General features: G+C 70.3%; 55 protein-coding genes, 1 tRNA gene and 1 riboswitch (2 of these 57 running past the window's edge). Of the genes, 22 read left to right on the top strand and 34 right to left on the bottom strand.

The window, feature by feature from the left end; translation table 11 throughout:
- Positions 1-593, top strand: partial view of an ElyC/SanA/YdcF family protein gene (locus tag ABZ794_RS09740; RefSeq protein WP_357515046.1) — the 3' portion only. The gene continues 40 nt to the left of window position 1, outside the view; only the last 593 of its 633 coding nucleotides appear in the window; the start codon falls outside the window, past its left edge; its stop codon occupies positions 591-593.
- 54 nt (positions 594-647) lie between these two features.
- Here ABZ794_RS09740 and ABZ794_RS09735 read toward each other — a convergent pair whose 3' ends face one another.
- The 4 genes from ABZ794_RS09735 to ABZ794_RS09720 are packed head-to-tail and all read right to left on the bottom strand — an operon-like array spanning position 648 to position 4099.
- Positions 648-1298: an aminodeoxychorismate/anthranilate synthase component II gene (locus ABZ794_RS09735; RefSeq protein WP_238660647.1), complete on the bottom strand. Its 651-nt coding sequence runs from the start codon at positions 1296-1298 to the stop codon at positions 648-650.
- A 2-nt stretch (positions 1299-1300) separates the two neighbouring features.
- Complete coding sequence (locus ABZ794_RS09730) at positions 1301-1579, bottom strand: hypothetical protein (RefSeq protein ID WP_210783073.1); 279 nt, start codon at positions 1577-1579, stop codon at positions 1301-1303.
- Between the two features lie 4 nt (positions 1580-1583).
- Positions 1584-3302 carry a class E sortase gene (locus ABZ794_RS09725; protein ID WP_357515044.1) on the bottom strand — a complete coding sequence of 573 codons (1719 nt, stop codon included), beginning with the start codon at positions 3300-3302 and terminating at the stop codon, positions 1584-1586.
- A complete protein-coding gene (locus ABZ794_RS09720; RefSeq protein ID WP_210783069.1) occupies positions 3299-4099 on the bottom strand; it encodes a DUF881 domain-containing protein in 801 nt (266 codons plus the stop codon). The genes ABZ794_RS09725 and ABZ794_RS09720 overlap by 4 nt, the downstream gene beginning before the upstream one ends.
- Positions 4100-4320: 221 nt before the next feature.
- On the opposite strand from ABZ794_RS09720, the gene ABZ794_RS09715 reads away from it, so the two are divergent.
- The 5 genes from ABZ794_RS09715 to ABZ794_RS09695 all read left to right on the top strand — a co-directional run bounded on the left by ABZ794_RS09715 (position 4321) and on the right by ABZ794_RS09695 (position 10596).
- Complete coding sequence (locus tag ABZ794_RS09715) at positions 4321-4587, top strand: cell division protein CrgA (protein ID WP_238687884.1); 267 nt, start codon at positions 4321-4323, stop codon at positions 4585-4587.
- 206 nt (positions 4588-4793) lie between these two features.
- Positions 4794-6992 (top strand): (Fe-S)-binding protein, encoded by a 2199-nt coding sequence (locus ABZ794_RS09710; RefSeq protein ID WP_210783111.1) that lies wholly within the window; start codon positions 4794-4796, stop codon positions 6990-6992.
- A 103-nt stretch (positions 6993-7095) separates the two neighbouring features.
- On the top strand, positions 7096-8421 hold the full coding sequence (locus tag ABZ794_RS09705; protein ID WP_247669227.1) for a hemolysin family protein: 1326 nt from the start codon (positions 7096-7098) through the stop codon (positions 8419-8421).
- Positions 8414-9415 (top strand): hemolysin family protein, encoded by a 1002-nt coding sequence (locus tag ABZ794_RS09700; RefSeq protein ID WP_210783065.1) that lies wholly within the window; start codon positions 8414-8416, stop codon positions 9413-9415. The genes ABZ794_RS09705 and ABZ794_RS09700 overlap by 8 nt, the downstream gene beginning before the upstream one ends.
- A gap of 167 nt (positions 9416-9582) precedes the next feature.
- A complete protein-coding gene (locus ABZ794_RS09695) occupies positions 9583-10596 on the top strand; it encodes a C40 family peptidase (protein WP_238690288.1) in 1014 nt (337 codons plus the stop codon).
- Positions 10597-10651: 55 nt separating this feature from the next.
- On the opposite strand, the gene ABZ794_RS09690 is transcribed toward ABZ794_RS09695, so the two are convergent.
- On the bottom strand, positions 10652-12634 hold the full coding sequence (locus ABZ794_RS09690) for a peptidoglycan recognition family protein (RefSeq protein WP_357515040.1): 1983 nt from the start codon (positions 12632-12634) through the stop codon (positions 10652-10654).
- Between the two features lie 235 nt (positions 12635-12869).
- Positions 12870-13005, top strand: a riboswitch (cyclic di-AMP (ydaO/yuaA leader).
- 12 nt (positions 13006-13017) lie between these two features.
- Here ABZ794_RS09690 and ABZ794_RS09685 point away from each other — a divergent pair.
- Positions 13018-14058 carry an NlpC/P60 family protein gene (locus ABZ794_RS09685; RefSeq protein ID WP_210783059.1) on the top strand — a complete coding sequence of 347 codons (1041 nt, stop codon included), beginning with the start codon at positions 13018-13020 and terminating at the stop codon, positions 14056-14058.
- A gap of 73 nt (positions 14059-14131) precedes the next feature.
- Here ABZ794_RS09685 and dcd read toward each other — a convergent pair whose 3' ends face one another.
- Positions 14132-14710: a dCTP deaminase gene (gene dcd / locus ABZ794_RS09680; protein WP_030332009.1), complete on the bottom strand. Its 579-nt coding sequence runs from the start codon at positions 14708-14710 to the stop codon at positions 14132-14134.
- A 99-nt stretch (positions 14711-14809) separates the two neighbouring features.
- Between dcd and ABZ794_RS09675 the strand changes: the two genes are divergently transcribed.
- Both ABZ794_RS09675 and ABZ794_RS09670 read left to right on the top strand, forming a co-directional pair.
- Positions 14810-15367, top strand: a complete 558-nt coding sequence (locus ABZ794_RS09675) for a pyridoxamine 5'-phosphate oxidase family protein (protein WP_210783057.1) — start codon at positions 14810-14812, stop codon at positions 15365-15367.
- A gap of 183 nt (positions 15368-15550) precedes the next feature.
- Positions 15551-15624: transfer RNA gene (locus tag ABZ794_RS09670), tRNA-Gly, on the top strand.
- Between the two features lie 90 nt (positions 15625-15714).
- On the opposite strand, the gene ABZ794_RS09665 is transcribed toward ABZ794_RS09670, so the two are convergent.
- The 11 genes from ABZ794_RS09665 to ABZ794_RS09615 all read right to left on the bottom strand — a co-directional run bounded on the left by ABZ794_RS09665 (position 15715) and on the right by ABZ794_RS09615 (position 24485).
- Positions 15715-16902: a tyrosine-type recombinase/integrase gene (locus tag ABZ794_RS09665; RefSeq protein ID WP_124857469.1), complete on the bottom strand. Its 1188-nt coding sequence runs from the start codon at positions 16900-16902 to the stop codon at positions 15715-15717.
- A gap of 2 nt (positions 16903-16904) precedes the next feature.
- Positions 16905-17162 (bottom strand): excisionase family DNA-binding protein, encoded by a 258-nt coding sequence (locus ABZ794_RS09660; RefSeq protein ID WP_124857467.1) that lies wholly within the window; start codon positions 17160-17162, stop codon positions 16905-16907.
- 243 nt (positions 17163-17405) lie between these two features.
- On the bottom strand, positions 17406-18506 hold the full coding sequence (locus ABZ794_RS09655) for an AAA family ATPase (RefSeq protein WP_124857465.1): 1101 nt from the start codon (positions 18504-18506) through the stop codon (positions 17406-17408).
- Complete coding sequence (locus ABZ794_RS09650; RefSeq protein ID WP_357515295.1) at positions 18503-19678, bottom strand: bifunctional DNA primase/polymerase; 1176 nt, start codon at positions 19676-19678, stop codon at positions 18503-18505. The genes ABZ794_RS09655 and ABZ794_RS09650 overlap by 4 nt, the downstream gene beginning before the upstream one ends.
- The gene (locus ABZ794_RS09645) at positions 19675-20046 is read right to left on the bottom strand and encodes an RRQRL motif-containing zinc-binding protein (protein WP_124857463.1); all 372 of its coding nucleotides are present in this window, start codon (positions 20044-20046) and stop codon (positions 19675-19677) included. Before ABZ794_RS09645 ends, ABZ794_RS09650 begins: the two co-directional genes overlap by 4 nt.
- Positions 20046-20390, bottom strand: coding sequence for a hypothetical protein (locus tag ABZ794_RS09640; RefSeq protein WP_357515037.1), 345 nt, complete (start codon positions 20388-20390; stop codon positions 20046-20048). Before ABZ794_RS09640 ends, ABZ794_RS09645 begins: the two co-directional genes overlap by 1 nt.
- Positions 20390-20662: a hypothetical protein gene (locus tag ABZ794_RS09635; RefSeq protein ID WP_357515035.1), complete on the bottom strand. Its 273-nt coding sequence runs from the start codon at positions 20660-20662 to the stop codon at positions 20390-20392. Before ABZ794_RS09635 ends, ABZ794_RS09640 begins: the two co-directional genes overlap by 1 nt.
- A 135-nt stretch (positions 20663-20797) precedes the next feature.
- The gene (locus tag ABZ794_RS09630; RefSeq protein WP_124857457.1) at positions 20798-22933 is read right to left on the bottom strand and encodes a cell division protein FtsK; all 2136 of its coding nucleotides are present in this window, start codon (positions 22931-22933) and stop codon (positions 20798-20800) included.
- A gap of 17 nt (positions 22934-22950) precedes the next feature.
- Entirely contained in the window at positions 22951-23394 is a 444-nt protein-coding gene (locus tag ABZ794_RS09625) for a DUF3307 domain-containing protein (protein ID WP_124857455.1), read from the bottom strand.
- Positions 23395-23484: 90 nt separating this feature from the next.
- Positions 23485-24249: a DUF2637 domain-containing protein gene (locus ABZ794_RS09620; RefSeq protein ID WP_357515032.1), complete on the bottom strand. Its 765-nt coding sequence runs from the start codon at positions 24247-24249 to the stop codon at positions 23485-23487.
- The gene (locus tag ABZ794_RS09615) at positions 24249-24485 is read right to left on the bottom strand and encodes a DUF6284 family protein (protein WP_124857453.1); all 237 of its coding nucleotides are present in this window, start codon (positions 24483-24485) and stop codon (positions 24249-24251) included. The genes ABZ794_RS09620 and ABZ794_RS09615 overlap by 1 nt, the downstream gene beginning before the upstream one ends.
- A 176-nt stretch (positions 24486-24661) precedes the next feature.
- On the opposite strand from ABZ794_RS09615, the gene ABZ794_RS09610 reads away from it, so the two are divergent.
- Positions 24662-24982, top strand: a complete 321-nt coding sequence (locus ABZ794_RS09610) for an antibiotic biosynthesis monooxygenase (RefSeq protein ID WP_244218973.1) — start codon at positions 24662-24664, stop codon at positions 24980-24982.
- Entirely contained in the window at positions 24979-26217 is a 1239-nt protein-coding gene (locus ABZ794_RS09605; protein WP_357515030.1) for a helix-turn-helix transcriptional regulator, read from the top strand. The genes ABZ794_RS09610 and ABZ794_RS09605 overlap by 4 nt, the downstream gene beginning before the upstream one ends.
- A gap of 369 nt (positions 26218-26586) precedes the next feature.
- On the opposite strand, the gene ABZ794_RS09600 is transcribed toward ABZ794_RS09605, so the two are convergent.
- From ABZ794_RS09600 to ABZ794_RS09590, 3 genes are all read right to left on the bottom strand, one after another.
- Positions 26587-28161, bottom strand: coding sequence for a DUF262 domain-containing protein (locus ABZ794_RS09600; RefSeq protein WP_357515028.1), 1575 nt, complete (start codon positions 28159-28161; stop codon positions 26587-26589).
- 391 nt (positions 28162-28552) lie between these two features.
- A complete protein-coding gene (locus tag ABZ794_RS09595; protein WP_210783055.1) occupies positions 28553-28978 on the bottom strand; it encodes a hypothetical protein in 426 nt (141 codons plus the stop codon).
- 27 nt (positions 28979-29005) lie between these two features.
- Positions 29006-29944 (bottom strand): LD-carboxypeptidase, encoded by a 939-nt coding sequence (locus tag ABZ794_RS09590; protein ID WP_247669245.1) that lies wholly within the window; start codon positions 29942-29944, stop codon positions 29006-29008.
- Positions 29945-30229: 285 nt separating this feature from the next.
- Between ABZ794_RS09590 and ABZ794_RS09585 the strand changes: the two genes are divergently transcribed.
- Positions 30230-33367 (top strand): BTAD domain-containing putative transcriptional regulator, encoded by a 3138-nt coding sequence (locus ABZ794_RS09585; RefSeq protein WP_210783051.1) that lies wholly within the window; start codon positions 30230-30232, stop codon positions 33365-33367.
- On the opposite strand, the gene ABZ794_RS09580 is transcribed toward ABZ794_RS09585, so the two are convergent.
- Both ABZ794_RS09580 and ABZ794_RS09575 read right to left on the bottom strand, forming a co-directional pair.
- Positions 33351-34100, bottom strand: a complete 750-nt coding sequence (locus tag ABZ794_RS09580) for an ABC transporter permease (RefSeq protein WP_210783049.1) — start codon at positions 34098-34100, stop codon at positions 33351-33353. The two genes, ABZ794_RS09585 and ABZ794_RS09580, sit on opposite strands and share 17 nt — an antisense overlap.
- The gene (locus ABZ794_RS09575) at positions 34097-35041 is read right to left on the bottom strand and encodes an ATP-binding cassette domain-containing protein (protein WP_210783107.1); all 945 of its coding nucleotides are present in this window, start codon (positions 35039-35041) and stop codon (positions 34097-34099) included. Before ABZ794_RS09575 ends, ABZ794_RS09580 begins: the two co-directional genes overlap by 4 nt.
- A gap of 174 nt (positions 35042-35215) precedes the next feature.
- Here ABZ794_RS09575 and ABZ794_RS09570 point away from each other — a divergent pair, with 174 nt between their 5' ends.
- The gene (locus ABZ794_RS09570) at positions 35216-35557 is read left to right on the top strand and encodes a VOC family protein (protein ID WP_238690284.1); all 342 of its coding nucleotides are present in this window, start codon (positions 35216-35218) and stop codon (positions 35555-35557) included.
- A gap of 25 nt (positions 35558-35582) precedes the next feature.
- On the opposite strand, the gene ABZ794_RS09565 is transcribed toward ABZ794_RS09570, so the two are convergent.
- Together ABZ794_RS09565 and ABZ794_RS09560 are read right to left on the bottom strand one after the other, a co-directional pair.
- Positions 35583-36227: a dihydrofolate reductase family protein gene (locus ABZ794_RS09565; RefSeq protein WP_210783045.1), complete on the bottom strand. Its 645-nt coding sequence runs from the start codon at positions 36225-36227 to the stop codon at positions 35583-35585.
- Positions 36228-36319: 92 nt separating this feature from the next.
- Positions 36320-36745 carry a hypothetical protein gene (locus ABZ794_RS09560; protein ID WP_210783043.1) on the bottom strand — a complete coding sequence of 142 codons (426 nt, stop codon included), beginning with the start codon at positions 36743-36745 and terminating at the stop codon, positions 36320-36322.
- A 133-nt stretch (positions 36746-36878) separates the two neighbouring features.
- On the opposite strand from ABZ794_RS09560, the gene ABZ794_RS09555 reads away from it, so the two are divergent.
- A complete protein-coding gene (locus tag ABZ794_RS09555) occupies positions 36879-37760 on the top strand; it encodes an LLM class flavin-dependent oxidoreductase (protein WP_357515024.1) in 882 nt (293 codons plus the stop codon).
- A gap of 34 nt (positions 37761-37794) precedes the next feature.
- Here the strand turns inward: ABZ794_RS09555 and ABZ794_RS09550 are convergent, their stop codons facing one another.
- The 3 genes from ABZ794_RS09550 to ABZ794_RS09540 are packed head-to-tail and all read right to left on the bottom strand — an operon-like array spanning position 37795 to position 39915.
- Positions 37795-38226, bottom strand: a complete 432-nt coding sequence (locus ABZ794_RS09550) for an ASCH domain-containing protein (protein WP_112700111.1) — start codon at positions 38224-38226, stop codon at positions 37795-37797.
- Between the two features lie 57 nt (positions 38227-38283).
- Positions 38284-39330 (bottom strand): questin oxidase family protein, encoded by a 1047-nt coding sequence (locus tag ABZ794_RS09545; protein ID WP_210783037.1) that lies wholly within the window; start codon positions 39328-39330, stop codon positions 38284-38286.
- A gap of 33 nt (positions 39331-39363) precedes the next feature.
- Positions 39364-39915 carry a phosphoribosyltransferase family protein gene (locus ABZ794_RS09540; RefSeq protein WP_210783035.1) on the bottom strand — a complete coding sequence of 184 codons (552 nt, stop codon included), beginning with the start codon at positions 39913-39915 and terminating at the stop codon, positions 39364-39366.
- Between the two features lie 187 nt (positions 39916-40102).
- Between ABZ794_RS09540 and ABZ794_RS09535 the strand changes: the two genes are divergently transcribed.
- The 4 genes from ABZ794_RS09535 (at position 40103) to ABZ794_RS09520 (ending at position 44414) form a co-directional block, all read left to right on the top strand.
- On the top strand, positions 40103-40735 hold the full coding sequence (locus ABZ794_RS09535) for a septal ring lytic transglycosylase RlpA family protein (RefSeq protein WP_210783033.1): 633 nt from the start codon (positions 40103-40105) through the stop codon (positions 40733-40735).
- A gap of 104 nt (positions 40736-40839) precedes the next feature.
- Positions 40840-41964 (top strand): PP2C family protein-serine/threonine phosphatase, encoded by a 1125-nt coding sequence (locus ABZ794_RS09530; protein WP_210783105.1) that lies wholly within the window; start codon positions 40840-40842, stop codon positions 41962-41964.
- A gap of 128 nt (positions 41965-42092) precedes the next feature.
- The gene (locus tag ABZ794_RS09525; protein WP_210783031.1) at positions 42093-43949 is read left to right on the top strand and encodes an acyl-CoA dehydrogenase; all 1857 of its coding nucleotides are present in this window, start codon (positions 42093-42095) and stop codon (positions 43947-43949) included.
- 195 nt (positions 43950-44144) lie between these two features.
- Positions 44145-44414, top strand: a complete 270-nt coding sequence (locus tag ABZ794_RS09520) for a DUF6458 family protein (RefSeq protein ID WP_030487564.1) — start codon at positions 44145-44147, stop codon at positions 44412-44414.
- A gap of 49 nt (positions 44415-44463) precedes the next feature.
- Here the strand turns inward: ABZ794_RS09520 and ABZ794_RS09515 are convergent, their stop codons facing one another.
- Positions 44464-45003, bottom strand: a complete 540-nt coding sequence (locus tag ABZ794_RS09515; protein ID WP_238690277.1) for a histidine phosphatase family protein — start codon at positions 45001-45003, stop codon at positions 44464-44466.
- 112 nt (positions 45004-45115) lie between these two features.
- Between ABZ794_RS09515 and ABZ794_RS09510 the strand changes: the two genes are divergently transcribed.
- Positions 45116-45403, top strand: coding sequence for a DUF6458 family protein (locus ABZ794_RS09510; RefSeq protein WP_210783027.1), 288 nt, complete (start codon positions 45116-45118; stop codon positions 45401-45403).
- 116 nt (positions 45404-45519) lie between these two features.
- Here ABZ794_RS09510 and ABZ794_RS09505 read toward each other — a convergent pair whose 3' ends face one another.
- Positions 45520-46197, bottom strand: coding sequence for a hemolysin III family protein (locus tag ABZ794_RS09505; protein ID WP_210783025.1), 678 nt, complete (start codon positions 46195-46197; stop codon positions 45520-45522).
- Between the two features lie 107 nt (positions 46198-46304).
- Here ABZ794_RS09505 and ABZ794_RS09500 point away from each other — a divergent pair, with 107 nt between their 5' ends.
- From ABZ794_RS09500 to ABZ794_RS09490, 3 genes are read left to right on the top strand one after another with little or no spacing between them, the layout of a single operon-like run.
- Positions 46305-47036 (top strand): allophanate hydrolase subunit 1, encoded by a 732-nt coding sequence (locus ABZ794_RS09500; RefSeq protein ID WP_357515020.1) that lies wholly within the window; start codon positions 46305-46307, stop codon positions 47034-47036.
- The gene (locus tag ABZ794_RS09495) at positions 47033-47896 is read left to right on the top strand and encodes a biotin-dependent carboxyltransferase family protein (RefSeq protein WP_357515018.1); all 864 of its coding nucleotides are present in this window, start codon (positions 47033-47035) and stop codon (positions 47894-47896) included. Before ABZ794_RS09500 ends, ABZ794_RS09495 begins: the two co-directional genes overlap by 4 nt.
- Positions 47880-48629: a 5-oxoprolinase subunit PxpA gene (locus ABZ794_RS09490; RefSeq protein ID WP_091396260.1), complete on the top strand. Its 750-nt coding sequence runs from the start codon at positions 47880-47882 to the stop codon at positions 48627-48629. Before ABZ794_RS09495 ends, ABZ794_RS09490 begins: the two co-directional genes overlap by 17 nt.
- Positions 48630-48660: 31 nt before the next feature.
- On the opposite strand, the gene ABZ794_RS09485 is transcribed toward ABZ794_RS09490, so the two are convergent.
- The 5 genes from ABZ794_RS09485 to ABZ794_RS09465 all read right to left on the bottom strand — a co-directional run.
- Positions 48661-50499 (bottom strand): NHL domain-containing thioredoxin family protein, encoded by a 1839-nt coding sequence (locus ABZ794_RS09485; protein WP_357515016.1) that lies wholly within the window; start codon positions 50497-50499, stop codon positions 48661-48663.
- A gap of 201 nt (positions 50500-50700) precedes the next feature.
- Positions 50701-51087 (bottom strand): hypothetical protein, encoded by a 387-nt coding sequence (locus ABZ794_RS09480; protein WP_357515014.1) that lies wholly within the window; start codon positions 51085-51087, stop codon positions 50701-50703.
- A gap of 82 nt (positions 51088-51169) precedes the next feature.
- Positions 51170-53926: a hypothetical protein gene (locus ABZ794_RS09475; protein WP_357515012.1), complete on the bottom strand. Its 2757-nt coding sequence runs from the start codon at positions 53924-53926 to the stop codon at positions 51170-51172.
- 342 nt (positions 53927-54268) lie between these two features.
- Positions 54269-54406: a hypothetical protein gene (locus ABZ794_RS09470; RefSeq protein ID WP_165435866.1), complete on the bottom strand. Its 138-nt coding sequence runs from the start codon at positions 54404-54406 to the stop codon at positions 54269-54271.
- Between the two features lie 218 nt (positions 54407-54624).
- On the bottom strand, positions 54625-56022 hold the 3' portion of the coding sequence (locus ABZ794_RS09465) for a dihydrolipoamide acetyltransferase family protein (RefSeq protein WP_238689467.1). 57 nt of this gene lie beyond the right edge of the window; only the last 1398 of its 1455 coding nucleotides appear in the window; its start codon lies beyond the right edge, outside the window; it ends in the stop codon at positions 54625-54627.

Genomic DNA, 56022 nt, shown 5'->3' with positions numbered 1-56022 from the left:
CCCCGTGGCTGTGGACGACGCTCGCCGCACACGGCCACCTGTACACCGCTGCCGACGCGCCGGCCGCCGACGTGGTGATCGTGCTCGGCACCGAGGTGGCGGCCGATCGGCAGCGGCCGGGTGACCGTCTCGCCGGCCGCCTGGACACCGCCGCCGAGCTGGTGAACAGCGGGCGGGCCAAGGTAGTCCTGGTGTCGGGCGACGGCGGTGGCGCGTCCGGCGACGAGCCGGCGGTGATGACGACGTACCTCGCCGAGCGCGGCGTTGAGAGGCGTCGGGTGGTGGCCGACCCGTTCGGCCTGGACACCTACGACAGCTGCGCGAGAGCGCGCGAGGTGTACGGCGTCGAGCGGGCCCTGATCGTCACCCAGTCGTACCACCTGTCCCGGGCGGTGACGCTGTGCCGGCAGCTCGGCGTCGATGTCGACGGGGTGACCGCCCGCTGCGACGGCTGCGGCGCCGCCCTGCTCGCCGAGAAGTCGGTTCGGGACTACTTCGCCAGTGGCAAGGCGGCCTGGGACGCGGTACGCGACCGACCGCCAGCGGTGCGTTCGCCCGTGAGTCCCGCGGTCGAGGACGCGCTGCGGGGCTGACCCGGCCGGTGCGGGGTCCCGATGATCCGGTGACCGTGCTCTGACGTCCGGCCCTCAGGCGGTGGCGAAGGCCGCCCGACGGCGGGCGTCCACCTCGGCGGCCAGCGCGGGCGCGCGCTCCAGCGCCTCGGGGTGACCGCAACTGGCCAGCCAGTTGGCCAGCATCAGGTGACCGCCCTCGGTGAGCACCGACTCCGGGTGGAACTGGACACCCTCGATGGGCAGCGTCCGGTGCCGCATCGCCATCACCACGCCGGATCCGGTCCAGCCGGTGACCTCCAGCTCGTCCGGGAGTGTCTCGGGCAGCACGGCGAGCGAGTGGTACCGGGTGGCGGTGAACGGGTCGGGCAGACCGGCGAGTACGCCGACCGAGTGGTGTCGTACCTCGGAGGTCTTGCCGTGCAGCAGCTCGGGGGCGCGTGTCACTGTCGCCCCGAAGGCTTCGCCGATCGCCTGATGGCCGAGGCAGACACCGAAGATCGGTAGTTGGCCCGCGTACTCCCGGATGACGTCGAGGCAGATGCCGGCCCGGTCCGGGCTGCCCGGCCCTGGTGACAGCAGGATGCCGTCGGCGCCAACAGTGCCCACCTCGGCGACGTCGATTTCGTCGTTGCGGCGGACCTCGCAGTCCACGCCGAGCTGGCCCAGGTACTGCACCAGGTTGAAGACGAACGAGTCGTAGTTGTCGATCACCAGGACGCGCATGGTCACCTGCTCGGGGAGGGGGGCGCGGGGTTGTTCTGATCGGTGTCGTACGGCAGCTCGTGCTCGTCGCCGGCCGGCGTCTCCCCGGTCACCGGGTCGCCGCCGCCCGTCTCGGCGGGTACGCCGGACTCGACCTGCACGTCGTCGAAGGGCAGCAGGGGTTCGGCCCACGGGAAGGCGACGTACCACAACAGGGCCACAGTGGCAGCCACCAGGAGCACCGAGCCGGTCAACTTTCCGACCACGCCGAACGGCAGCTTGCGCCAGATGAACGCGTACATCGGGTCAGCCTCCCAGCTCCGCCGGGCGGCCCGCTGACTTGGGTTGGGTGCGGTCCAGCTCGGCGTGGATGATCAGGCGCTGGTAGTTGTCGAACTTCGGGTTGCAGGTGGTGAGGGTGAGCATCCGCTTGGTCGCCTTCTTGTCCGGTTCACCGGGCACCGGCGCCACCACCTCGACCTGGGTCGGCCGGACGATCCGGGACTGCGACACCCGGTAGACGTACCAGTCGGTCTTGCTCTCGACCACTATCGGGTCGCCCTCATTCAGCTCGTCCAGCCGCCAGAAGGTGGCCCGGTTGCGGTGGCCGGCGACGGAGAAGTTGCCCACCTGGCCGGGGAGCGCACTGGTCGGGTAGTGGCCGGGGGCGAAGCGGATGTCCTGCTGAGTGACGCCCTCGACGACGACCCAGTTCTTGTCGAGCTTGGGGATGTAGAGGCCCGCGAGCGGCTTTCCGCGTACCGGCGGGGACGGCTTGACGCTCGGGCCGACCGACGGGGCCACCGTCGGGTCGTCGGTCGGGCCCCACTCCTGGGCCAACTGGTTGTTGAGGTCGTTCTGGTGGGCGTCGACGATGGCCGACTTGCCCCAGACCTCGTAGCCGGCGAATAGCAGGACCACCAGACCGAAGGTGATCAGGATTTCGCCGGAGACGCGGACGCCGGTGCGCAGTCGCGAGCCGAACGACGGGCGGGTCAGCTCGGAGTAGACGCTCTTGTAGCCGTCGCCGGTCTGGTGCGGCCGGAGTTGCACCACCCGCTCGCCGCGTCGGGGTTGGGGAGGGTCGGCGGGGTTGGCGCCGGTCGGCTCGTCCGGGACGGCGGTGCGAGGGACGGCACCCATCAACGCGGTCGAGTCCATTGTCGGCGGCCTGGTGGCAGGAGTGGTGGGCACTGCCGGAATCAACGCGGTGGCGGCCGGGTCGGCGCCGCGATCCCCGCCAGCGCTCGGCGGGACCCGGCCCGGCCCGGTCGGCGGGAAGCCTTCCGGCCCGGCCGCTGCGACGCGCTCGGGGGCGGCCGGGGAGACCGGGGTGGCCGGAGAGCCGGTGGGTCGGCCGGGACGGGCGGTGACCTGCGGAATGTACGCGGTCGGCGAGTCGGCCAGCGGCGGCGTCGAGGGCCCGGAGGAGACAGGCCGGCTCGGCGTGCCGGAGGCCGCCGGTCGGGTCGGCATCGGCATCCCGCCGGGCGTGGCCGGGCGCGTCGGTGCGACACCTGGTGGGTTGCCGGTGGACGGCGGGCGGGTCGGTCCGGCGCCGGGCGCTGTCGGTCGGGTGGACGCGGCGCTGGGGGCGGGGGGCCGGGTCGGGGCGTTGCCGGGGGCAGCGGGCCGAACCGGGCCCTGGTTGCTGGCGGTCGGTCGGCCGGCGGTGCTCGCGGGGGGAACTCCGGCGCCGCCGTGCGAGCTCGGCCCGGCAGCCGCGCTGCCTGGCCAGGGCGGCGGCGCTTCGGCACCCGGGCGGCCCGGGGTCCCGGTCGGCTCGGGTCGAGTGGCGCTCGGCGGCGGCTGCTCGGCGCTCGGCGGCTGCTGGGTTCGTGGCGGCTGCCCGGCTCGTGGCGGCTGCCCGGCTCGTGGCGGCTGCAGCACCGGCTCGGGCCAGTTGATGGCCGGGGTCGGTCGGTCCGGTGCCGACTCGGGCCGGTCGAACTTGGGCAGGAAGGCGGTCGGCTCGTCGGTCTGGTCCCGGTGTCGCCCGTCGCGTCGCTCGTCCGGCCCGCTCACTTGGGCACCGTAGCCGAGCGTAGGGCGGTGGAATCCTCGAATGCGGGAACTCGCACCGTGGAGACCGTCTCGTTGTAGCCAAGCTGGTAGTCGTCGACCGCGTCCTTGAACAACCGGACTCCCTGAGAGCTGGCGAGGGCCTGCTGGAGGGCAGCGGGATCGCCGATCGCTACGATCTTGAACGGTGGGGAGTACACCCGGCCGTGCAGTAGCAGGGTGTTACCGACGCAGCGTACCGCGCTGGTGGTGAGCACGCGGACATTCATGATTGACATGGCCTCGGCTCCGCCGGCCCAGAGCGCGTTGACCACCGCCTGTACGTCTCCCTGATGCACCACCAGGTCGTCGTTGCTGGCGTCCGACTGCGTCTGGTCGAGCTGGGGCGCATCGTTCAGCTCGACTGTGACCCCGGGCCCGCTGAGGGCGGTGAACCCGGCGTCCTGGACGCTGCCCTGGGCGCGATTCTGCTGAGCCTTGATCGGGGCGTCCGACCCGGCGAGTGTGTTGGTCCGTTGCTCGACCTCGCCGCGCAGCGTGGCGGCGCGGCGCTCGCTGGCGGCGACCTGTTCGCGGCGGTCCTCGATGAGCTGGTTGAGCTGGGGGCGCCGGTCCTCCCGGAGAGCGGTGCCGCCCGCGGTGGTCGCGGTGGTGGTGAAGAGCAACCCGGCCGCCGCGGCGATCAGGGGCACCCCGATCGACCAGCCCGGACGGCGTTGGCGCGGTCGCCGGGGCAGCAGCCCGGCGGCAGCCCGTCGGAGGACCTTCTGCCAGGAGGTTGCGCCGGATGTGTACTCCACCGAGCGTTCCTTCCGCGTGTCGGGGATCGGTCCGTGCCGGCTGGGCCGGTGATGCGAACAGTCCCGCCTCTTTCGGTCACTCCGTGCACCGGCCTGACCCCATTCGTGGTCCAGGCGGCCAATCGGGACTACGCTAGCTCTCGAACATTATTGGCCATGGACCGTCGCCCCCGCGCCCGGTTGTCAGGCCGGACGAGGTCGTCACCCCTCTGGAGAGCGCCGTGCCCAAGTCTCAGGTCCGTAAGAAGAAGGTGTACACCCCGCCGACGGACGTCCGTCCGACGACGGCGTCGTCGTCGTCGCGCAAGCCTAGCCCGGTGTGGTTGCCGATCACCGCGGTCGCCTTGATCGTCGTCGGGATCGGCTGGCTGGTGCTCTACTACCTGTCCGAGCAGGAGTACCCGGTCATGGCGTGGGGTTACTGGAACCTCGCCGTCGGCTTCGGTGCGATGGTCGCCTCGCTGGCGTTGCTCTCTCGCTGGCGCTGATCCGAGCAGACCGTCGCGTCGGCGGTCCCACGTCACCCCGTCGAGCCCCTGCCCAGCAGGATCGGGTGGGGCCCCCTATGGTGTGCGCAGGCAGCGCGGCCTACTGCGAGATGACTCACGTTACCGCTGGGTAACCTTCGCGTAGGCTGCACTGCATGACCGAGCAGAGCGAGGTCATCAGGCAGCAGACCGGGGAGGCCAACTCGATGGGCAGCGTCCAGATCGTCACCACGATCCTCGCGGTCGCCATCACCGCCGTGGCGGTGTGGCTTGCGGTGCGTGCGGTCCTGAAGATGGTGGCAGTCATCCGGCTCGGGCAACCCGCGCCGGAGCGGTTCTCCGACAAGGTCGCCCGCGCCAGGACGATGCTGGTGGAGACGGCCGGCCACACCCGGATGCTCAAGTGGGGCGTGGTGGGCGCCGCGCACTGGTTCGTGATGGTCGGCTTCGTCGTGCTGTCGCTGCTGGTGCTCGAGGCGTACTTCGAGGTGGGCACCACCGACGGCGGTCTGCCGATCATCGGGCACTGGACGATCTTCGGTCTGGTCACCGAGATCATCGGGGTGCTGAGTCTGGTCGGCATCCTGGTGCTGATGGCGATCCGGCTGCGCAACCGGCCGACCCGCCCGGGCGGGCGGTCCCGGTTCACCGGCTCGACCATGTGGCAGGGCTACTTCGTCGAGTGGATCGTGCTGCTGGTCCTGATCTTCGGCTTCGTGATCCGGGGCTTCAAGGTCGCCACCGACCACTTCGAGTTCCCGTTCTGGGCCACCCCGGTCAGCCACGCGGTCGGTGCGGTGCTGCCCGACTGGGCGGACGGCGTCAGCGTCGCCGCGGCCATCAAGATCATTATTTCGATGACGTGGCTGATCGTGATCTCCCTGAACGTCACGATGGGCGTCGCCTGGCACCGTTTCCTGGCGTTCCCCAACATCTTCTTCAAGCGGGAGCCGGCCAAGCCGGCCGGCTCCGGTCTCGGCGCGCTGCGCCCGATGACGAGCCAGGGCAAGCCGCTCGACTTCGAGGAGGCGGACCCGGAGAAGGACCAGTTCGGCGTCGCCCACGTCGAGCAGTTCAGCTGGAAGGGCCTCCTCGACTTCAGCACCTGCACCGAGTGCGGTCGCTGCCAGTCGCAGTGCCCTGCCTGGAACACCGGCAAGCCCCTGTCGCCCAAGCTGCTCATCCTGAGCCTGCGCGACCACGCGTACGCGAAGGCGCCCTACCTGCTGGCCGGCGGCGGCAAGGACCTGACCGGCGAGGAGAAGGCCACCCAGGCGCAGCTGGCCCACCTGGACGTGCTGGCCCTCGCCGAGGCCGACAAGCCGTTGATCGGCACCGCCGAGGAGGGCGGTGTCATCGACCCGGACGTGCTCTGGTCCTGCACCACCTGCGGCGCCTGCGTCGAGCAGTGCCCGGTGGACATCGAACACGTCGACCACATCGTCGACATGCGCCGCTACCAGGTGCTGATCGAGTCGAGCTTCCCCTCCGAGGCCGGCGTGATGCTGCGCAACCTGGAGAACAAGGGCAACCCGTGGGGTGCCCCGCAGAACACCCGCGAGGACTGGACCAAGGGCCTGGACTTCGAGGTGCCCCGGGTCGGCGAGGTGGACGACTTCGAGTACCTGTTCTGGGTCGGCTGCGCCGGCGCGTTCGAGGACCGGGCCAAGAAGACCACCCGCGCGGTGGCCACGCTGCTCAACGAGGCGGGCGTGAAGTTCGCGATCCTGGGCGAGGGCGAGACCTGCTCCGGCGACCCGGCACGACGGATCGGCAACGAGTTCGTCTTCCAGATGCTCGCCCAGCAGAACGTGGAGACGCTGAACGAGGCGTTCGAGGGCCGGGACAAGGCCAAGCGCAAGATCGTCGCGACCTGCCCGCACTGCTTCAACACGCTGGGCAACGAGTACGGGCAGCTCGGCGGCGAGTTCGAGGTGGTCCACCACACCCAACTGCTCGCGCACCTGGTCGCCACCGGCAAGCTCACGCCGGTGCAGCCGGTCGACGGCGGCGTCACCTACCACGACCCCTGCTACCTGGGTCGGCACAACCGCGTCTTCGCGGCCCCCCGGGAGGTCCTCGGCGACGCCATCGCGGGCGACCTGACCGAGATGCCGCGGAACAGCGAACGCTCCTTCTGCTGCGGTGCTGGCGGCGCCCGGATGTGGATGGAGGAGAAGATCGGCAAGCGGATCAACGTGGACCGCGTCGAGGAGGCCATGGCCACCGGGGCGAAGACGGTAGCGGTCGGCTGCCCGTTCTGCTCGACCATGCTCAGCGACGGGGTCAACGGCAAGGGCGCCGGCGAACAGGTCGAGGTGATCGACGTGGCCAGCGTGCTGCTCCGCTCGGTCAAGCCCGAGCAGCCGCAGGGCGGCAAGGAGACCGCGCCGATCGGCGGCTGAGACGCGTACCCCTGGGATTTGTTCATCGACGGCGGCGGCCCCTGAGGGCCGCCGCCGTCGTGCAAGAATCTCGCCGAGGTGAGGCGACATCGACGGCCTACTCTTGACGACGCTGTTGCCCCTGGTCGGCTTCGTAGCCCTGACCGCGGGCAACGCGTTCTTCGTCGCGGCCGAGTTCGCCCTGGTCACTGTCGATCGGGCGGAGATCGACCGGCGGGCCGCCGCGGGCGACCAGGCCGCCCTGACGGTACGCACAGCGTTGCGCGAACTTTCCTTCCAGCTCTCCGGGGCGCAGCTCGGCATCACCATCACCGCGCTGCTCACCGGCTACCTGGCCGAGCCGGCCCTGGCCCGGCTCTTCACCCCGCTGCTGCGCCCGCTGGCCGGAGACAGCACCGAGCGGCTCACCCCGTTCATCGCGTTGGCCCTGGCCACGCTGATCTCCATGCTCTTCGGCGAGTTGGTGCCGAAGAACGCGGCGCTGGCCCGGCCCATGCCGGCGGCGCTGGCCACGGCCGGCCCGATGCACACCTTCTCCCGGACGTTCGGTTGGGTGATCCGGGGGTTGAACGGCTCGGCGAACCGACTGGTCCGGGCGCTCGGCGTGGAGCCGCAGGAGGAGTTGGCAAGTGCCCGCTCGCCGGAGGAGTTGGGCCTGCTGGCGGGTATCTCGGCGCGGGCCGGCGCACTGCCCACCGACACCGCGATGCTGTTGCGTCGCACCATCCGCTTCGGTGACAAGCGGGCCGCGGAGGCGATGACCCCCAGGGTGGACGTGGTCGCGCTGCGCGCCACCGCCACCGTGGCGCAGCTGCTGGAGCAGTCGCGGCGGACCGGGCGGACCCGGTTCCCCGTGTACGAGGAGACCCTGGACCTGGTGACCGGTGTGGCCGGCGTGCCCGACGCGCTGGGCGTGCCGCTGGCCGACCGCGCGTCGACCCGGGTCGGGTCGGTGGCCCGCGAGCCGGTGTACGTGCCGGAGAGCCTGAACCTGGACGGTGTGCTGGCCGCGCTGAAGGCGGCCGGGGCCGACCTGGCCATCGTGGTCGACGAGTACGGCGGCACGGACGGCGTGGTGACCGTCGAGGACCTCGTCGAGGAGTTGGTCGGAGAGATCGCCGACGAGTTCGACCCGGCGAGCGTGGACGACGACGGGTCGGCCGAGCTGACAGTTCCGGGCGGTGAGCGCACAGTGCTGGTCGACGGTGTGCTCCGCTCCGACGAGTTGGCCGAGCAGACCGGTTTCCGGCTGCCTGAGGGGCCGTACGAGACGTTGGCCGGGTTCCTGATGGCCCAGCTCGGGCACATCCCGCTCGCCGGCGAGACGGTCGAGACGGACGGCTGGGAGTTCACAGTGGTCGAGGTGGAGCGGCACCGGATCGAGCAGGTCCGGGTGTTGCGTCCGGCGGATCCGGACGACGATGACTGAACTGCTGGTGACAGTGCTGTTGCTGCTCGGCAACGGGTTCTTCGTGGGCAGCGAGTTCGCGCTCATCGCGTCCCGTCGGACGGTGATCGAGCCGCTGGCGGCCGGGTCGAAACGCGCCCGCTGGGCGTTGTCGGCGATGAACCAGATCCCCCTGATGATCGCCGGCGCGCAGCTCGGCATCACGGTCTGCTCGTTGGGTCTCGGCGCGATCGCCGAACCGGCGCTGGCTCACCTGCTGGAGCCGCCGTTCCACGCGGCCGGCCTGCCGGAGCGCGTGGTGCATCCGGTGGCGTTCGTGCTGGCACTGGGCATGGTGGTCTTTCTGCACACGGTCGTCGGTGAAATGGTGCCGAAGAACATCACGCTGGCCGGTCCGGAGGTCTCCGCGCTCTGGCTCGGCCCGGCGATGCTGGCATTCTGTGTGGCCACCAAGCCGTTGTTGCTCGCGATGAAATGGGCGGCCCGGCGGGTGCTCGCGTTCTGGCGGATCGAGGCGTCCGAGGCGGTGAAGACGGTGTTCACCGCCGAGGAGTTGGCCGGGTTGGTCTCCCAGGCGCGGACCGAGGGGCTGCTCGACGCGGAGCAGCACGCGCGGATCACCGGCGCGCTGGCCCTGCACGCCCGGACGGCGGCGGACGCGCTGCAACCGTGGTCGACGGTGGTGACGGTGGCCGAGGACGTGTCGCCGGCGTCGCTGGAGGTGCTGGCGACCCGGACCGGCCGGTCCCGGTTCCCGGTGGTGCAGCGGTCGACCCGTCGGGTGTTGGGCTTTGTGCACGTCAAGGACGTGCTCGGGTACGCCGGGCAGGGCCGCCGGTCCCCGGTGCCGGCCGACGTCTACCGGCCGCTGGCGGTGGTGCCGCCGGACCGTACGCTGGCCGACCTGCTGCTGGCGATGCGTCGCGAACGGCGGCACATGGTGCTGGTCAGCGACGGGCGAAAGCCACTCGGTGTGGTGACTCTTGACGATGTATTGACTGCAATCGTTGGGTGATGGACCAATACCCTTGGTGTGCAAGCGGTTGCACGACAGTGATGGTTGCCGCCCTCGCCTTGATTACCGCCCCGAGCTTCCCTAATGTGGGGCACCGACCGCTGTGGGTCGTCTGCCTCGGCCCTTCCCTCACGCGAGGCGCCCGGCGGTCGGTTGCAAAGGAGTCGGTGCCGGTGGCAACCATGCCCCCTCATCGTCACGACCTGTTTGCGTCTGCTCGCTCTGGTGGCCTGCGCCGCGTTGCGCACCGGGTGCTCGTCCTGGTCGCCGCCGCGGCGGTCGGCGCCGGTCTGCTGACCGCGCCGGCACATGCCGCGCCCACGGTCGACGAGATCGAGGCGCAGATCGACAAGAAGTGGGAGCAGTTGGAGCCCACCATCGAGCAGTACAACAAGGTCCGGGCGCAGCTGAAGGTCAACCGGCAGAAGTCGGCGAACCTGCAGAAGAAGATCGAGCCGCTGGCGCTGCAGAGCGAGCTGGCGCTCAACCGGGTCGGCGATCTCGCCTCCCGCTACTACATCTCGGGCCCGTCGCACGACATCGGCGCGCTGCTGGTCAGCGCCAAGCCGGACACGCTCACCGAGCAGCTCACCATCCTCGACCGGCTCGCTTCGCAGGAGCGCAAGGAGGTCGAGGGTGTGCTGGCCGTGCGGGCCAAGTACGACGGCGAGAAGCAGAAGCTGGACGCGCTGATCGTCACCCAGACCAAGCAGCAGAACGAGCTGGCGGCCAAGAAGAAGCAGATCGACGGCGAGATCAAGCAGCTCGAAGCATCGATGCCCAAGACCACGGTCAAGACCGCGGCCTGCCCGACCATCAACGGTGTGGTCAACGAGGCGGCCCGCACCGCGATCAAGACCGCCTGCGGCAAGGTCGGCAAGCCGTACGTCTGGGGCGCCACCGGCCCGAACTCGTTCGACTGCTCGGGGCTGACCCAGTACGCCTACAAGGCGGCCGGGATCTACCTCACGCACCACACCGGTGACCAGTGGAACGAGGGCAAGGCCGTCTCGCGAGCCGACGCTCGTCCCGGTGACCTTGTCTTCTTCTTCTCCGGCCTGAGTCACGTCGGGCTGTATCTGGGCAACAACACCATGGTGCACGCGCCACGTGCCGGTAAGCCGGTGCAGGTGTCCAGCATCAACACCATGCCCGTCGCCGGGTTCCGCAGACCTGGCTGATCCACCTCGCGCGACACGACGGCCCCCGGTCACCGACCGGGGGCCGTCGTGGTTCTCAGCGGGGGGCGCCGACCGGGGACGGCAAGAGCTGCACGTCGGCGAGGTCGACGTACATGATCCGGTGGCCGAACTGGATCTGCGCGTACCGGTTCTTGCCGCGAATCACCGTCCAGTCGCCGGGCGAGGAGCCGTCGAACGTGCTGGCCCGGTAGTACTCGCCGGCCAGCACCGCGCCGACGGCGTACCGCTGCCCGGCGGCCAGGGTGTACTGGAGCGGCGAGATCGCCTGGTAGGGCACCCCTTCCGGGTACGCGGACTGCTCCGGGTACGCCCTTCCGTAGACCGGAACGGTGGTCCGTCCGGGCTTCGGCGTGGCCACGACGCCGACGGTCCAGCTGGCGGTCGGCGCGGACGACGGGTTGTGGAACCAGGCCCGCTGCCCGAGGTACCAGATCGCCGTCCAGTCGCCCTGCCGTCCGGCCAGCGCGTACGTCTGCCCGGCGGACGCCCGGGCTCCGTGGTCCGACACCGCCATCGTGTTCGGGCTGCCGTCCGGGCGGAGCGCGACGTCGTTGACCAGCGGCGCGTCCGCGGACGGTGCGCTGCGCAGCACCACCGCCGAGGAGCCGCGTGGCGCGCAGGGCACGCCCGGGGTGACGCAGCCGGTGAACGCCGGCTGGTTGGTGGTGTGGTCCGGGTCGATCCGGACCATTCCGGTGGCCGGGGTGCCGGTGTCCAGTCGAGGTGCGTGCAGCAGGTCGAAGTAGTGCGTCCAGTCCCAGTACGGGCCCGGATCCCAGTGCATTCCCCGCACAGTCGAGGGGATGGTGCCGGGCACGTTGTCGTGGCCGATGATGTGCTGGCGGTCCAGTGGGATGCCCAGTCGCATCGCCAGGTGCCGGACCAGCTTCGCCGAGGTCCGGTACATCGCCTCGGTGTACCAGGTGCCCTGCGCCGCGAAGCCCTCGTGTTCCAACCCGATCGACTTCGCGTTGACGTACCAGTTGCCGGCGTGCCAGCCGACGTCCTTGGTCTTCACGTGCTGGGCGATGTGCCCGTCGACGGAGCGCAGCGAGTAGTGCCAGCTCACGTAGGTCGGATCCTGGACCAGTTGCAGGGTCGTGGCCCAACTCGCCTCGGTGTCGTGGATGACGATGTACTCGATCTTCTGCCGCGCGGGCCGGTCGGAGAGGTCGTGGTTGCCGTAGTCCCCGTCGCCGAACGCCTCGTAGGGCGCCGGGATCCACTCGCAGGAGATGGTGCGGGGGCACTCCACCCCGTCCGGGCGGGCCAGCCGGCGCAGGCCCAGCCGGTCCAGCCAGGAACGCTCGGGCCGCACCGCGCGGGCCGGCAGGGTGATCCGCTGGCCGTCGTCGGTCACCCGGGCTTCGCCCGCGCCGATGGTGGTGAAGACCTCGTCGGCGAAGGCCGCCGCGGCGTCGGCGCTGTCCGCGCCCGAGTAGCGTGCCACCGCGCCGTACCAGGCCGCCGGGTCGGTGTCCGCGCCGACCGGCGCGCCCAGATCCCTCTGGTACGCGCTCAGCAGCGCGGCCCCACCCCGGATGTTGAGGCCCGCGTCGGTGCGCAGTGCCTCGGGGGTGGCGCCGGTCAGCGTGGCGGCGGCGTCGACGGTCTGCAACGCGGCGGTGGATGGCGCGGGTGCCTCGACCGGCCGGGGCGCGGGTACGCGGGCGGTGCGGGAGTCGTCGCCGCGTGGGTCCTCGGCGCCGGCGTCGTGGTGGCCGCGTCCGGGTAGGGCGGCCACGTGCCGCGCGTCGGTCAGGTGCATCGGACCGTAGCCGCCACTGGTGCTCGGTGTACCGGCGTTGGTGTCCCAACGGGACTCCAGGTAGGAGACGCCGAGCAGCACGACGGCCGGCACGCCGTACTCGGTGGCCGCTGCGGCGTACTGCTGCTGGCGGTCGGTGGTGGGCGCTGCGGCGGCCGGGCCGACGGAGAGTGGCACAGTGGTCGCGGCGGCGACCACTGTGGCGGCGAGCAGCCCGCGCCAGCCGGTCGACAGGGTTGGATGGTGCATCGAACCCCCTAGATTCTCGCGGAGTGAGGTCAGGTCACCATCGCGCCGTCCGGGAGGTCGCGTCAATACCTTTCTATCTATCGAAGTGGATGGAAAGAATTCTTCACACACGGTCGGTTACCTCGTTCAATCCGTACGGAGTGTCACTGCCGCACGGGTTGCGGATCGGTAACAGACGTCTCTACTCTGGTCATTTGTTGGCCCGACAGCAGCTCCGCCCAGCCCGGGCGGTAACGGACCGACACCGCCGAGTCGTTTCCGAGCGAACCGGGGACCCAGGTCCCTCGGGGTGAATCCGCAGCCACTGCGGTAGGGCGCCGACTTCCCGCCCGAACCCGTCAGCTAACCCGGTAGGCGGTCAGGAAGAAGGAGTACGGAACCCGGTGGCACTCCATGCCCCGCGGCCGTCGTCCGAGCGGTCGGCATCAGCCGGCCCGGCGTCGATCGTGCCGCGCCCACGCTGGTCCCGCTTCACCACCGCACTCGCCGCGCTGGCCGGCATCGCCGTCGTTCTGACCGGCAGTGCCACGGCGGCCCACGCCGACCCGTCCGTCGCCGAGATCGAGCGCCAGATCGACGCCGACTGGAACAAGCTCGAACCGATCATCGAACGGCACAACGCCACCCGCACCGACCTCGCCGCGAAGCGCAAGCAGACAGACGCGCTGGCCGCCCGGATCACTCCGCTCGAGCGCCAGGTCGACGCCGCGATGAACAAGGTCAGCGCCCTGGCCGTGCGCGCCTACAAGGGTGAGAACGTCTCGACAGTCAACGCGGTGCTGGGCAGCCGGTCGCCCAGCGAGGTGGTCGGCCAGCTCGAAATGCTCGACCGCTTCGCGCACAACCAGCAGAAGGACGTACGCCAGGTGGCCGACCTGCGCGACCAGCTGGCCGCGCAGAAGGCGCCACTGGACGAGATGGTGGCCCAGCTGACCCGCACGGAAGCTCAGCTGGCGGCGAAGAAGAAGCAGATCAACGACGAGATCGACCGCCTGCAGAAGCTGCGCCTCAAGGTGTACGGCAGTGGCGGCGGCGGTCCGCTGCGCCCGGCACCCTGCCCGGGCAGCTACCCCGGCGGCGCCGCGGGCACCGCTGTCAAGTTCGCCTGCGCGCAGATCGGCAAGCCCTACGTCTGGGGTGCCGAGGGCCCGAACTCGTACGACTGCTCCGGGCTGATGCTGGCCGCCTGGGCGAAGGCCGGCGTGTCGCTGCCGCACAACGCCGCCGCGCAGAGCCGGGTAACCAAGAACGTCAGCAAGGGCGACCTGCGCCCCGGCGACCTGGTCTTCTACTACAGCGACATCCACCACGTCGGCATGTACGTCGGCGGCGGCTGGGTGGTGCACGCCTCGCAGGCCGGTCAACCGGTCAAGATGAAGAAGGTCGACGACGGCCCGATCCACAGCTACGGCCGTCCAGGCTGACCCCGAGTGATCGAAGGGCCCGTCGCGATCCGTCGCGGCGGGCCCTCGTCGTCTCGGGGCCAGCTGCTGAACCTCAGCGGGTGGGCCAGGTCCGCCAGTGCTGCCAGGCGCGGCTGGGTGTCGGCCCCCGCTGGCCCTGGTAGCGCGAGCCGTAGACCACCGAGCCGTACGGGTGCTCGGCCGGCGAGGAGAGCCGGAAGATGCAGAGCTGCCCGATCTTCATGCCCGGCCAGAGGGTGATCGGCAGGTTCGCCACGTTCGAGAGTTCCAGCGTCACGTGACCGGAGAAGCCCGGGTCGATGAAGCCGGCAGTGGAGTGCGTGAGCAGCCCGAGCCGGCCCAGGGAGCTCTTGCCCTCCAGTCGGCCGGCGAGCTGGTCACCCAGCGAGATGACCTCCAGCGTCGAGGCGAGCACGAACTCCCCCGGGTGCAGCACGAACGGCTCACCGTCGGGGACCTCGACCGCCGAGGTCAGGTCGTCCTGCTGCATCGCGGGATCGATGTGGGTGTAGAGGTGGTTGTTGAAGACCCGGAACAGCCGGTCGAGTCGGACGTCGATGCTGGACGGTTGGACCAGGGTGGGCTCGAACGGCTCCAAGCCCAGCGTGCCGGCCTTGATCTCGGAGACCAGGTCGCGGTCGGAGAGCAGCATCGGACCACCATAGCCGCGCTGCCAAAAGTGGCCGGATTCGGTGCCGGTGACCAGCGCGTCGAGGTCGCTGCTCGTACATTTGTTCGATAGAATGCCCACATGGCTTCCTGGTCCGAATTCGCCGCCGACGAGCCCCGACTCGCCGACGGGATCCGCGTTCTCCTCCAGCAGTACGGGCCGGGCTTCGGCTATCTGGCCACGGTCCGCGCCGACGGCGGGCCCCGCGTCCATCCGGTCTCCCCGGTCATCACCGCCGAGGGGCTGTTCTGCTTCATCATCGACTCGCCGAAGCGCCGCGACCTCGAACGTGACGGCCGTTACGCGCTGCACTCGTTCCCGGCGGAGGAGAGTGACGACGAGGCGTACGTGGCAGGGCGCGCCCGTCCGGTGACCGATCCGATCCGGGTGGCGCAGTTGGCGCAGAGCGCCCGGGCCGAGCCGCAGGTCGACTGGCGGCTCTTCGAGTTCACCGTCGACGTGGCCATGCTCACCCGCCGCGAGCAGCACATCGCCGGCATTCCGGGCCTCGCGCCGAGTCGGCCGGCCGTTCGGGTCTGGCTCGACCCAAACGCCCCGTCGGCGGTGGCCGCGCCCCTCGCCGTCCCGCAGGCGCGCCCGACCCGCCTCAGCCGTGACGTTCAGTGCACGGCCGCCTGACCACAGCTCAAAGATCATCAGTGCCGGCTCCGTACCAACGGAGCCGGCACCGCCGTACGCACCGGCCCGCCGCCGCCGAGATCAACCCGGGGTCGACCCGGGCGGAGCGGGGTGCGGACAGCTACGGCCTCCGGGGGTACCTGGGTGCACGGGCTCGACGACTCGGGTACAGTGGTGCCGCTTGCGGGTGTAGTTCAATGGCAGAACATCAGCTTCCCAAGCTGACAGTGCGGGTTCGATTCCCGTCACCCGCTCCACACACGGAAGCCCTGGCCAGGACACATGTCCCGCCAGGGCTTCCGTGGTTCTAGGTCATGCTGAAACAGGGATGGGCCATTAGTGGGCCATTAGCTCGCCTCGGCGGCCGGTCCGTCGCCCTCGGCAACCCGCTTGACCTTGCGCTTACTCGGCTTGCGCCGGGCAGCCTTAACCGCCTTGTCGATCGCGTTGGCGATGCCCTGGTCGGCCTCCCGGTTGGCGTGCTGGTAGATCAGCGCGGCACGCGGGCTGTCGTGCCCCATCCGCGCCATGATGTCGCGCAGGCTCGCCCCTGGTGCCCGCGACGCGAGCGTGTTGCCGGTATGCCGCAGGTCGTGAAAGTGCAGGCCGGGCACACCCACGGCGGCGACCGCCTCGGGCCACTTGACCAGCTTGTTGAAGTTGCCGCGCCAGAGGTTCCGGCCGCTCTCGCCGGTGAACAGGAACGCTTCGGGTGCCTCGCCGACGTGGCTGCTCATGTGCTGTTTCAGCACAGGCAGGGCCGCCTTGGGTAGGGCGACGGTCCGCACGCCCGCCCGCGACTTCGGCGGGCCGAGGATCAGGCCGGTACCCCGGTGCTCGACGAACGCCTGTCGCACCCGCACCGTGCCGGCCGCTAGGTCGATGTCGCAGCGTTGCAGGGCGACCGCCTCGCCCCACCGCAGGCACCCGAACGTGGTGACCAGGATCAGCGCTCGGAAGCGCTCCGGTATCCGCTCAGCCAGCGCGAAGATCTGCGGAACGGTGAGGACCGGCCGCTCTGCGGACTTCTCCTGGTCGGCACCGACGACGCGGCACGGGTTGATCCTGATCAGTTCGTCCTCCTTGACTGCGGTCATCAGGACCGCGCGCAGCAGCCGGTACGCCTTGGCGGCCATGGTTACCGATACGCCCTCGGCCAGCAGTCGCGCCCGCCACTCGCGGACCATAGGCGTGTCGATCCGGTTGAGCGGCATGTCGCCGAGGTGCGGCGTGATGTGCCTGCCGAGGGTCCAGCGGTACAGGTGCACGGTCCGGGGCCGCAGGTTCGGCCGTTCGGTGATCCACCGTTCGGCGTAGTCGCGTAGCCGGATCTTGCCGCGTTCAGGGTCGATCCACTCGCCCCGCATCATCTGGGCCTCGATCAGCGACAGGTACTTTTCGGCCTCGGGCTTGCGGGCGAACGTCTGCGGGGCGGAGCGCATCCGTCCGTCCGGGCCGGGGTAGCGAGCCTGGTAGCGGCCGGACTCGCGCTTACGGATGTTGCCGAATCGGCGGTGTCCCTCTTGGTTGGCCATGATCAGGCGACACTCCTCAATCCGCGCCAGACGGTCTCTGCGGTCATGGGCTCGACTCGTCCGGCGTGGACGAATGCGGCCAGGTCGGCGGGGTCGATTCGGATCGACCGGCCGAGGCGGTGGAACGCGATCTGTCGCTCGGCAACGGCGCGGCGTACGTAGCGAACGCTCATGCCGATGCGGCTTGCGGCTTCTTCGATGGTCAGCAACTCGGCGGGCAGTTCCAGGACCGGCGCGTTCTGGGTGATCCGCTTAGCCATCGGGTGTCCTTTCCGGGCAGTGCGGCCTATCAGGGGCGGTGCGGTAAGGCGTTGAGGGGGTCAGTAGCGGCTTCTCCAGCGGCGAGAGCGGTTCGGCGAGGGGTGGCGGGCCGCGTCGACAGAGAGCTATACGGCGGCCCGCTGAGAGCCACGCTGAGCCAAGATCTCGGGCGTTCCGGTGTCTTCGTATGGGTCTGTGCTGAAACGGCCTCATAACCCCCTGTTTCAACATGTTCGGCAGGGTCACGGCCAGAGTCCGGCTGTCCCCGAGGTGTCCCCCTCGTTTTCGCTGCTCAGGGCGGGTTGGGGGACTTCGGGGACAGCGGGGACACCAGGGACTCGGTACCGGCCGCCGGTGTCGGCGGCGAGTTGCCCGTCGGCGAGCATCCGCTGACAGGTGCGCTTGACGTTGTCGTAGGCGAGTCCGACCCCCTCGGCGATGACCTTGGGGGTGCTGCCGGGTGTGGCGCGCAGGAAGCGCAGGATCGTCGCGCGGGTCTCGCCGACCTGGTGATCCTCGGCCGGTCCGTCGAGCATTTGCCAGGCACCGGCGGCGGGGTCGAATGTGAGGGCGTACTCGTTCTCGTCGACGTCCCGGCCGGTCACGTGCAGCACGCCGTCACCCTGGTTACGTGCCCGCTTGAGTACGAGGGTGGCGTCGGCGGCACCGGCGAGTCCGTTGGTCCCCGAGACCTCGGTGAGGAAGTCGTCGGATCCGGCCTTGCGTACGTGGTGGACCAGGACGAACGCAACGCCGTAGTCGTCGGCGACCTTCTTCGCCCGGCCGACGGCGGCGTAGTCGGCGTCGTAGGCGGATGCGCCGGGGGCGGAGTGGCCGCGCAGCTTGGCGAACACGTCGATGATGACCATTCGGGCGTTCGGGTTGCGGTCGAGCCACGCGGCGATGGCCTGGTCGCCGCCTTGCGGCAGCGGCGGGCACTCGGTGGCCAGGGTGAGACCGGCCGGGGCCTTGCGCTGGCCGAGAACCTTCCCGAGCCGGTTTTGCAGGCGGCGGGCGGTGTCTTCCAGGGCGAGGTACAGCACGGGGCCGGACTCGACCGGAATCGCGCCGAACGCCTTGCCGCCAAGGGCGACGTCCAGGCCGAGGCCGAGCGACATCCACGACTTACCGACCTTGGGCGGGCCGCAGAGCAGGTTCACGCCCTCGGACAGCACACCGGGCACAGCCCACTTCGGCGGGGCGAACTCCATTGCCATGATGTCGGCGGCGGTCCAAGACGTGCGGATCCGGGCGGGCCGCTTCGCCTCGGGCGACAGCACCTCGGCGGCGTCGTCCGGTCCGGCGACGTGCAGGTGCGGGCGGTCGGCGGGCATGGCGCTCATGCGGCCACCGTCCGGGGGCGACGGGCACCGGCGGCGAGGCCAGAGCGGATCGTGCGTAGCGTCTCGAACCGGCTGAGGCCGATCGACAGGGCGGTCTGCTCCAGCAGCGCGGCGGCCTGGTCGACGGACAGCGCTCCCCCGGCCGCAAGCTGGCCGAGGGCGACCGCGGACACGTAGAGCGTGTGGTTGCGCTCGCCCTCGGCCGCGTGTCGCAGGTGGTCGAGCTGGCGGCCGATCGCGGCATCCAGGTAGGCGCCGGCCCTGCCAGACGGCAGGTCGACAGCGACCGGGCGTTGCGGCGGCAGCGGCGCGGGGGCGAGGCGTTCGGCGAGCCAGTCGGGCAGGTCGGCGACCGGCAGATCGCGGGTGACCGTGTACGGGCGTCCGGCGACGGTGCTTCCGGCCGCGACGACGTAGCCGCCGTGGGCGCGAGTGTCGACCAGCCAGCCGAGGCCGTTGCCGCGCTCCCCGGCCGTGTTGCGCAGGGCCGGACCAGCGACCGGGTGCCGGAAATACAGGTGCGTGCCGCCTCGGCCCGTGGTCACGGTGTACGTGTCGGCAGGCACCGGCCGTCCGGCGACCTCGCACAGCGCGGCGAACACCTCGGCACCGTGGCGGGCCGCCGAGTGAGCGCACCCGGTCGGCGGAGCCTGGTCGGCCTTGCGGACGTCCAGATCGACGACGACTAGCCCGGACGGGCCGCAGGCGATGCCGACCCCGTACGGCACGGTGGACCAGCCGCGTCGGATCCGGTCGTGGTCGACGGTGGCGCGTGTCTCCCAGCCAGTGTGTCCGTTGCGGCAGCGCGGATCCGTGCCGGTGCAGGCGTCGGCGACGTGGTCGGGGAACGCGGGCCTCTTGTCGTCGGGCCGCAGGGGGAAGACGTGCCAGCCGTGCGCGGCGGCGGCGAGGGCCACGTCGCGCAGGTTTTCGGTGTCGGGCATGGTGTTCGGCCTCCGGGTGTCGGGCGTGGACGGCTGGGTCGTGAGGTGCTTGTCGTGCGCGCACGCGGCGCAGTAGCGGGCCTTCTCCCATCGAGCGACCTGCAACGGCTGACCAGAAACGGTGTCTTCGGCCGCGACGGCGCGGTCGCAGATGTGCGGGTAGGGCAGGTCGGCTGGCACGAGGCGGCCGAGGGCCTTGCTCGCGCCGATCCAGTGCCCGCCGGTCATCGGCCCGGCCGCCCGTCGTGGCAGTCCAGGCACTCGCCGAGCGAGCGCGGGATGTAGTAGTCGCGCAGCTCGCCGCAGGTCGGGCAGATGCGGCGCGCACGCAGCGCGGCCGAGATCGCACGCCGTTGTGCCGGGCTGGCGGTGCGCTTGGGCCGGGCGAGGTCGAGCCGGTACAGGTACGCGGTCCGGGTGCCGCCGACGCCCCGCCAGAGGATCTGCGCGGCGATCGGCTGACCGCCCGGCCGCAGGCCGCGCGCCCGAAGCTGCCTGCGGGTGGCGTAGCCGTCCGGCGCGCCCTGCCACCAGAACGTCGGGACGTCGTACCGCTCGGCGTCGGGATCCCAGTAGGCGGCCCGGATCCGCGACATCAGCCGACCCTCCTGCCGAGCGCCGGCCGGTCGGCGGCCCGCCAGCGCAGAGCGGCGGGCCGGATCGCGGCGACGGCGGCCAGCAACTCGCGGCACAGGTGCAGCACGAGGCCGAGCTGTCGCCGGGCGGTGTCCTCGGTCCGGCTGAGCGCGACGCGGATGCGGATCTCGGCGTAGTCGACGTCGGCGGCGCGGACGCGGGTGATGACGGCCCGGCCGCCGAGCGGACCGTCGGCGATGATGTCCGGGGCCTGGTGCAGGGTCACCCCGCAGCGGTGATCGCGGGTGCACCAGGTGGTGTGCGGCGTCTCGGTCCGGCTGAACCGGGCCATGGTCCGGGCCATCAGCGGGTGCCCTTGCCGTGCATCTCGCGCAGGCTGTTGATGATCCGGCGGCCGATGCGCAGGCGGCGTCCGTCGCCGTGGCAGCGGCGGCAGAGGCCGAACGCGCGGCCGAACGGGGAACGGCGCGTGCCGGTGCCGGAGCACTTGCGGCAGGCTCCGAACGGCCAGAGCCAGCAGCCGAGGGCGTAACAGAGCGTGGCGATCGCGGCGGCGAGGATCAGTACGCCGATCATGGTGGTTCCGGGGGTCGCGGTCGCGGCGAGGGCAGACATAGTGAGCCTCCAGAGGGCGTTTTTGGGCGTGAAGGGCTGGCGACGCAACCCGCGACCGGTCAATGTCTGCGCTGACCAGGCCGGTCGCGGGTTGAGTCGCGGTGACGCGACCGGTCGCGGGCGGGCCGCGACCGGCTACGCGGCCTTGCGGCGGGTGATCGCGGCGTCGATGTCGTCGGCCTTGGCTCCCTTGAGGGCCTTGCCGGAGCGCTTGACGTCTACGCTGCGTACACCGAACGACCGGACCTGAGCGGAAATCGATTCGGCGGTCACGTCCGCGTACGCCTCGGGGAGCCGGGCGGCGAGGCGGGCCGCGATCTCTTCCCACTGCGCGCCGGTCTCGCCGCGCTCGATCACGCTGCGGACGTCGGCGAGCACGTCGCGGATCTCACGGGCAACGTCCTCCCCGGCCGCCATGCCGGACAGCGTGCCGGCCGCCTCGCGCAGCTTCCGGGCGGCGATCAGGATCTTCTCCGCGTCGTCCGCGTCGGCGAGGTACGTGCGAACCGTCGGGGTGGCGTCGGACGCGCCGCGCAGGATGCCGACGCCCTTGTAGCTGGGCAGCAGCGTCGACGAGTCGTAGCCCTCGGAGTTCGCCCCCGCTCCCAACACCAGGTCGGAGACGTTCCACGACCCGGTACGCAGGGAGAACCGCACCTGGTGGTTGTCGCGGAAGCTGATGAACTGGGTAGCGACCTGCCCACCGCCGACCCCACTGGGCCGCTGGGTGGCGTCGACGAACCCGACACCGGCCGCCGGGGCGACCTTGACCAGGTAGACCAGCAGAGACGCGATCTCCTTGCTGATGTCGCCGAGGTCGAAGTACTCCTGAAACTCATCCAGGACCACCAGCCGTACCGGCATCCGGTACTTCGGGTCACGGGCGATCTCGCGGGTCAGCTTGCCCTCGGGGCAGATGTCGACCGGCAGCTTGGACAGCCGCTCGTACCGGTCCTGCACGTCGGCCTTGATCTCCCGCAGCGCTTCGAGCGCGATCTCGGCGGGGTCGCCGTCGCGGGTCATCGCCAGACCGAACGCGTACCGGTCGGCGACCAGCGCGAACTTGCGCCAGTCCGGCTTACCGCCACCGTCCAGGACCGTCAGCTTCACGTACGGGTCCAGCGCGGCGTACAGGGCCAGCGAGCGAGCGGCGAACGTCTTGCCCTGCCGAGGCTGCGCGCCGATCAGGATGCTGTTCCACATCAGGTCGACGCTCACCTTGTTGCCGCGCTCGTCCAGCCCGAACGGGGCAGGCTGCCAAATATCGGTCGGCTTGCAGCGCAGCAGTGGCGTCCGGCCCGCACCCTGGGCGAGCGGGTCGCGGTCGGCGACCCACAGCGTGTGCCGTCGGTGCGAGCTGGGATCGCGGGTGATGAACACCTGCGAAACCGCGACGTCCAGGCCCGAGGCGATCGCGCCGCGTGCCTTGACCGCGTCGTCGAACGTCTTCCCGTACGGCAGGTCGATCGACACCTGAGAACCGGTGCCCGAGGCGTCACGGGCCATGGTCGAGCCGAACCCGATCTGTTGGTGCGCCTTGTCCGGGTGCCCGAGGCCAGCGGCGTAGTAGGCCCGCAGGATGATGTCCGGGTTCACCCGGCGGAAGCGACCCGAGACGGTGGCCGGGGTGATGATGCGCCGGTCCTCGGGCCGGCCGATGTGCGCCAGGAATGCGACCAGCAGGCAGGCGGTAAGCACCAGCGCCCACACCGGGGCGACGGCGTAGAGCACCGGGCCGCCGACGCACACCGCGACGGCCTCGGCGGCGAGCACGATGCCGCGCCACATGCGGGTGGCCTTGACCTCGCGGTGCAGCTTGAGCCACATGGCCGGGTCGTTGGCGTCGGCGGCGGCCTGCCGCAGCCCGTACTGCTCCGACACCCACCACCACTTGAGCTGTCGGCCGATGAGCCGGAACGTGCCTACCCCAGCCCAGAATGTGGCGAGGGTGGCGTACCAGGGTGCGCGGACGGCGTGGAACCCGGCGCGGTAGCCGGTCAGGGCGGCGGCCTGCGCGAGGCTGTGTCGGATGTTCGGCCACGTCGACCAGTTGGCCGGCACGATTGGCCGCTTGCCGGACGCGTCAACCGGCGGCAGCTCGACGGGCATCCCACCGCGCTGCGGGATCTCGTCCAGGTTCACCTCGAAGTGCGTGCCGGACTCGGCGGCGGCCCGGCGGGAGCGCTCGGCGTCCAGGTTGACGACCTCGGCGACGTCGGCCTCGGCGGCGTTCCAGTTGAAGTTCTCGGGGTTCGGGTTGGGCGTGTTCACGGCGTTGTCCTCCGGTCTCAGGCGGCGATCACGAGGGCGGCGACGAACAGGAACAGGTAGTGGAAGGACTGATCGAGGGCGTACGAGCCGGTGCCGAGCGACGGGTTGTCATCGCGGCCGGGACGAGGGCAGCCGAGGGCGTAGAACTTCGCGGAGCCGGTCAGCTCGGCGAGGCGCTTGAGCGGGGTGCGCCGGTCGGCGATGTAGTGCGTGACGGCGGAGATCGTGAGTCCGGCGGCGGCCCTGCCGGGGCTGACGTCCAGATCGGTCGACAGCGCGAGGGCTGCGAGGGCGACCAGCGCGGTCAGCGTGTAGGTGGCGACGTGCGCGGCGCAGGCGATGCGGCCGGGCCAGCCGGGGCGGCCCTTGCAGTCGGCCTGGTGCTGGGTCTGGATCCAGTGGTCGGCGACCTGGTGGGCGACGAACAGGGCGACGAAGACAGCGGCAAACGCGGCGGTCATGATGGATGCCTCTCTTGAGGTCTGTTGGCTGATGGGGAGCCGGTGACGCGGCGCTTGCTTGGCGGCGGGTGGCCGCGTCACCGGGCGAAGCTAGGCAGCGGCGAGAGCGGGCGTTTCCGCAGGAAGCGGGGCAGATGGTGACGCATCGGTGACACGCAGGGCGGCGAGGTGTCGTCGCGCGGTCGAGACCGAGACACCGGCCTTGGCGGCGATCTGCGAGACCGGCGCGTCGGGCATCTTGGCGGCGGCCTTGGCGACCTTCTCGGCCGACACCGGGCGCGGTGTGACCCGCTTGACCGGCGTCTTCTTGACTGCCGGAGCCGGAGCGACTTGGACCGTGGGCACCGGCGTGGCAGACGTCTCCGGTCCCCAGATGTCCTCGTTGGTGTAGACCGACTTCGACTCGACCACGTCGGCGGGGGACGGAGCGGGCTCGCTGACCGATGCGGCCTCGGTGAGGGTGCGGATCCGGCCGCCGATCTCAACCAGGCTGATCGACGCGACCACGATCAAACCGTCCACGCTGAACGGCAGCAGGTAGGCCGAGGAGTCGGCCTCGCCGTACCGGGTGGCCACTCCCACCATGTGCCAGTACGAAACCCACGCCGCGATGCCCGCAATGACGGCCGTAGCTCCCAGCCGGACGGCCGACAGCGCACCGCGCCGCGCCGGGATCCGAGAGATCAGCTCGACCGCCAGCAGTAGCGCCACGGGCGACCACGCGGAGATTGCCTGACTGATCACGTTGTCGCTGGCGTGCAGCACGTTGCCCGCCAGCGACGCCGCGATGCCGAGAGCGAACACCGAACGAACACCCCACCCGATGCGCTTGAGGCGCTTGAGGTCCTGGGCCATCACGCGACCGCCTTCCGGGAGGCGGGACGCGCGGCCAGCTCGGCAGCGACGCGGGTCACGCGGGCCTCGGCCCGGCGCAGCCGCCGCCAATCCAGCGGCGACGGGCCACCGTGGTCGGCGGCGTACATCAGGATGATCTCGGCGTCCAGAACGGACAGCTCGGCCTCGATCAGCGGCCACTCGGTCTCAATCGCGGCCAGAGCCTTCGGCGTCGGCTCGGTTCGATGCGGTCTCAACGGAACCTCCAACAGGTTGCAGGCGTGACGAACAGCGCCACTGAGCTGCGGCGTTGCCGCGACTCGCAGTAGCAGTGCGACCATAACCCGCAGTAAAACTGCGAGTCAAGAGAAACTGCGATTGGCAGTGTCTCTGCGGGTCTGTCAAGCTGGAGTGCAACTACATGGGAGGCGCTGTGAGCAGGGGATTTGGCCTAGTTGTACGTTTCGAGCTGCGCGACGAGACCGCCGCCGCAGAGTTCGACAGGCTCGTGGCCCAGGCACGGCCGGAGATCGAACGGCTGGAGCCGGACACGCTGGCGTACGTGATCCACACCGTCCCGACCGAGCCGCTCGTTCGCGTGTTCTACGAGCTCTACGCCGATCGCGCGGCCTTCGACTTTCACGAGGAGCAACCACACATCAAGCGGTTCCTTGCCGAACGCGAGCAGTACCTGAGCGGCGTTGATGTGACGTTCATGCAAGCCGAATCCGGGAAGGGGCTGATGCGCGCATGAGTGAGGGGGATAGCCGAGCGTTCGGGTTGAGAGTGGCCGAATTGCGCAGGCAACGCGGCATGAAACAGGAGGAGTTGGCGGCGACGCTCGGTCGCACCGCGAGTTGGCTTTCGCAGGTGGAACGGGGCATTCAGCCGGTCAATCGGCTAGACGTCCTCCGGCTACTCGCCGACGGACTAGGTGTGCCGCTCCAGACGCTGCGACCGGATACGCCGACGCCGGTATCGGCTCCGGCCGAACCCGCCGACGCGCCGAACGACTTGGATCAAGCACGTCTGACCATATCCGGGTACCCGGTGCCGGACGTTCTCCTCATGGCGAACGCCGCCGACGCAGCCGTCGATGTTGACGAATTGCGGGCCGCGGTGGATGCGGTTTGGGAGCTAACCCATGGAAGCCGATTCGCAGAGCTAAGTTCGGCGATCGGCCCGCTCATTCCCCGATTGGAGCGCGCAGCACGCACCGCTCCGTCAACGGATCAGCCGACGCTATGGCTCCTACTCAGCCGTACGTACCAGGCGCTCTCTGCCGCGTTCGTGCGACAGGACGAACCCGATGCAGCCTGGCTAGCGGCAGACCGATCGATCACTGCGGCCGAACGGTCGGGCGAGGTATTGCACGTCTTCGCTGGTGTTTACCGGCTCGCGCAGGCGTTCGTGCGGCTCAAGCACTTGGATCAGGCTGAGCATGCGGCAGCAACGGCAGTAGTTGCTCTACGTCGGCACCTAAGCGGAACTACCGCACATCCAGAGGCGTTGTCGGTTCTAGGCTCGCTACACCTAGCGTTGGCACTGGTTCACGCACGGGCAGGGAACCGGGCAGACGCCCGGCGGGAGATCGAGCATGCCCGGCAGGTAGCTGAAAAGCTTGGTGTCGACCGGAATGACTTGAACCTCGAATTCGGGCGAACCAATGTTGACATCCAGGCTGTCTCAATCGCGGTCGAACTTGGCGATGCAGGGGAGGCCATCGACATCGGAGAACGGATCAACGCCGAACGGTTGTCGACGGAACGCCGTGCGCGACTAGCGATGGATCTCGGCCGTGCTTATGCGCAGCGCCGGCAGGGCGGCGAGGCGTTGGCGCACTTGCTCGAAGCCGAGAAGTTGGCACCGGAACTCATCCACACTCATGTTGCCGCCCGGAACGCGATCCGCGAACTGATCCTGGTCGCCGGACGTGCGGCATCACCAGAGCTGAAGTCGCTCGCGGAAAGGGCGGATGCGCAGCCCTGACCTCCTGGTGTCCCCGCTGTCCCCCGTGTCCCCGCTGTCCCCGAGAGGTGCTGAACTGCGGAAACAACGGGGGGCAGCTAGTGGGTAGCTGTCCCCCGGCAGGTCGGTCGCGGGCGGAAGCACCGTCACTCGTTGCTTGGATTCGGAAAACTCCGGAAAAGGGCGCGGAGGGCATCCGCCGCCTGGTCAGGACTCAGGTCCCGCCAGGGCTTCCGTGGTTCTAGACTTTGGGAAATAGGGATGGTCAATAGCTCGCCTCGGCGGCCGGTCCGTTGCCGCGTCGGCCCGTTTGACCTTGCGCATGCTCGGCTTGCGCCGGGCCGCCTTGACGAAGGGACACTGGCCGCCCGCTGGTCCAATAGCGCTGATTTAGGATGCGGTCATTAGGCCGGTTCCGTATTCGGCGAGGGCCCGAGATCTGGCGGCCATGAAAATCGCATAATCGTCATCGAAGAGTGAATGCGGGCAAGCGGCAGATTCCAGGATCGTGTCAAGCGAAGCGCCTGGCATCCTGGACTTGTAAACGCTTGGCGCTACACCACCCAGCGTTTTATTGTCGTCCGCGGATATAATCGCGAAGTTCGTCAGCTTGTTTATTTCGCCAGTGCTTTTACCTTGCCCCTTCAGGAAACTGCGGGGCATCAAATGATGAAATTCTTCACGATTATAGGCTTGAAGAACTGGCCCAAGATCGATCGGCGAGCCGGAGACAAATGATAGAGGACGACGGTTCGCCAAAAGCAAAATAAACGTCTTGGTGTGCACAGTTCCAATCGTGAAGGACTGCTCCATGAAGTAGTCCGCGTCCACCACTGCTGCGAAGGTGTCGATAGCCGACTTGCCCCACTTTTGAAGCTTTCGCATTTCGCCGATATCGCGTTTGAGGTTGCGAAGAACGCCCGCACTAAAGCGTCGTGAGAAACAGGACTTCCAAAACCACCTTTTTAGGGCCGACCTCTGCTCATCTGTGAGCTTGCGTCCAGCGCTTCCCGAAGTCGAGAAGAAGACTGAAAGCGGAACAAGAAGTGCGCTGTATGGGAGGTTCGCGAGAGTTTTAACTTCTAGATTCGACCGAAGGAAGTCGATCGCTCCTCTTACTCCGTTTTCGATTTCATCAAACCTCCCTCGGACCTCTGACCCTTTGAGGTCCATCAGTGCAGCAGGCGACGCGTCCTGGGCTACAACCGCCGCACAACAGCGGAGGATGAGGTTCGTGTCTTCTGAGATATCTCCGAACCCGTGAGGGGAGACTTCATCTGCCAAGCTGCGAATTCGTTCTTGGAGATCGAAGTCTTCGCTCCAAGTCCAAGCCGAAAGCAACTGGAAAGTGTCCAGCTCGACGCCCATCCGATTGACACGCTCGAAGACGATAGCGACCTTGGCGCGGTCCTCGGTCGCTACCTCTTGCGTAGGCACGGTGGCTTCCTTGAATACAGACTGAACCTGGTCGATCAGATTCGCCTGCTCAGGTGAAAGGGAGCTGGTTGCCTGCCTGTAAGCCGTTACGTCGAAAAAGGTTCCCACGGGGAAGTGGCGGTCCGGCTTTACTTCATTCTCAGGCAGGCAGACGAATTGGCTTTCCTGGAGATCCGAATGTGCGCCCATGTCGAAATAGATTCGAGTCCAAGACGAATCCTCGGTTGGACTAAGGTCCGTCTGGAACACCCCGAATATCGACGTCAGGCGTTGCTGACCGTCAAGAACATAGTCGATCGGGTATTCTGGTTCTACGTCTTGGAGCTCGAATGGGCCGAGCCTTTTCTCGTAGCTTAACTTCTCTTTGGTGCGCCATAAGATCAGCGAGCCGAATGGATAGCCTTTGTAGATGGAATCCATCAGATAGGCCACTCGCTCGGAATCCCATACAAATCCTCGCTGAAATGCGGGGATCCTGATAGTCCCATTCTGCACCTGCTCAAGAATCCTACGAATGGTGATAGCCAACGGAACCTCCGATGAGACCTTCCGGCAAGATCGAGACTCGGCGAGAGTATGAAGCGCCTTGTCTCGGGCCAACCATAGTTGGTCCGCGTGCTACAGGGTGAGGGGCAGGAGTCGAGGCTTGACGCCCCAGGCCAGTCTGCGCGGGCCATTGGCGGGCCATTAGAGCAGGCCGTGGCAGGTAACTCCAGGCCACTCGATCTCTCTCTGAGCGGCTCGACAGAGTGATCACCAGTGCCCCTTGTACGGTTCCCAAGCTGACAGTGCGGGTTCGATTCCCGTCACCCGCTCCACACCGAAGGCCCTGGCCAGGACGTGAGTCCCGGCCGGGGCCTTCGACGTTCACGGTCAAACCATCACGTGCCGTGCCACTAGCCGCTGCTTCGCCAGGTCGTCAGGTTGCCTCGAAGCCCCGGTACGTTCCGGACTCGTCGGCGGCGTCGGCGAACTCGGCGAAGTCCATGTTGGCGATGGTGAGGTTGGCTGAGACGTCCGCGTACCAGCGGGGCGGCACGCGGAAGGTGCGACCGGGCTCGCGGCTCAGGTCGACAGCGAGCAGCGGGCGTTCGACGTCGGTCATCGTGGCCGCGTCGGCCACGAACAGGTAGGTGAGCCAGTTTTCATCACTGATGGGGGCGTTCGCGTCGATCAACTGCTTGACGGTCGCCTCGCTGTAGGCGGGGTCGTCGACGAAGGTCGCGCTGTAGTAGCAGTCCCACCGGCGAAACTCTTCTTTGACGGCCTCCCAGGCGCCGTCGTCGGTGAAGTCGGTCCGGAGCACGAGCGATGCGAGGTCGTCGGGTTGCGGCAAAGGGGACACGACGAAGATCCTCCACGCCGCCAGGCCCTATCGGTAGTCGGCGAAGATTCGACGTTCCACGCCGTCGACGGTGACCGGGCCGCCGTGGGGAAGGATCCACTGTGGTCTGGTGTGACCGAATGGGACCCCGACGCAGACGACCGCCTCGGGGTTGTAGCGGGCCACCATGTCGACGACAGTGTCGCGCTGCTGCTCGCGGAGCCGTGCCCGATCCGCGGCCGGGGGCCGACGGGTGTGGTCGGAGACCGGCGGACGGGCGACCAGGACCGCGTCGACGGCGCTGAGAAGACCGCGTTCACCCAGTGATCGGACGATCCAGCCGACCTCGCGGGCGGGGAGAAGCTCCTCCGACGTCTCGATGATCAGCACCCCGCCGTGCAGGACCTCCGGGGGAAACGGGAAGCGTCCCGCCGTCAGGATCCACTGGATGACTTCCAGGCAGCCACCCCAGGTGGGGCCGGTGACTGCGCGCGGCGGCCCGTACCAGCTCCACGGCTCCGTCGGTTCGCGCTCGCCGAACGACGTCAACGCCTGCGGATCTGCCCAGTCGATGCCGATGTCCTCGGACTCACCCGGGTCGGTGATCTCCAGCCGTTCCCCGGTGAGTAACGCCGCTCGCAGCGACCGGACGTGGATGTCGTCGACGGCAGGCCCGGGGCCGAGGTGTACTTGGGAGGACCCGCCGTAGAAGCTGGCGATGCCGAGGCCCCAGAGCCAGTGGTGCAGGTTGGTGTTGTCGCTGGTGCCGAGGAACGGCTTCGGGTCGGCGCGGGCCAGGTCGGCGTCCAGGTGGGGGATGACGGTGATCTGGTCGTCGCCGCCGACGACGGCGAGAATGCCGCGTACCTGGGGGTCCGCGAAGGCGGCGTTGATGTCCGCCGCCCGCGCTGCCGCGCTCGCGCCCACCTGGCGGGTGGTGGGGTATTCGACCGGAACGAGGCCGGTCAGGTCGGCGAGCCGTCGCATGGCCTGCTCGTGGATCCCGGGATAGGCACCGGCCGCGGCGAAGGACGGTGAGAGCACCGCGAGGTGGTCCCCCGGGCGTGCCTTCCGAGGGCGAACAAGCTCATGCTTCATGTCGAGATCCAACAGGTGCGCCAGCCGGTGCGCATCTCATTTCGAGACGCGTTCCAGGAGAACCACGGGGATCTCCCGGCGTGCCAGTGGGCCGGGAAGGCGTGGTCGACCGCCGTCGGCGGAGCGGGCATCGGCGACACGGATGCCTTTCGTGTTCATGGCAGGATCTGCCAGGTGCAGGTCGGGATGCTTGGTCCATTCGAGGTTCGCACGGACGTCGGCACCGTCATCGACGTGCCGGGCGCGCGGCTGCGCGGGCTGCTGACCGCCCTCGCGCTCAGCCCGGGTCACGTGGTCCCGAAGGGGACCCTCGTCGACTGGATCTGGGGCGAACATCCGCCCAATGACGCGGTGAACGCCCTGCACCGCCTGGTTTCCCGGCTTCGGAAGGCGCTGCCGGAGGGGTCGATCGAGGGACAGACGGACGGCTACCGGTTGATGGTCGAACCTGACGTCGTCGATGCCGTACGGTTCGAACGCCTCGTCGGCCTGGCTCGCGATGATGAGGGCCCGCAGCGGGTACGACGGTTGCGCGAGGCCCTCGACCTGTGGCGCGGTGCGGCGATGCAGGACGTCGGTCTGGTCGACAGTACGGCGCTCGACGCGGCGGTCACCCGACTCGACAGGCTGCGTCTGACGGCCCTGGAGGATCGCTTCGACGTTGAGATCAGTCTCGGCCACGGTCCGGAGCTGGTCGCGGAGCTGACCGACCTGGTGGCCGCGCACCCGGTGCGGGAACGGCTGGTTCTCGGGTTGATGCAAGCCCTCGCCGCGAGTGGCCGCGACAACGAGGCGCTGCTCGTGTACCAGCGCACGAGTGAGGCCCTGGCCGACGCGCTGGGCGTCGACCCCTCGCCGGAACTCTCGGCGTTGCACGTCGCGCTCCTGCGGGGCGAGGTGCGGCGGCGCGCGGAGGGCCGGAAGACGAACCTTCGTGCCGAGTTGAGCAGCTTCATCGGCAAGGACGAGGCCGTTGCCGCGGTCGGCGCGCTCGTCGCCGAACATCGGCTCACGACCCTGATCGGGCCGGGTGGCTCCGGGAAGACCCGGCTGGCCACGGAAACCGCGCGCAGGATGCTCGACGACCTGCCGGACGGCGCCTGGCTGGTCGATTTCGCTGCGATCGGCGCGGACGGCGACGTGGTGCAGGCGACGCTTGCGGGGCTCGGACTCCGGGACGCTCTGCTCGGCGAGCCACCGAGCATGGAGTTGGTCGACCGGCTCGTCGCCGCGATCCGCGAGCGGGAGGCGTTGCTGATCCTGGACAACTGCGAGCACGTGATCGAGTCGGCGGCGGTGCTCGCTGACCGGCTGCTCGGGGAGTGTCGGCGACTGCGGATCCTCGCGACGAGCAGGGAGCCGCTCGGCATCACCGGTGAGGCGCTCTGGCCGGTCGCGCCACTGGCCCTGCCGGACGCCGACGCCGACGCCAGCGAGATCGAAACCTCTCCGGCTGTCCGACTGCTACGGGACCGAGCGGTCGCGGTGCGGCGGGATCTGGCGGTCGACGCCTCCACGCTGTCGACGATGGCGCGGATCTGTCGGGCGCTGGACGGGATGCCGCTGGCGATCGAACTGGCCGCCGCCAGGTTGCGCACCATGTCCATCGACCAGCTTGCCAGGCGGCTCGACGATCGGTTCCGCCTGCTGACCGGCGGCAGCCGTACTGCGTTGCCCCGGCACCGGACGCTGCGCGCGGTGGTCGACTGGAGTTGGGAGCTGCTGACCGACGCCGAACGGACGGTGCTGCGCCGGCTGTCGGTGTTCTCGGGCGGGGTGAGCCTGGAAGCGGCCGAACGGGTCTGCGCCGGCGACGAGGTCGAGCAGGATGACGTGCTCGAGTTGGTCACCGCGCTGGCCGAGAAGTCGCTGTTGGTCGCCGAGGGCGGCGAAGCCCCGCGCTACCGGATGCTCGGCACGATCAAGGAGTACGCCGTGCACCGCCTCGCCGAGGCGGGGGAATCGGACCTGGCTCGCCACGCGCATCTGGCGTACTTCACCGAACTGACCGAGACCGCAGAGCCGCAGCTTCGCCGCGCGGACCAGGTGAGATGGCTCACCACTCTCGAAGTCGAGCACGACAACATCGGTGCCGCCATGCGCGGTGCCCTCGCTGCCGGCGAAGCCCACGCGGCCATGCGGTTGGCCGCGGGTGCCGGCTGGTACTGGTGGCTCGGTGGCCACCGGACCGAAGGCATGGAGTTGATCACGGCGGCCACCGAGACGCCTGGTGAGGTCAGCGACGAAATCCGGGCCACTGTGTACGCGCTCGTCGTGCTCTTCATCAACTCGGGGCCTGGCGACGAGCACCAGGCGGCGGAGTGGATCCACAAGGCGTACGAGTTCAGCCAGCGCAGTAACGGGGGCCACCCGGGGACGGCACTCGTCGTCCCGCTGGAACGGATGTTGCGAGCGCCGGACGCGATCCTGCCCGCATGGGAACCGCTGCTGAACGACGAGGATCCCTGGGTACGCGCACTGGCCCGATTGCAACTCGGCAAGATGCGGATCATTTTCGGCCAGGACGGTCCGGAGGTGGACGAGTATCTCGTGGCGGCGCTCGCCGAGTTCCGGGCACTCGGCGAACGGTTCGGGATCTCATTCGCCCTGACCGAGCTGGCGGAGCTGATTGCCGTACGCGGTGAGTTCGTCGGTGCGTGCGAGCTCTACGAGGAGGCGACCGCGGTCGTCACCGAGGTCGGCACCGTCGAGGACATCATCCGGATGCGGTCCCGGCAGGCTCAGCTGTACTGGTTGCTTGGCGATGAGAAGTCCAGCGCGGCTGCCATGGCCGAGGCGCGGCGATGCGCGGAGCGGGTCACGTGGCCGGGTGCGTTGGCCGTGCTGGCTCTGTCACAGGCGGAACTCGCTCGCTGGAGTGGCGATGCCGAAGAGGTGGGCCGGCAGGTCGGTGTCGCGACGACCCTGTTGCGCGATGAGGCGAAGCAGGCGTACATCCGCGTGATGACGCACGACCTGCTCGGTTATGTCGCGGACGATCTCGGTGAGGCGCGCAGACACCACTCCTCGGCCTGCGTGGCGGCCGCCGAGACAGGGCACGCACCCTCGATAGCGCGGGTTATCGTCGGCGTCGCGGACCTGGCGCTGCGCCTTGACCAGTACGAGCACGCCGCCCGGTTGCTCGCGGCCAGCAGCGGTGTGCGCGGACGGCAGGATCATTCCCAGCCGGATGTGGCCCGGATCGAGCAGGAAGTACGGCGCCGCCTCGGCGAAGTGAGCTTCGCAGAGGCGGCGCGAGAAGGCAGTCGGACGGACTGGAACCGGTTGGTCGCTGTCACGCTCGCTTCGTGAACGTGGAACGCGCCCACAGGTAGCCGACGAGAGCAATGCCGACGCACCAGGCGAGGGCGGGGATCACGTTACCGCTGGACGGTGTCCCGTTGAGGAACCCGCGCAGAGTTTCGATGATCGGCGTGAAGGGCTGGTATTCCGCGAACTCACGCAGCCCGGGCCCCATCTTGTCCGCCGGCACGATCGCGCTGCTGAAGAACGGCAGCATGACCAGCGGTACGGAGGCCAGACCCGCCGTTTCCGGAGACTTCGCCGAAAGACCCAGGGCGACCGTGAGCCAGCCGGCGGCGAAGCCGAGCAGCACGATGATGCCGAGCGCGCCGAGCCAGCCGAGGAGGCTCGCCGACGGGCTGAATCCGAGCAGGAAGGCCACCCCGACAAGGGCCGCGATGGCGACCAGGTTGGTCAGCACGCTGGCGACGACGTGACCGGTCAGCACCGCACCGCGGGAGACGTGCATGACTTTGAACCGGTTGATGATGCCCTTCGTCATGTCGGAGTTCACCGCGGTCGCGGTGGCCCCCAGCCCGTAACAGACCGCCAACAGCATCAGTCCGGGAGTCGCGTAGTCGATGTAGTCGACCCCGACGTTGAAGGCGTCACCGAACATGTAGACGAACATCAACATGATCACGATGGGCATCAGGACCGCGTTGAACACCGAGGTCGGGTTTCGGGCGATGTGCTTGAAGTTGCGACGCAGCATGACGATCGAGTGGGACTTGGTGCTCATTTCGCGGAGACCTCCTGGGTGCGGCTGCCCGTCAGGGCGAGGAAAACGTCGTCGAGGTCCGGCGTCTGCACGGAGAACCCTTCGGCGCTGATCGCGTACTCGTCGAGCCGGTCCAGCAGGGCCCGCAGCGAGGCCGTGCCGCCATCGCTGGGAACCCGCAGGGCCAGTGCGTCGTCGTCCCGCGTGGAGTCGGTGAGCACCCGGGCGGCCGCGTCGAGTTCGGCGACGGTGGCGAACCGGAGCCGGACGTGAGTGCCCGGGATCTGGCGTTTGAGCTCGTCGGGCGTGCCCTGGGCGACCAGGCGCCCCTGGTCGAGTACGGCGATCCGGTCGGCGAGCTGATCGGCTTCCTCGAGATACTGAGTGGTGAGGAAGATCGTCACGCCGTCGGCCACCAGGTCACGGATGATCGACCACATCGTGCGACGGCTACGTGGATCCAGGCCCGTGGTCGGCTCGTCGAGGAAGATGATTCGCGGGTCGCCGACGAGCGTCATCGCCAGATCCAGCTTGCGGCGCATACCGCCGGAATAAGTCGACACCGGCTTCTGTGCTGACTCCACCAGATCGAACCGCTCCAGCAGCTCCGTGACGACCCGCCTGCCGTCCTTGCCGGGAACCTGACTGAGATCCACCATCAGCTGCAGGTTCTCTTGGCCGGTCAGTAGCTCGTCCACCGCCGCGAACTGACCGGTGACACCGATTGCGGCGCGCACCGCCTTGGCCTGGGTGGCGGCGTCGTGCCCCGCGATGCGTACGGTCCCACCGTCGGCCTTCACCAACGTGGTCAGCACGTTCACCGTCGTCGTCTTACCCGCCCCGTTCGGACCGAGCAGGGAGAAGATCGTGCCCGCACGGACATCCAGATCGATGCCATCGAGCACGACCTTGTCCTTGTAGGCCTTTCGCAGCCCGGAGACTGCAATCGCTGAACTCGTCATGCAACTACCATCGGCGGCTGGGCTGTCACCCCCCTGACATGGCCCTGACACGGCCACTGACACGGGTCTGAACGCATCGATTAACGGCAACGACAGTGGTAGTTCCTGCCGGGCCTCGGCACCGGCTAGGGTCCGGCGTGGAGGTGGTCCGTGTTCACCGAAGCCTTTCCGATCGTGACGACACCTGACCTGCCACGACTGATCGCGTTCTACCGGGACGTGGTCGGCTTCGAGCTGACCTACCGGTTCCCGGACGAGGGCGCCCCGGAGTTCGTCGCTCTGCGGCTGGGCAGCAGCGAGCTCGGCCTGGCCGCCAACCCGGAGGCTGGCGGGCCGGCCGACTCGCACCGCTGGGAGTTGTGCGTCTATGCCGACGACTGCGACGCAGCAGTGGGCGCGTTGCGTACGGGCGGGGCGACAGTCATCGAGGAGCCGGTCGACCAGCCCTGGGGTGAGCGGTCCGCGCGGGTCACCGACCCCGACGGCAACCGGTTGCTGGTGCTGGCCCGGCTCTAGGCGACCGTGCCGGGAAGGAGGTCGGTCATCGCCTCCAGAACAGGAGATGGGTGATTCCGCTGGGGCTGGGCACCGACTCGAGGTGGAAGCGGTCGAGCAGCTCGTCGGGGCTGTCCCACAGCCGCTCGCCCCGGTGAAGGTCGACGGGCGCGACGGCGATGTGCATCGTGTCGACCAGGTCGGCCTCGAGGAACTCGCGGATGATCGCCACCCCACCACCGAGGCGTACGTCCCGACCGGCGGCTGCCTGCTTCGCCTCGGCCAGTGCCTCGGCCGGGCTGACGTCGCGGAAGTGGAACGTCGTGTCGGACAGGCTGAACGACGGGCGCACGTGGTGGGTGAGCACGAAGACCGGCGTGTGGAATGGCGGGTTGTCCCCCCACCAGCCCTGCCACTCGTGGTCCTTCCAGGGGCCACGCTGGGGGCCGAACTTGTTGCGACCCATGATCTCCGCGCCGATGTTGCACTCGGCGTCGCGGGTCAGGTAGTCGTCCAGGCCACGGGTGCCGCCCGGCTCGGTGCGATAGACGAAGCTGGCGGTGGCGGCACGCCAGGAGAACATTGGGGTGGGGTCCGCGTGACCGAAGGGTCGTTCCAGGCTCTGCCCCTCTCCGGTCCCGAACCCGTCGCGCGAGACGTTGAAGCACTGCACCCGCAGTAGTTGTGGCATGGCATCTCCTCTCAGGTTTACGGGTCGGCGTCAGCTCGGCCCCCTCCCGGTGGGTGCCGCTCCCGGAGGGGTCGGAGCCGAACACGATGGCCCTACCGGGATGAAGTGTGACCCGTGTCACCTGCGGGCTCGGTCAGGAGCCAGGTCCCGGCGTGTTCCGGGTCGCGTGACCAGCGCATCCGGGCCCTCTCCTCCGGGCGAGGGCTCCAGTCCCGGTAGGGCGCGAGGGCCACCCGCCAGGCGATCACCGCGAAGAAGTAGAGGCCCGGGCCGACCAGCCAGAGCAGCGCGTCGCGTCGCCGATAGGAGGCGTACGGCGCGAGCCACGCGGTTGCCGCCATCGGCACCGCGACCGCGCTGAGGTCGGCCACCGGCCCGCGGCCGAACCGAGACTCGATCAGCTCGCGGAGGATGAGCGACGGAACCACCACCCCGACCAGTAACGCCACCGTGCGGATCAGGCGGAGCCGGCGGGTCCGATCCGGGGCTACGCGGGGGGCGGTTGCTTCGGCGGGCACCCCCGGAGGGTACGGGCTGGCCGCAGCGGTAGCTCCAGGACTGCCGGACGGCGATGGTGCTCCGAACGCTGGCCCGGTCCTCTGCTCAGCGTGATGCTGGGGGCGGAGGACCGGCCCGACTAGGGTGGCGATCATGCGGATTGGCATCGTGATCCTGCCGGACCAGCGGTGGGCGGAGTCGCAGCGTCGCTGGCGGCAGGTCGACGAGTGGGGCTTCGACCACGCCTGGACGTACGACCACCTGGGTTGGCGTGACCTGGTCGACGGCCCGTGGTTCGACTCGATGGCCACGCTGACCGCGGCCGCCACGGTGACCTCGCGGATTCGACTGGGCACCCTCGTGGCGTCGCCGAACTTCCGGCACCCGGCCGCGTTCGCCAGGCAGATCACCACTGTGGACGACGTCTCCGCCGGCCGCCTGCTGCTCGGCCTGGGCGCGGGCGGCATCGGCTTCGACTCGGCGGTGCTGGGTGGTGAGACGCTGCCGCCGCGTCAGCGGGTCGACCGGTTCGCCGAGTTCGCCGAGTTGTTGGACCTGATCCTGCGGGAGGACGGCACCACCTGGCGTGGCGACTGGTTCGCCGCTGTGGATGCCCGCAACAACCCGGGCTGTGTGCAGCAGCCCCGGGTGCCGTTCGTGGTGGCCGCCAACGGGCCACGGTCGATGCGGTTGGTGGCCCGCTTCGGGCAGGGGTGGGTGACAACCGGCACCGGTGACGACAACGACCTGGCGGGTTGGTGGGCCAGTGTGTCGGCGCTGTCCGCGCGGATGGACCGGACCCTTGACGAGGCCGGCCGCGACCCGGCCAGCCTGGACCGCTACCTCTCGCTGGACGCGGCGCCGGTCTTCTCGCTCAGCAGCGCACAGTTCTTCGCCGATCAGGTCGGCCGGGCCGCCGAGTTGGGCTTCACCGACGTGGTGACGCACTGGCCGCGCGCCAGCAGTTGGTACGCCGGTGACGAGGCCATCCTGGTGGACGTGGCGACCCGGTTGCTGCCACAACTACGCGGCTGAGGCCGCCACACCAAGCCCCGGCTGAGACGGCCGGTCAGGTGCCGAGGTCGCCGCTGGCCACACCGCCCTCGCCGCCGGAAACCAGGCGGAAACGCAGGCAGACGATCGGGGTGTCGCCGTCGACCGGGGTGCCGAGCCGCGCCCAGTAGGTCGAGTGCCCGGCCCGCCACTCCTCGATCGAGCGGTCGCCCTCGCCCTCGGCGTGGGCGAAGTCCCAGGGCACGTCGGCGAAGCGGACCACCTCGACTCCGGTGATCTCCACGACGCCGGCCAGTGCGTTGTCGTCGTCGACAAGGGCCAGGCGTTCGCCGACGTGCTCCAACTCCTCGCCTTCTTCCGCGTACTCGGCGAGCCGGCCGGCCGTCGCGGTCTTCACACCGGCCAGCACCAGGGTGTTGAGGGTTGACCGCAACTCGCCGGGGGTGCCGAGGGCGAGGGCGCGCAGTTCACCGATCCGAGGCCACATCCTGCCGAGGCTAGGCCAGCGCGGGCCGGGTCGCCGCCGCAATACCCGTCGCCCCGCTCAGATCAGTTGGCCGGCGTAGCCGGGTGCGGTGAGGAGCCGCTCGTCAGCACTGGTCGCGTACGCGTCGAGGATCGCGTCGGCGAGCTTGACCACGTGCTCGTCGCCGTGGCGGGCCGCGCGGGCGAAGACCTCCGCCGGCGTCGCGGGGGTCACTGTCGGTGCCGCGATGCCGTTGGCCGGGGCGTACACGGAGGTCATGGCCGCCGTCGCGGCCCAGGCCGCGGCGAAGCTCGGCGCCCACAGACCCCTGTCGAGTGCCGGCAGGGTACGCAGCACTGCGGTCGGCGCGGTGACCGCGTGCACCAACATGACCGGCGCCGCGTGCCCGAAGCGCAGGTAGTCCAGGCCGGCCCGGTGCACCAGCGTGGTGAGCCCGCGCTCCGCCTCGGCCGGGCTGCGCACGGGGCGCAGCGTCGCGAGTGCCGGCTCCCATCGGGGTACGCCCGGCAGCTGGTCCAGCCGATCCCGGACGCCGCCGGTCTGGTCGTCGATCCGGGGCAGCCCGGCCAGCGCGGCCGCCACGTCGTTGTCGTCGGTGCCCGGCTGGTCCGTCTCGCCGGTGAGCAGCCGGTCGGTGCCGGGGATCGGCTGCCATCGGGCCGCCCAGTAGCCGAGGGCCTGGCCCAACTCGGTGAGCCGCTGTCGGTTCGCGTCGTCCGGGTCGAGCGCGCGTACGGCGTGCCCGACCCGGATCACACCGTGCGTGGCGCCGGCGGCGATGCCCGGCAGCAGCCGGGGCCACCAGGTGCCGAGTACCGCACGCCACGGGTGTTCGCGCAGTTGCCTGTCGAAGTAGGCCAGCCAGTCACCGGCGCGCTTCGGATCGCCCAGCGCTGACCGCCAGTCGTCGATCGGGTGCAGCCCTCGGGGCAACTCGTCGAGGCGGCCGAGGTAGTCGTCGAGCCAACGGTGCACCCGGTGCGGGTGCCCGTGTCGGACCAACGCCTCGACGGCCATCGGTCCGTGGTTGGACAGCCAGCCCTGATATTCGGGGCCGGTGTGGTGCAGCCGCTCGTACGCCTCGTCGAGAACTCCGTCGCTCATCCGCCGATCGTCGATGTTGAACCTCGCTTCAGGTCAAGCGGGCAGATCCGCGGCGTCGATCAGGCCGGTGATCCGTAGGTCGGCCGCGACCTCGGGCGGGCAGTCCACGGCCACCACAGCGGTGCCCAGCACCTCGGCGCCCCGCGCGGCGCAGATGTCGTAGAGCGCGCGTAGCTGCGCGCCGGTGCGCACCCAGTCGTCGACCACCAGCACCCGGTCGTCGGGGCCGAGGTGTCGGTCGCGCACGGCGAGGTCTACCCGTCGGCCCCGGTAGTCCGGTGGGCTCTGTGCCCAGGTGAGTGGCCCGGCCGGAAGTCGCCCGTCACCGGGCTTGTGGGCGGCCACGAAGCCGACTCCGAGGGCGGTGGCGGCCAACGGCCCGAGGAGGAGCCCGGTGACGGCCGGCGCGAGCACCACGGTGGGCCGGGCGGCCCGGTACGGCGCCACCAGGGCCGGCCCCAGCTCGGCCAGCACCGCCGGGTCACGCCACCAGCCGGAGATGTCGCTGACCAGGTGACTGGTGTCCGGGCCGGGGTCGATCCAGTGGAACAGGGCGGCCAGGCGTTCGGTCAGATCGGCGGGCATCCGCTCATCCTGCGGCACGGGCGGCGGGCGTGGTGGCACCCGGGCCACCCGGCCCACCCGGGGTCGGATGATCGGCTACACGTACCTGTGCAAATGCGGGCATAACATCATGATCACGTTGACTTCGGAAGTGCTTCTCTCGTTACGGTCCGACCCGGTTTGTTCAGACGACGAAAGGACCGGGCCGGTGGCAGGCAAGCACTCTCGTACCCGCATCTTCTCCTCGCCGGCGGGCATCGTGGCCACCGCGGCGGTCGGCGTCGCCCTCGCCGTCGGAGGCACTGTAGGTGCCGTGCAGTTGGTCTCCGGCCCCGACCAGTCGGGGCCGGTAGCTCTCGACCTCACCCCGACCACCGCCGCGAGCAGCCTCACCCCCAGCGCTCCGGCCGCCACCCCGAGCGTCAGCGCCTCGCCCAGCGTGACCGCCAGCCCGTCGGCGACCCGCTCGCAGCAGGCCGCCTCCCGAGGCAAGGAGCGCACCGCGTCGCCGAAGCCGAAGCCGACCGTCAAGAAGACCACGGCCGCGGCGAAGGTGCTGGACAGCGGTTCGTGCGGTGCCTCGTTCTACTCCGACGGGCAGCTCACCGCCAACGGCGAGTCGTTCAACCCCGACGCGCTGACCGCCGCGCACAAGACACTGCCGTTCAACACCAAGGTCCGGGTGACCAACCCAGCCAACGGCAAGTCGGTGACGGTACGGATCAACGACCGCGGCCCGTTCATCGACGGCCGCTGCCTGGACCTCTCCCGGGCCGCCTTCGCCAGCATCGCCTCGGTCGACGTGGGCGCGCTCACCGTCCGCTACGAGGTCCTCGGCTGAGCGGGACCGGCGACGCCGATTCGGCCGGCCGACTGGGCCGGCCGGACAGAACCTCCTCGGACGAGGGGTCAGGTTCATTCACCGGTTCACGTGGATCAGGCAAACTGTCCCTCGTACCCACGCGACTCCTCCAGTCGGGCCGTCGCCCGCTGAGCCCCGGATCCCGCGCCGGCCTCGGCGCGGCCCTCGCTCTGCTCGCGATCGTGTCGGCGGTGGAGGCGGCGGACGGCCGCAAGGTGCACTACGTCGCGCTCCTGGCGGCCGCGCCGGTCCTCGCCGCCGCCCTGGCGTCCTGGGTGGTGGTCCTGGGGGTGGGCGTCGCGGCGACGGTGATCGGCGCCGGCTTCGCGCTGGTCGCGCCGAAGGTCTCGTTGGTCACCTCGGTCAACGTTGTCGCGGTCGCGCTCGCCACCGGGATGGCCGTGGCGGTGGCGTGGGTTCGCCAGCGGCAGGCCGAGCGGATCGTCGAGCTGACCAAGCTCGCCGCAGTGGCCCAACAGGCGGTGTTGCGCCCGCTCGGGCCGCAGGTCGGCACGCTCTCGGTAGCGGGGCGCTACATCTCCTCCACCGCGACGGCCGAGATCGGCGGCGACCTGTACGAGGCGATCGACACGCCGTACGGCGTCCGCATGATCATCGGTGACGTGCGGGGCAAGGGTCTGGATGCCGTCCGGCTGGCCAGCATCGTCCTCGGTTCCTACCGGCACGTGGCGTACGAGCGGGCCGACCTGCGGGCCGTCGTCGCCGACCTGGACCGCGCGGTGGCCCGCAACGTCGGCGACGAGGACTTCGTCACGGCGGCACTGGTCGAGGAGCGTGGCGGCACCCTCACGATCGTCAACTGCGGGCATCCGCCACCGCTGCTGCTACGCCGGGGTGCGGTGATCCCGCTGGAACCGCCGGCCCCGGCGCCTCCGCTCGGGTTCATGCCGGTGGTCCGCCCCCGGGTCGAACGGCTGGAGCCCGGGGACCGGCTGCTGCTGTTCACCGACGGTCTCGGCGAGGCGCGGCGGGACGGCGAGTTCTTCCCGACCGCCGACCGGGCCTGGCGACTGCTCGGCCATGGCACTGTCGCCGACGGGCTGGCATCGCTGGAGACCGCCCTGGTCGAGTGGGTGCACGGTCGACTCGACGACGACATCGCGCTGGTCCTGATGGAGTACGTGGGCGCCCGTACCGGCGCGGCCGTCGCCGTCCCGAGCTGGGAGGTCGGCGCCGCCGAGAGCTGAGCGGCCGACCGCGTCCGCAGGTGTGTAATCGCCGTCACTTGGCTGATCCGCTTGTCGCTGCCTACCCGCGAGTAATACAGTCGGGGTTACTGATCGGTAACACCTGTCCGGAAGCGGGGCCAGCGAGCATGACCCACTACAAGAGCAACCTCCGGGATCTCGAGTTCAACCTGTTCGAGGTCTTCGGGGCGGACCGGGCGTTCGGCCAGGAGCCGTACTCGGATCTCGACACCGACACCGCCCGCAGCTTCCTCGCTGAGGTCGACCGCCTCGCCCGCGAGGATCTGGCCGCCAGCTACACGGACAGTGACCGCAATCCGCCGGTCTTCGACCCGGCGACGCACACCGCGCCGCTGCCGGAGTCGTTCAAGAAGTCCTACCAGGCATTCATGGAATCCGAGTTCTGGCGCCTGGACCTGCCGCCGGCGCTGGGCGGCACCAACGCGCCGCGCGCTCTCTGGTGGGCGCTCGCCGAGCTGGTGCTCGGCGCGAACGCGCCGGTCTGGATGTACGCCTCCGGCCCGTCCTTCGCGCACGTGCTGCACGTCGAGGGCAACGAGCGGCAGAAGAAGTGGGCCAGGCTCTTCATCGACAAGCAGTGGGGCTCCACGATGGTGCTCACCGAGCCGGATGCCGGCTCGGACGTTGGCGCGGGACGCACCCGGGCGATCCAGCAGCCCGACGGCACCTGGCACATCGAGGGTGTGAAGCGCTTCATCACCTCGGGTGAGCACGACCTGAGCGACAACATCGTGCACTACGTGCTGGCGCGCCCGGTCGGCGTGGAGGGTGTCGGTGGCCCCGGCACCAAGGGCCTGTCGCTCTTCGTGGTGCCGAAGTTCCACTTCGACGAGACCACCGGCGAGTTGGGCGAGCGCAACGGCGTCTACGCCACAAACGTCGAGCACAAGATGGGCCTGAAGGTCTCCAACACCTGCGAGGTGACCTTCGGCGAGCACGGCGTACCGGCCAAGGGCTGGCTGCTGGGCGACAAGCACGACGGCATCCGGCAGATGTTCATGATCATCGAGTACGCCCGGATGATGGTCGGCACCAAGGCCATCGCCACCCTCTCCACCGGTTACCTCAACGCCCTCGAGTACGCGAAGAACCGGGTGCAGGGCGCCGACCTGATCCAGCAGGCGGACAAGACCGCCCCCCGGGTCACGATCACCCACCACCCGGACGTGCGCCGCTCGCTGCTGCTGCAGAAGTCGTACGCCGAGGGTCTTCGCGCTCTGGTCCTCTACACCGCCACCTGGCAGGACAAGGTCGCGCTGGCCGAGGCTGCCGGCGACGAGAAGGCCACCAAGCTGGCCAAGCGGGTCAACGACCTGCTGCTGCCGCTGGTCAAGGGCGTCGGTTCGGAGCGGGCGTACGAGATGCTCGGGCACGAGGCCCTGCAGACCTTCGGCGGCTCCGGGTTCCTCCAGGACTACCCGCTGGAGCAGTACGTCCGCGACGCCAAGATCGACACCCTGTACGAGGGCACCACCGCCATCCAGAGCCTCGACCTGATCTTCCGCAAGATCGTTCGGGACAACGGCAAGGCCCTGCTCGCGGTCTCCGGCGAGATCCAGGAGTTCATCTCCTCCGAGGCGGGCAACGGCCAGCTCAAGGAGGAGCGGCAGGCGCTCGGCAAGGCGCTGGCCGAGATCCAGAACATCCTCGGCGTGCTGACCGGCTGGCTGGGCGAGGCGCAGGGCGGCGACACCCGCGCGCTCTACAAGGTCGGGCTGAGCAGCCGACGGTTCCTGCTGGCGATCGGCGACCTGGTGGTCGGCTGGCTGCTCCAGCGGCAGGCCGACGTGGCGCTGAAGGCGCTGGCCGGCGAGGTCTCCGCCAGCGACAAGGCGTTCTACACCGGCAAGGTGGCTGCCGCCCGCTTCTTCGCCCGTGAGGTGCTTCCCCGCATCGGCGCCGACCGGCGGATCATCGAGGGCGCCGACCTCGACATCATGGACCTCCCGGAGGAGGCCTTCTAGGTCCTGTGCTGGGTCGCACCACCCGGCACTTGCCACGGCCGGTGGGGCTTCCGCCCCGCCGGCCGTCGCCGTCTCCGCCCGACGGCGGCACGTATTGGCCGAGCCCGGTCGGGTATGCCGCTGGCGTGGCGGGTAACCGTCGCGTGACCTCGAAAGGGAACGCCCAGAGCCACCGCACGGGGGAGTGCAGCGCACATGGGTGTAGGAAGCGGCATTTTTCTCATCGCGATCGGCGCGATCCTGACCTTCGCGCTGAGAGCCAACGTCTGGTGGATCGACGTACGCGCGGTCGGCTGGGTGTTCATCCTGGCCGGGCTGGCCGTACTGCTGACCACTGTCTGGTTCTGGCAGGACCGGCGCAAGAGGGCTCGAACCCTCATCGTGGAGGAGAACCGGCTGTCTCATCCGACGGCGATGATGCCGCCACCGCCGGACCCGCCGCCACCAACCGCACCGCCGTCCTGATCCCCGCACAACACGTACCCCTGAGCCACCCGTCGGATCGGCGGGTGGCTCAGTCGCGTGCGGTGTGCCGAGCCGTGAGCGGCGCTCCCGCCCTGCTCAACTCCGACCAGCCGAGCGGGCAGCGGTGCACCGCAAGCTCGGCCGTGCGCAAACCCTCGTCGTCCACTCCCTCGGGGTCGAGGAGCGCGGAGAGCAGCGAGATGCCCGGATTGTGGGCAATGAGCAGCGCTGTGCGGGCCGCCGGATCCACAGTGCGGACCAGCGACAACAACTCCTCGGGGTGCGCGTCGTACGCACCCGGCTCATAACGGACGGTCGGGCGAGGACCGGTCGGGCCACCCTCCGGTGGTGAACCGGTCATCCCCATCGCCACCCCGTGCCAGGTCTGCCGGGTGCGTCGGGCCGTCGAGCAGATCACCACGTCGGGCAGCAGCCCCTGGTGCGCCAACCAGGCCCCAGCCGCAGCCGCGTCGGCGGTTCCACGTGCGCTCAGCGGCCGCTCCGCGTCGTCCGCCGCGTCGCTGCCCTGCTCGGCCTTCGCGTGCCGCAGCAACACCAGAGTCCGTGTGTCGGGGTCGGCGTCCGTCATGCCCCCAGCTTGCCCGATTGGCGATCTCTGCGCCTGGGTAAGTCGATGGATGCCGCACCCCTACCGACGGCCGCGGCGCGACGTACGCCAGGTTAGAGCCGAGGAGCGAGACATGGGCATTGGTGGCAGCATCTTCTTGATCGCATTAGGCGCGATCTTCGCGTTCGCAGTGGAGGCCGACCTGGGCTGGCTGGACCTGGCCGTGGTCGGCTGGGTACTGATGCTCGCCGGCGTCGCCGGCCTGCTCGCCACCCTCTACTTCTGGAACAGCCGCCGTCGCCCGGTGGTGGCGGCGCCGGTTCGCGAGGAGCGCGTGGTGGCCGACCGGGTCGTGCCGGTCCAGGACAACCAGGTCATGCAGGAGTACCGCGAGGTGCGTCGGCCGGGCCGACCGGTCTGATCCTCGCCCACACACTCCGGGGTCCCGCAGCGTCGCGGGGCCCCGGAGTGTGTCTGCGCCGGGACCGCCGGCCCCACTACCCTTGCGGTGCGGGCCCGGTCCCGAAGCCGGTCGGGTCAGGCGAACAGCGCGAAGTAGATCGCGATGTGGTGACAGAGCGCCGCCAGCAGTGTGCAGGCGTGGAAGAACTCGTGGTGGCCGAAGACGGTCGGCCACGGATTGGGTCGGCGCAACGCGTAGAAGACCGCGCCGATGCTGTAGATCGCGCCGCCGACGATCAGCAGCACCAGCGCGGCGACGCCGCCCCCGTGCAGGATCTCCGGCAGCATGGCCACCGCCACCCAGCCCAGCGCCAGGTAGAGCGGCGCGGACACCCAGCGCGGCGCGTGCGGCCAGACCACCTTGACCGCCACGCCGGCCAGCGCGCCGCCCCAGACCAGGGCCAGCATCACTGTGGCCGGCCGGGGCGCGAGCAGCATCGCGCAGAGCGGTGTGTACGTGCCGGCGATGAACACGAAGATCATCGAGTGGTCCATCCGGCGCATCACCTGGTAGCCGCGCTCTGACCACACACGACGGTGGTACAGCGCGCTCGTGCCGAAGAGCCCGCAGACCGTCAGGCTGTAGATGAGGCAGCTCACCAGGGGTGCCCACCCCGGCCGGGTGGCGGCGATCGAGCAGAGCACGATGCCGCAGACCACGGCGACGAAGAAGGCGTACGTGTGTAGCCAGCCGCGCATCCGGGGCTTACCGATGTCGACCGGCTTCAGGCGAAGCGGGGCGGAGGTGGTCACCCAATCAGGTTACGGCACCGTAGGTTACTTGTAAGTAGTGGCGTTGGTGACACCCGGCACCGTCAACGTGAACACCGGATCGGCACGACATCGGCGAGGATGAGCGAATGCGGATCCGACAGGTCGGGGCGCACGCCCTGCTACTCGACTGCAGCGCCCCCGCCGACACCCCCGAACACGTGGCCGACATCCCCGAGGCCGCGTTTGTCGAAGCGTGGCGGGCCGAGCTGTGGCGGCGTCGGGAGCGGGGCGACCTGATCGCCGTGGAGATCGTGCCGGCGGCCCGGACCGTGCTGCTCGACGGCCTGCCCGACCCGACCACCACGGCCGATCAGCTGACCCGATGGGCGTCCGCCGTCACCGCCGCGATCACCCGCCCCAACCAGGCCCACGCCCACGCCAAAGGCCACGCCGACGCCCAGGACCACAACGCCACAGCCGGAGACGCAGCCGACGGCGCGGCGGACGTGGTCGTACCGGTCACCTTCGACGGGCCGGACCTGCCGGCGGTGGCGGAACACTGGGGCGTGGACGTGTCGGCAGTGCGGCACCGGTTGACCAGCACCCGGTTCCGGGTCGCCTTCTGCGGCTTCGCCCCCGGATTCCCCTACCTGACCGGGCTGCCCGCCGAGCTGGCGCTGCCCCGGCTGGCCACGCCCCGTCCCCGGGTGCCGGCCGGCTCGGTCGCGTTGGCCGGCCCGTACGCCGGCATCTACCCGGGCGCTTCCCCGGGCGGCTGGCAGCTGGTCGGTCGGACGGACCTGGTGCTGTTCGACGTGGCCGCCGACCCGCCGGCCCGACTCGGTCCGGGCACCACGGTCCGGATGGTGGCGGCGTGACCCACCCGGCCACCATCGAGGTGCTCCGCGCCGGCGCGCTCACCACAGTGCAGGACCTGGGCCGGCCGGGTTGGGCGCACCTGGGCGTACCCCGGTCCGGTGCTCTCGACCCGGCCGCCTTGCGGTTGGCCAACCGACTGGTCGGCAATCCGGAGCACGCGGCCGGCCTGGAGATCACCCTGACCGGCTGCACCCTGCGGCTGACCCGGGCGGCGACGGTGGCGGTCACCGGCGCCGAGGTCCCCGTCCAGGCGGGTGCCCGACCCGGTGACACGGGACGCCCGCTCACCGTGCCGGCGGGGACGGTGCTGCGGATCGGTCCCGCCCGGCGGGGCGTACGGAGTTGGTTGGCGGTGGCGGGCGGCATCGACGTGTCACCGGTGCTCGGTAGCCGGGCCACCGACACCCTCTCCGGGCTCGGCCCGCCCCCGCTACGGGACGGTGACCTGCTGCCGCTCGGTGATCCGGTCGGCACCCCCGCACCGGTGGACCTGACCGTGTGCTCCACGCCGCCTGAGGAGCTGCACCTGACGCTGGGCGCCGGTCCTCGCGAGGACTGGTTCACGCCGACAGCGTTCGACCGGCTCTTCGGCAGCGCGTACACCATCAGCCCGGTGAGCAACCGGGTCGGCGCGCGGCTCGCCGGCGCGGCGCTGCCCCGCGCGGTGGCCGGCGAACTGCCCAGCGAGGGCATCGTGCTCGGCGCGGTGCAGGTACCGGCGGACGGACAACCCCTGATCTTCCTCGCGGACCATCCGACCACCGGTGGATACCCCGTCATCGGGGTGGTCACCGACGTGACCCCGCTCGCGCAGGCCCGGCCAGGTACTACCGTCAGATTCCATGGACCTCAACGCTGACCTGGGCGAGGGATTCGGCATCTGGCGACTCGGCGACGACGAGGCGCTGCTGAGCCTCGTCACCTCCGCCAACGTCGCCTGCGGCTTCCACGGCGGCGACCCGTCCACCATGCGGCGGGTCTGCGAGGGTGCCGCGCGCCGCGGGGTCGCGGTGGGCGCGCAGGTCGGCTACCGGGACCTGGCCGGCTTCGGCCGGCGGCACATCGCGTACGACTTCGCCGAGCTACGCGACGAGGTGACCTACCAGTTGGGGGCGCTGGACGCGTTCTGCCGGTTGTTCCGCACCCGGGTCCGCTACCTCAAGCCGCACGGCGCGCTCTACCACGCGGCCAGCACCGACGAGTCCCAGGCGGCGGCGGTGGTCGCCGCCGTCAGCGGTTACGACCCCGAGCTGCCCGTACTCTGCCTTCCCGGCTCGACGCTCGCCCAACTCGCCGTGGGCGCGGGCCTGCCGGTGGTTGCCGAGGCGTTCGCCGACCGCGCCTACCTGCCCAACGGGGCGCTGGTGCCGCGCGGCACCCCCGGCGCGGTGATCACCGACCCCGAGCAGGTAGCCGAACGGGCGGCGCGGATGGCCACCGAACGCAGCGTGGTGGCGGTCGACGGCACAGTCATCCCGTGCTCGGTCGACTCGATCTGCGTGCACGGCGACACCCCCGGCGCGGTGTCCGCCGCCGAACTCGTCCGCGCCACCCTGATCGACGCCGACATCACACTGGCCCCGTTCGCGTGATCGGAGGGGCCGGCGGGCCCCTCCGATCGCGTCAGGCGTCCAGGCCGCGAAGCACCAGCGGCAGCCGGGTCACGGCACCGTCGACCACCCGGACCGGTACGCCCCAGTCCTGCCGGGTCAGGTGGCACGCCGCGTGCTCGACGTCCGCGTCACAGGTCGCCGCCTGCGCGGTCACCTGAAGCACCCCTGCGGTGACCTCGCCGTTGAGCACCAGCCGGCGGGACAGTTCGGTGCCCGTGCCGGCACCGTCCACCAGCAGCTCCGGCGGGGACGCGGAGACCACCAGCCGGGTCGACGGCCCGTACGTCTCGTCCAGCTTCTGCCCCGGCGCCGGGGTGAAGACGATGTCCAGGGTGACCTCGCCGGCCGCGACGTCGGTCGGCTTGCGCTCGGTGCGGTGCCGAGGCCCGTCCACGGTGCTGGCACCCGCCGCCGACAGGGCGCCGGGGGCGAGCCGGGTCAACCGGTGCGCGGCGGACTCCACCACCAGCACCTCACCGGACGGGGTGAGCACCAGGTCGCTCGGCTCCGCCAACCCGTCCGCGACGGTGGAGACCTGGTTGCTGGCCGGGTCGAAGCGGCGCACCGCACCGTTGTACGTGTCCGCGATCAGCACCGAGCCGTCCGGCAGGGCGCACACGCCCAGCGGGTGCTGCAGCAGCGCAGTCTCCGCCGGACCGTCCACGTGCCCGAAGTCGAACAGACCCTGCCCGACGGCGGTGCCCAGCACACCGTTCTCGACGTACCGGACGGCGCTGGACTCGCTGTCGGCCACCCAGAGTCGGGTGCCGTCGGCGGAGGTGGAGAGCCCCGACGGCTGGGCCATCCACGCCTCGGCCAGCGGGCCGTCGCGCAACGCCTCCACAGTGGTGCCGGCGTACATGCCGGCGGTCCGCTTGATCGGGTCGAACCACCAGAGCTGGTGGATGCCGGCCATCGCGATGATCAGCTTGTCGTCGTACCAGGCCAGGTCCCACGGGGAGGAGAGGTCGACGGCGAACGCGTCGTGGGCGTGGTCGTCGACCTCGGCGCGCCACTGCCTCCCACTGCCGGCCACTGTGACCACCTCGCCGGACTCCAGCCGTACGCCGCGCAGCAGGTGGTTGACCGTGTCGGCCACCACCAGGTCGTAGCCGGCCACCTCGGCGACGTGCGTGGGCAGCAGACACACCCCCTGCGGCTCGGAGAACGTCGCCGCGGCGGCCGGCCCGTCCGCCCGGCCGCGCTCGCCCGAGCCGATCCGACGCACCGGCGTCTCGCCGTCCGGGTCGATCTCGACCAGGGAGTGCCGGGCCGAGTCCGAGACCAGCAGGTTGCCGTTGGGCAGCAGCACCGCCTTACCCGGGAAGCGCAGCGCGGTCTCCGGTGCCGGCGGCGGGACGTACGGGCCGGTCCCCCGGTGCAGGGTGCCCTTGGCCTCGTGGGTGGCGATCAACTCGTCGATCAGTCGGGCCAGCCCCTCGGCATGCCCCTCGCCGGCCATGGTGGCCACCACGTAACCCTCGGGGTCGATCACCGACAGGGTCGGCCAGGCCCGGGCCGCGTACTGCTGCCACATGTCCAGCTCAGGGTCGTCGAGTACGGGGTGGTGCACCCCGTACCGCTCCACGGCGGCGGCGAGCGCGTCGGCGTCCTTCTCGTGCTCGAACTTCGGCGAGTGCACGCCGATCACGACGAGCACGTCGCCGTACTTCTCCTCCAGCGGGCGCAGCTCGTCGAGGACGTGCAGGCAGTTGATGCAGCAGAACGTCCAAAAATCCGCGATTACGATCTTGCCGCGCAGGTCCTGCAAGGTCAGATTCCGGCCGCCGGTGTTGAGCCACTGCCGGCCCCGCAGCTCAGGGGCACGTACACGCGCTGTAGTTCCCATGCCTGCCAGCCTGCCACGCCCTTGGGCCCAGCCGCCGTGACCCGTATGACAAGCGTCCTGGCCTGCGCTCCGTACCCGTCCCGGCGGCCCGGCTGCGATGACCTGCGCGATCTTGCACTTTCTGTCCCGACCTAGGGTGCATTTGGTGCAAAAGAACGACCGAAGCTGCAAGATCGACGGGCCGAGCTGCGAGTAGCTTGCTCAGTGGCCTAGCTTCCCAATCTCGCCGACCTCGGTCTCAAGAGTGGGACAGACCCAGACTGCTCGCCCGGCGCGTACCACCGCTGCCAGGGGGTGGCTATCGGGATGCTGGGGACAGGGCGGCCAGTTGGTGGGGCAGCCCAGTGACCACAGTGCCTCCACCGCCCACTCCTGAACCTGGTCGGCGAGCGCGACCACCTGTGTCACGGTGGGTAGGCCGAGATCGATCGAGATCCCCTGGCCGGATCCGTCTGGGGCGTAGAGGAAGGCACTGGCGGTCTGTGGGTCCTCTCGCCACGGCTCGTCGCGAAGATCGGGCTGCACCCCGCCAGGCTTCCCAAGATTGGACAAGATCGGCTCCGGCGCCGCCGCCAGCTCGCGTTGCACGACCGAATTGTGCCTGAAGCAAGAGGCTCCGGGTACGACGACGGCGGGGTCATGGTTACCCGTGACCCCGCCGTCGGTGCAGCTACTTCGTGGCCGGCTTCAGGCAGAGCACCCGGTTGGTGCCCTCACCCGGCAGCACCACGTGGGGCTGTGTCGTGTCGGTGCACTTCTCCTTGGCGTCCACCTTCGAGACGATCGTGAACGCGCCCGCCTCGCCGCAGTCCGCCGCCGAGGCGCCGCCCTGCCCGGACTGCTTGACGCAGGTGCCGACTGCCGGGTCGAAGGACGGCGTGTCGTTCCCGCCGACCTTGCCGAGCAGCAGCAGCAGGCCGAGCGGCACCGCCAGGATGAGCATCGCGGCGATCAGCACCGCGGCCAGCACCCGGCCGTTGCGCACCTTCGGCGTCGGTGGCTCCACCTTCGGCTCGTCGGCGTCCGGCTTGAACGAGTCGAACCGGCCCTGGTCCGCCTGGCCGGCCTCCTGGCCCCAGGACGGCGCGGGCTGCGGCGGTGGCGGGAACGACGGGAAGCCGCCGCCCGGCGCCGGTTCGGTCGCCGGCCCACCGAAGCCCGGCGCGCCGGTGCCCGGGCCACCGAAGTTCGGCGCACCGAAGGTCGCCGCCCCGTTCACAGTGGCAGCACCGGCGGCAGGCGACCCGGGGCCGCCGAACTGGTCCGCCGGCGGCTCGGCACCGGAGTGCGGGCGGGTGCCGTTCACCGGCCTGTTGTTGCCCGGGGCGTCGACGAAGGACGGCACACCCGGCGGGAACGCCGGCGGCGCAGCCGGCGCCTCGTTGAACGCGTTCGGTGCGGGCTGCCGGTCGTCGAAGCGCGGATCGGCCGGGGACTCGCCGCCCCAGCCAGGCCCAGCCTGCCGCTGCGCGTCGTGCTGCCAATCGGGTGGGGACTGCTGCCGCTGCGCGTCGTTCTGCCAGTCGGGAGCGATCTGTCGCTGCCCCTCGTGCTGCCAGTCGGGCGTGGCCTGCCGTGGCGCGTCGTTCTGCCACTCCGGAGCACCCTGGCGGTCCGCGCCCGAGTCGCCCTGGAACGCCTCCGGCTCCGGCTCGGCCTCCGGCTCCGGTCGCGCCGGACGGCCGTACACCCGGGGTTGCGGGTTGGCCGTGCCGGTCGGTCGGATGGCCTGGTCGGTCGGCGGCATCACCCGGCTGGCCAGCGGCACCGAAGCGCTCGCCGTGGCCCTGGCCGCTGCGCCGGCTGCCGACTCGGCGTCCGACACCGGTACGACCGCGCGGCCCGCTCCGGACTCCGGAGAGGTACGCGGGGCGGGCACCACCGCGCCGCTCGCGGAGACGTCCTCGGGGCGGCCACCGTACTGCGCGGCGGCGTCCGGGGTTTCCCGCTCGGCGTAGGCGGGCTGCTCGGGGATCGGAGCGAACTGTGCCTGGGGCGCGTAATCGGCCGGCGGGGCGGCAGCCAGGCTGGCACCCGGGACGCGCTGCTCCTGCGGGGGCAGCGGCACCGCGTTCGCCGGCGAGATGCCCGGCGCGGGCCCGGGCTGGTAGGCCGGTGCCTCGTCGCCCCGGTCCGCCTCCCAGCCTCCACGGGACTGGGCGGAAGCCTCGGCCTCCGCGCGACCCCACACCTCACCGGGGGCCCACGGCTCGACCTCCGACACGCCGCCGGAGTTGCCCTGGGCGGCGTTGTCCGGGCCGGCGGCCCAGTTGGGCGCGCCGCCGCTGGTGGGCACGCTGGCGCTGGTGGGCACGCTGGCGCTGGCCCGGGCGGGGAGGTTGCTCGGCTCCGCCTGGGTCCACCCTGCCTGCTCCGGCCGCTCGGTCGGCTGCTCCGGTTGGGAGAGCACCCAGTCGGGCTGCTGCGGACGGCCCTCGGCCTCGCCCCAGGCGGCCGGCTGCGCGGGCTGGTCCTGCCGCGCTTCGTTGCCGTCGTTCCACACTGCGGGCTGCGCCTGCGCCTGCTGCTGCTGCGCGGCCCACCCGCCGGAGTTGGCCGGATCGTCCTGCGCGGGCCAGTTCGTCGGCGGGGCCGGGACCTGGGCGGCGCCACGGGCCGGGCTCGGCTGGGCAGCCTGACCCCAGCCGGGGGCGGGCTGCTCGGTCGCTTCGGCGGGCTGGCTCCAGGTCGGTGGCGACTGCTCCGCCGGCGTCCACACCGGCTGGTCGTCGCGGGCGGCGCCGGCGGCGGGCCAGCCACCGTTGCCGGTGGCCTGGTCCTGCTGGGCCCCGCCGGACCAGCCGGCGGCCTGCGGCGCGTCGGATTGCGGAGATTCGGTCGCCCGCCAGTCAGCCGCTGGCGGGTTGGCCTGCGCCGCGCCGCCCCAGCCGCTGGCCGGGTCCTCCTGGGCGGGCCAGGCGGCGGTGGCCGGGGGAACCTGCGCGGCGCCCCGTGCGGCTGGCTGGGCCTGCGCCCAGTCCGGCTGCTCGGCGGGGGCGTTCGGGGTCCAGGTCGGTGCGGGTGCGCTCTGCTCGGCGGGCGTCCACCCCTGCTGCTGCGCGGCCCAGGGGTCGGGCTGTGCCGGAGCCGGCGCGCCGTCGTTGCCGGACCACGCGCCGGGCTGCTGCTGCGGCGGCTCGCTCGCGCCACCACCGGCGGCCCAGGCGGGCTGCGCCGGGTCGTTGGGCTGGGCAGCCGCGGTGGCACCCCAGGCGGGGGCCGGCGGCTGCTCGGACTGGGCCGCCCATGCCGGCGCCGACGGGTTGGGCCGCGTCGGGGGCGGGGGTGCCCAGCCCAGGTCGGGGCCAGCGGCGTTCTGGCCGTTGTCCGGCTGCGCCGGGCGGTCGCCGTACGGCGCCGGTCCGCCGGCGCCCGGTGACACCTCGTCCGGCTCCTGGCCGGGTCGGTGCGGGCCCTCGGACGTCATGGGTGCGCCTCCTCCATCACATGTCGGCTCGCCGGTGCCGATCGGTCTCCTCGGCGTGGCTGCCGGCGTCACCGGCGTACCGCTGTGCCGGCTCCCCGCACGGTATCGGGTGTTGGCACGGCACGTCCAAGGAGCACTGGTCGTCACTCACCGTGGCCGGTTGATGTCGAGCAGTTTTGTCGGCTCGGCCTCTGCCGGGTCGGCGGGCGGCGACCGAAGCCCACCGTACCGGGCGCTGCGGCAGGGCGGAATCCCGGTGGTGGTGGTTGGGAAACGCCGATGGCCCACCCGGTGGGCCGGGTGGGCCATCGATCTGGAGGAGGTGAGGAATGTCGTGGAGCGTCAGCTCATGTGACGCTGGGCGATGACGAGGATTTCCTCGCGGACCGCCGGCGAGTTCGCGGAGCGCAGCGCGTGCTCGATGGCACGGGCGCGGCGGGTCGCGTCGCGGTGGTTGCGGATTCGCTCGATCATGCTCATTGGTGGGTCCCCCTAGCTATTCGGTTGTCAGCCCCTGATACGTCTATTCAACAGCAGAAGCCGGCGAAATTCCATCGATTATTAGGTGAGCTGAGACACCTGCCTAACAATCAAAGGTCAACAAGCCATCTGGCCGACGGTTCCGTTGCCCAACGGACACGGCCGGTGTGCCGGGCGTTAACCCGTGGCACACCGGCCGTGGCTGGCGTTCGAGACGATCAGGTCCAGGCGAGCAGCGCCGCCTCCGGATCCGTGAGGAAGTCGCCGACGTCCCGCAGGAACTTCGAGCCCAGCTCACCATCGATGATCCGGTGGTCGAAGCTCAGCCCCAGCGTGGTGACCTGGCGAACCTTGACCTTGCCCTTGTGCACCCAGGGCATCTCCCGCACCGCGCCGAAGGCCAGGATCGCGGACTCGCCCGGCGGCAGGATCGGCGTGCCGGTGTCCACCCCGAACACGCCGACGTTGGTGATGGTCAGGGTGCCGCCGGACATGGCCGCCGGCGAGGTGCGGCCGGACTTCGCCGTCTGCACCAGGTCGGTCAGCGCGTCCGCCAACTCCCGCAGCGAGAGTCGGCCGGCGTCCTTGACGTTCGGCACGATCAGACCGCGCTCGGTGGCCGCCGCGATGCCGAGGTTGACGTACTCCTTGACCACGATCTCGTCGCCCGCCCAGGTCGAATTGACCATCGGGTGCCGTTGCACCGCCAGCAGCACCGCCTTCGCCACCAGCAGCAGCGGCGAGACCCGTACGTCGCGCCACTCCCGCCGGCCGCGCAGCCGGTCCAGGGCCTTCATCGCCCGGGTCACGTCGACGGTCAGGAACTCCGTCACGTGCGGGGCGGTGAACGCCGAGCGGGACATGTTCTCGGCGGTCAGCTTGCGGACGCCCTTGACCGGGATGCGCTGCTCCCGGTCCGCGCCGAAGCTGGGCGCTGTCGTCGCCGCGATCGGCTCGGCAACCACAACGCTCGCACCACTCGCCGCCTGCTGCACGTCCTCCCGGGTGATCGAGCCGAGCGGCCCCGACCCGGTCAACGTGCCGAGGTCTACCCCGAGATCCTTGGCGAGCTTGCGCACCGGCGGCTTGGCCAGCACCCCGCCGGTCGCCGTCGCGGCCCGCCCGTTCTGGGCCGGCGCGACCACCGGTGGCGGAGTCGGCGCCGCCGGTGCGGGAGCCGCCACGGCCTGCGCCGGGACCGCGCCCTTGCGGGGGCGGCGCTTCGCGGCGGTGGTACGCGGGCCGTAGCCGACCAGCACCGCCGTCCGCCCGCCCGGGGCCGCCCCACCGATCAGGCCGGGCTCGACCATGCCCTCGGCCGGTGCCACCTGCACCGCCGCCAGCGAGGCCGCAGACGGGGTGGGCAGGTCACCGCTGGGCGTGGCAGTGGTCGACGGCGCGTCCAGCGGCCCGGCGCCCGGGTCGGTGTCGATAGCGATGATCGGCGTACCGACCTCGACAGTGGTGCCCTCCGGGTGGTGGATCGCCTGGACCTGGCCGGCCCACTTCGCCGGGATCTCCACGGCCGCCTTCGCCGTCTCCACCTCGACGATCGGCTGGTTCAACTCGATGGTGTCGCCGACCTTGACCAGCCAGGCCAGGATCTCGCCCTCGGT

Source organism: Micromonospora sp. NPDC047187 (assembly GCF_040643355.1).
Lineage (GTDB): Bacteria > Actinomycetota > Actinomycetes > Mycobacteriales > Micromonosporaceae > Micromonospora > Micromonospora salmantinae.
Note: the sequence above shows the minus strand (reverse complement) of the source record. Positions and strands in the feature narration are given on the sequence as shown.

Bases quoted from the DNA above. Each gene is read 5' to 3' on its own strand.
- ABZ794_RS09655 (WP_124857465.1), bottom strand. From the start codon at position 18,506: ATGAGCGCCATGCCCGCCGACCGCCCGCACCTGCACGTCGCCGGACCG.
- ABZ794_RS09565 (WP_210783045.1), bottom strand. From the start codon at position 36,227: ATGCCACAACTACTGCGGGTGCAGTGCTTCAACGTCTCGCGCGACGGG.
- ABZ794_RS09625 (WP_124857455.1), bottom strand. From the start codon at position 23,394: ATGACCGCCGCGTTTGCCGCTGTCTTCGTCGCCCTGTTCGTCGCCCAC.
- ABZ794_RS09605 (WP_357515030.1), top strand. From the start codon at position 24,979: ATGAGTGAGGGGGATAGCCGAGCGTTCGGGTTGAGAGTGGCCGAATTG.
- ABZ794_RS09665 (WP_124857469.1), bottom strand. From the start codon at position 16,902: ATGGCCAACCAAGAGGGACACCGCCGATTCGGCAACATCCGTAAGCGC.
- ABZ794_RS09510 (WP_210783027.1), top strand. From the start codon at position 45,116: ATGGGCATTGGTGGCAGCATCTTCTTGATCGCATTAGGCGCGATCTTC.
- ABZ794_RS09620 (WP_357515032.1), bottom strand. From the start codon at position 24,249: ATGGCCCAGGACCTCAAGCGCCTCAAGCGCATCGGGTGGGGTGTTCGT.
- ABZ794_RS09555 (WP_357515024.1), top strand. From the start codon at position 36,879: ATGCGGATTGGCATCGTGATCCTGCCGGACCAGCGGTGGGCGGAGTCG.
- ABZ794_RS09470 (WP_165435866.1), bottom strand. From the start codon at position 54,406: ATGAGCATGATCGAGCGAATCCGCAACCACCGCGACGCGACCCGCCGC.
- dcd (WP_030332009.1), bottom strand. From the start codon at position 14,710: ATGCTGCTCTCCGACCGCGACCTGGTCTCCGAGATCAAGGCCGGCACG.
- ABZ794_RS09550 (WP_112700111.1), bottom strand. From the start codon at position 38,226: ATGTGGCCTCGGATCGGTGAACTGCGCGCCCTCGCCCTCGGCACCCCC.
- ABZ794_RS09515 (WP_238690277.1), bottom strand. From the start codon at position 45,003: ATGACGGACGCCGACCCCGACACACGGACTCTGGTGTTGCTGCGGCAC.
- ABZ794_RS09700 (WP_210783065.1), top strand. From the start codon at position 8,414: ATGACTGAACTGCTGGTGACAGTGCTGTTGCTGCTCGGCAACGGGTTC.
- ABZ794_RS09645 (WP_124857463.1), bottom strand. From the start codon at position 20,046: ATGTCGCGGATCCGGGCCGCCTACTGGGATCCCGACGCCGAGCGGTAC.
- ABZ794_RS09485 (WP_357515016.1), bottom strand. From the start codon at position 50,499: ATGGGAACTACAGCGCGTGTACGTGCCCCTGAGCTGCGGGGCCGGCAG.
- ABZ794_RS09520 (WP_030487564.1), top strand. From the start codon at position 44,145: ATGGGTGTAGGAAGCGGCATTTTTCTCATCGCGATCGGCGCGATCCTG.
- ABZ794_RS09735 (WP_238660647.1), bottom strand. From the start codon at position 1,298: ATGCGCGTCCTGGTGATCGACAACTACGACTCGTTCGTCTTCAACCTG.
- ABZ794_RS09650 (WP_357515295.1), bottom strand. From the start codon at position 19,678: ATGACCGGCGGGCACTGGATCGGCGCGAGCAAGGCCCTCGGCCGCCTC.
- ABZ794_RS09540 (WP_210783035.1), bottom strand. From the start codon at position 39,915: ATGCCCGCCGATCTGACCGAACGCCTGGCCGCCCTGTTCCACTGGATC.
- ABZ794_RS09580 (WP_210783049.1), bottom strand. From the start codon at position 34,100: ATGAGCACCAAGTCCCACTCGATCGTCATGCTGCGTCGCAACTTCAAG.
- ABZ794_RS09690 (WP_357515040.1), bottom strand. From the start codon at position 12,634: ATGCACCATCCAACCCTGTCGACCGGCTGGCGCGGGCTGCTCGCCGCC.
- ABZ794_RS09545 (WP_210783037.1), bottom strand. From the start codon at position 39,330: ATGAGCGACGGAGTTCTCGACGAGGCGTACGAGCGGCTGCACCACACC.
- ABZ794_RS09475 (WP_357515012.1), bottom strand. From the start codon at position 53,926: ATGACGTCCGAGGGCCCGCACCGACCCGGCCAGGAGCCGGACGAGGTG.
- ABZ794_RS09660 (WP_124857467.1), bottom strand. From the start codon at position 17,162: ATGGCTAAGCGGATCACCCAGAACGCGCCGGTCCTGGAACTGCCCGCC.
- ABZ794_RS09710 (WP_210783111.1), top strand. From the start codon at position 4,794: ATGGGCAGCGTCCAGATCGTCACCACGATCCTCGCGGTCGCCATCACC.
- ABZ794_RS09500 (WP_357515020.1), top strand. From the start codon at position 46,305: ATGCGGATCCGACAGGTCGGGGCGCACGCCCTGCTACTCGACTGCAGC.
- ABZ794_RS09640 (WP_357515037.1), bottom strand. From the start codon at position 20,390: ATGGCCCGGACCATGGCCCGGTTCAGCCGGACCGAGACGCCGCACACC.
- ABZ794_RS09490 (WP_091396260.1), top strand. From the start codon at position 47,880: ATGGACCTCAACGCTGACCTGGGCGAGGGATTCGGCATCTGGCGACTC.
- ABZ794_RS09730 (WP_210783073.1), bottom strand. From the start codon at position 1,579: ATGTACGCGTTCATCTGGCGCAAGCTGCCGTTCGGCGTGGTCGGAAAG.
- ABZ794_RS09525 (WP_210783031.1), top strand. From the start codon at position 42,093: ATGACCCACTACAAGAGCAACCTCCGGGATCTCGAGTTCAACCTGTTC.
- ABZ794_RS09675 (WP_210783057.1), top strand. From the start codon at position 14,810: ATGGCTTCCTGGTCCGAATTCGCCGCCGACGAGCCCCGACTCGCCGAC.
- ABZ794_RS09635 (WP_357515035.1), bottom strand. From the start codon at position 20,662: ATGTCTGCCCTCGCCGCGACCGCGACCCCCGGAACCACCATGATCGGC.
- ABZ794_RS09590 (WP_247669245.1), bottom strand. From the start codon at position 29,944: ATGCGACGGCTCGCCGACCTGACCGGCCTCGTTCCGGTCGAATACCCC.
- ABZ794_RS09575 (WP_210783107.1), bottom strand. From the start codon at position 35,041: ATGACGAGTTCAGCGATTGCAGTCTCCGGGCTGCGAAAGGCCTACAAG.